This is a genomic window from Pseudomonas sp. IT-P258, from assembly GCF_949767825.1.
Taxonomy (GTDB): domain Bacteria; phylum Pseudomonadota; class Gammaproteobacteria; order Pseudomonadales; family Pseudomonadaceae; genus Aquipseudomonas; species Aquipseudomonas monachiensis.
Map to the genome: position 1 here is coordinate 56336 of NZ_CATKPU010000016.1, position 43388 is coordinate 99723.

At 59.8% G+C, this 43388-nt stretch carries 40 protein-coding genes (1 of these 40 cut by a window edge); 16 read left to right on the forward strand and 24 right to left on the reverse strand.

The window, feature by feature from the left end; genetic code table 11:
• Positions 1-1855: the 3' end of an ATP-dependent RNA helicase HrpA gene (gene hrpA / locus ACM6G4_RS05595; protein WP_414913228.1), read on the forward strand. 2057 nt of this gene lie to the left of the window's left edge; the window shows 1855 of its 3912 coding nt (coding positions 2058-3912); its start codon lies beyond the left edge, outside the window; it ends in the stop codon at positions 1853-1855.
• Positions 1856-2199: 344 nt separating this feature from the next.
• Complete coding sequence (locus ACM6G4_RS05600; protein WP_414913229.1) at positions 2200-3321, forward strand: beta-ketoacyl-ACP synthase III; 1122 nt, start codon at positions 2200-2202, stop codon at positions 3319-3321.
• Positions 3322-3551: 230 nt separating this feature from the next.
• Here the strand turns inward: ACM6G4_RS05600 and ACM6G4_RS05605 are convergent, their stop codons facing one another.
• Complete coding sequence (locus ACM6G4_RS05605) at positions 3552-4883, reverse strand: putative porin (protein WP_056721383.1); 1332 nt, start codon at positions 4881-4883, stop codon at positions 3552-3554.
• 280 nt (positions 4884-5163) lie between these two features.
• Between ACM6G4_RS05605 and ACM6G4_RS05610 the strand changes: the two genes are divergently transcribed.
• A complete protein-coding gene (locus tag ACM6G4_RS05610) occupies positions 5164-6288 on the forward strand; it encodes a GNAT family N-acetyltransferase (protein ID WP_056722284.1) in 1125 nt (374 codons plus the stop codon).
• 11 nt (positions 6289-6299) lie between these two features.
• Here ACM6G4_RS05610 and aqpZ read toward each other — a convergent pair whose 3' ends face one another.
• The 5 genes from aqpZ to ACM6G4_RS05635 form a co-directional block, all read right to left on the reverse strand.
• On the reverse strand, positions 6300-6998 hold the full coding sequence (aqpZ, locus tag ACM6G4_RS05615) for an aquaporin Z (RefSeq protein ID WP_056721385.1): 699 nt from the start codon (positions 6996-6998) through the stop codon (positions 6300-6302).
• Positions 6999-7299: 301 nt separating this feature from the next.
• Positions 7300-9132, reverse strand: a complete 1833-nt coding sequence (locus tag ACM6G4_RS05620) for an ABC transporter ATP-binding protein (RefSeq protein ID WP_409079343.1) — start codon at positions 9130-9132, stop codon at positions 7300-7302.
• A gap of 94 nt (positions 9133-9226) precedes the next feature.
• The gene (locus ACM6G4_RS05625) at positions 9227-9784 is read right to left on the reverse strand and encodes a peptidylprolyl isomerase (protein ID WP_056721389.1); all 558 of its coding nucleotides are present in this window, start codon (positions 9782-9784) and stop codon (positions 9227-9229) included.
• Positions 9785-9787: 3 nt separating this feature from the next.
• The gene (locus ACM6G4_RS05630) at positions 9788-10591 is read right to left on the reverse strand and encodes an alpha/beta fold hydrolase (protein WP_056721391.1); all 804 of its coding nucleotides are present in this window, start codon (positions 10589-10591) and stop codon (positions 9788-9790) included.
• A gap of 14 nt (positions 10592-10605) precedes the next feature.
• Positions 10606-11529 carry a LysR family transcriptional regulator gene (locus ACM6G4_RS05635; RefSeq protein WP_008018223.1) on the reverse strand — a complete coding sequence of 308 codons (924 nt, stop codon included), beginning with the start codon at positions 11527-11529 and terminating at the stop codon, positions 10606-10608.
• A 49-nt stretch (positions 11530-11578) separates the two neighbouring features.
• Between ACM6G4_RS05635 and ACM6G4_RS05640 the strand changes: the two genes are divergently transcribed.
• The 3 genes from ACM6G4_RS05640 (at position 11579) to ACM6G4_RS05650 (ending at position 13867) form a co-directional block, all read left to right on the forward strand.
• Positions 11579-11893: a hypothetical protein gene (locus tag ACM6G4_RS05640; protein ID WP_056721393.1), complete on the forward strand. Its 315-nt coding sequence runs from the start codon at positions 11579-11581 to the stop codon at positions 11891-11893.
• A 165-nt stretch (positions 11894-12058) separates the two neighbouring features.
• Entirely contained in the window at positions 12059-12658 is a 600-nt protein-coding gene (locus tag ACM6G4_RS05645; RefSeq protein ID WP_046043697.1) for an FMN-dependent NADH-azoreductase, read from the forward strand.
• 342 nt (positions 12659-13000) lie between these two features.
• The gene (locus ACM6G4_RS05650; protein ID WP_414913230.1) at positions 13001-13867 is read left to right on the forward strand and encodes a carboxylate/amino acid/amine transporter; all 867 of its coding nucleotides are present in this window, start codon (positions 13001-13003) and stop codon (positions 13865-13867) included.
• 135 nt (positions 13868-14002) lie between these two features.
• Here ACM6G4_RS05650 and ACM6G4_RS05655 read toward each other — a convergent pair whose 3' ends face one another.
• Positions 14003-14890 carry a LysR substrate-binding domain-containing protein gene (locus ACM6G4_RS05655; RefSeq protein ID WP_414913231.1) on the reverse strand — a complete coding sequence of 296 codons (888 nt, stop codon included), beginning with the start codon at positions 14888-14890 and terminating at the stop codon, positions 14003-14005.
• Between the two features lie 158 nt (positions 14891-15048).
• On the opposite strand from ACM6G4_RS05655, the gene ACM6G4_RS05660 reads away from it, so the two are divergent.
• The gene (locus ACM6G4_RS05660) at positions 15049-15693 is read left to right on the forward strand and encodes a hydrolase (protein WP_008018228.1); all 645 of its coding nucleotides are present in this window, start codon (positions 15049-15051) and stop codon (positions 15691-15693) included.
• 204 nt (positions 15694-15897) lie between these two features.
• On the opposite strand, the gene ACM6G4_RS05665 is transcribed toward ACM6G4_RS05660, so the two are convergent.
• A complete protein-coding gene (locus tag ACM6G4_RS05665) occupies positions 15898-17196 on the reverse strand; it encodes a mechanosensitive ion channel family protein (RefSeq protein ID WP_414913232.1) in 1299 nt (432 codons plus the stop codon).
• A 191-nt stretch (positions 17197-17387) separates the two neighbouring features.
• On the opposite strand from ACM6G4_RS05665, the gene ACM6G4_RS05670 reads away from it, so the two are divergent.
• Positions 17388-18728: a DEAD/DEAH box helicase gene (locus ACM6G4_RS05670; RefSeq protein ID WP_046043701.1), complete on the forward strand. Its 1341-nt coding sequence runs from the start codon at positions 17388-17390 to the stop codon at positions 18726-18728.
• 64 nt (positions 18729-18792) lie between these two features.
• Here the strand turns inward: ACM6G4_RS05670 and ACM6G4_RS05675 are convergent, their stop codons facing one another.
• From ACM6G4_RS05675 to ACM6G4_RS05685, 3 genes are all read right to left on the reverse strand, one after another.
• A complete protein-coding gene (locus ACM6G4_RS05675) occupies positions 18793-19068 on the reverse strand; it encodes a hypothetical protein (RefSeq protein WP_056721400.1) in 276 nt (91 codons plus the stop codon).
• Positions 19069-19246: 178 nt separating this feature from the next.
• Positions 19247-20029 carry a class I SAM-dependent methyltransferase gene (locus tag ACM6G4_RS05680; RefSeq protein WP_414913233.1) on the reverse strand — a complete coding sequence of 261 codons (783 nt, stop codon included), beginning with the start codon at positions 20027-20029 and terminating at the stop codon, positions 19247-19249.
• Positions 20030-20406: 377 nt separating this feature from the next.
• The gene (locus tag ACM6G4_RS05685) at positions 20407-21141 is read right to left on the reverse strand and encodes a DUF899 domain-containing protein (protein ID WP_414913234.1); all 735 of its coding nucleotides are present in this window, start codon (positions 21139-21141) and stop codon (positions 20407-20409) included.
• A gap of 194 nt (positions 21142-21335) precedes the next feature.
• Here ACM6G4_RS05685 and ACM6G4_RS05690 point away from each other — a divergent pair, with 194 nt between their 5' ends.
• Complete coding sequence (locus tag ACM6G4_RS05690; RefSeq protein ID WP_409079345.1) at positions 21336-21728, forward strand: transcriptional regulator; 393 nt, start codon at positions 21336-21338, stop codon at positions 21726-21728.
• A 70-nt stretch (positions 21729-21798) separates the two neighbouring features.
• Here ACM6G4_RS05690 and ACM6G4_RS05695 read toward each other — a convergent pair whose 3' ends face one another.
• The 3 genes from ACM6G4_RS05695 to ACM6G4_RS05705 form a co-directional block, all read right to left on the reverse strand.
• Complete coding sequence (locus tag ACM6G4_RS05695; protein WP_414913235.1) at positions 21799-22668, reverse strand: DUF6279 family lipoprotein; 870 nt, start codon at positions 22666-22668, stop codon at positions 21799-21801.
• A 77-nt stretch (positions 22669-22745) separates the two neighbouring features.
• Complete coding sequence (locus ACM6G4_RS05700; protein ID WP_414913236.1) at positions 22746-23468, reverse strand: TorF family putative porin; 723 nt, start codon at positions 23466-23468, stop codon at positions 22746-22748.
• 209 nt (positions 23469-23677) lie between these two features.
• Positions 23678-23866: a hypothetical protein gene (locus ACM6G4_RS05705; protein ID WP_015096330.1), complete on the reverse strand. Its 189-nt coding sequence runs from the start codon at positions 23864-23866 to the stop codon at positions 23678-23680.
• Between the two features lie 351 nt (positions 23867-24217).
• Between ACM6G4_RS05705 and ACM6G4_RS05710 the strand changes: the two genes are divergently transcribed.
• Positions 24218-25054: a S1 RNA-binding domain-containing protein gene (locus tag ACM6G4_RS05710; protein WP_056721413.1), complete on the forward strand. Its 837-nt coding sequence runs from the start codon at positions 24218-24220 to the stop codon at positions 25052-25054.
• Positions 25055-25275: 221 nt separating this feature from the next.
• On the forward strand, positions 25276-26208 hold the full coding sequence (locus tag ACM6G4_RS05715) for a DMT family transporter (RefSeq protein ID WP_056721415.1): 933 nt from the start codon (positions 25276-25278) through the stop codon (positions 26206-26208).
• Here the strand turns inward: ACM6G4_RS05715 and ACM6G4_RS05720 are convergent.
• The gene (locus ACM6G4_RS05720; RefSeq protein ID WP_414913237.1) at positions 26153-27334 is read right to left on the reverse strand and encodes an MFS transporter; all 1182 of its coding nucleotides are present in this window, start codon (positions 27332-27334) and stop codon (positions 26153-26155) included. The two genes, ACM6G4_RS05715 and ACM6G4_RS05720, sit on opposite strands and share 56 nt — an antisense overlap.
• 104 nt (positions 27335-27438) lie before the next feature.
• Here ACM6G4_RS05720 and ptrR point away from each other — a divergent pair, with 104 nt between their 5' ends.
• Together ptrR and ACM6G4_RS05730 are read left to right on the forward strand one after the other, a co-directional pair.
• On the forward strand, positions 27439-28332 hold the full coding sequence (gene ptrR, locus ACM6G4_RS05725) for a putrescine utilization regulator PtrR (RefSeq protein ID WP_056721418.1): 894 nt from the start codon (positions 27439-27441) through the stop codon (positions 28330-28332).
• 135 nt (positions 28333-28467) lie between these two features.
• A complete protein-coding gene (locus ACM6G4_RS05730) occupies positions 28468-28596 on the forward strand; it encodes a PA1414 family protein (RefSeq protein ID WP_007972508.1) in 129 nt (42 codons plus the stop codon).
• Positions 28597-28682: 86 nt separating this feature from the next.
• On the opposite strand, the gene ACM6G4_RS05735 is transcribed toward ACM6G4_RS05730, so the two are convergent.
• The 6 genes from ACM6G4_RS05735 to speB all read right to left on the reverse strand — a co-directional run bounded on the left by ACM6G4_RS05735 (position 28683) and on the right by speB (position 34307).
• On the reverse strand, positions 28683-28934 hold the full coding sequence (locus tag ACM6G4_RS05735; protein WP_056721421.1) for a phosphopantetheine-containing protein: 252 nt from the start codon (positions 28932-28934) through the stop codon (positions 28683-28685).
• Positions 28935-29004: 70 nt separating this feature from the next.
• The gene (locus ACM6G4_RS05740; RefSeq protein ID WP_414913238.1) at positions 29005-29730 is read right to left on the reverse strand and encodes an MBL fold metallo-hydrolase; all 726 of its coding nucleotides are present in this window, start codon (positions 29728-29730) and stop codon (positions 29005-29007) included.
• An 85-nt stretch (positions 29731-29815) separates the two neighbouring features.
• Positions 29816-31195, reverse strand: a complete 1380-nt coding sequence (locus ACM6G4_RS05745) for a sodium:solute symporter (RefSeq protein ID WP_414913239.1) — start codon at positions 31193-31195, stop codon at positions 29816-29818.
• A 162-nt stretch (positions 31196-31357) separates the two neighbouring features.
• Complete coding sequence (locus ACM6G4_RS05750; protein ID WP_056721427.1) at positions 31358-32869, reverse strand: purine-cytosine permease family protein; 1512 nt, start codon at positions 32867-32869, stop codon at positions 31358-31360.
• 55 nt (positions 32870-32924) lie between these two features.
• A complete protein-coding gene (locus tag ACM6G4_RS05755; protein WP_409079346.1) occupies positions 32925-33347 on the reverse strand; it encodes a YybH family protein in 423 nt (140 codons plus the stop codon).
• Between the two features lie 9 nt (positions 33348-33356).
• Positions 33357-34307, reverse strand: coding sequence for an agmatinase (gene speB / locus ACM6G4_RS05760; protein ID WP_056721431.1), 951 nt, complete (start codon positions 34305-34307; stop codon positions 33357-33359).
• A gap of 344 nt (positions 34308-34651) precedes the next feature.
• Between speB and ACM6G4_RS05765 the strand changes: the two genes are divergently transcribed.
• Positions 34652-35545, forward strand: a complete 894-nt coding sequence (locus ACM6G4_RS05765) for a LysR family transcriptional regulator (protein ID WP_007972518.1) — start codon at positions 34652-34654, stop codon at positions 35543-35545.
• A gap of 5 nt (positions 35546-35550) precedes the next feature.
• Entirely contained in the window at positions 35551-36147 is a 597-nt protein-coding gene (locus tag ACM6G4_RS05770) for a tRNA-uridine aminocarboxypropyltransferase (protein WP_414913240.1), read from the forward strand.
• A 76-nt stretch (positions 36148-36223) separates the two neighbouring features.
• Here ACM6G4_RS05770 and ACM6G4_RS05775 read toward each other — a convergent pair whose 3' ends face one another.
• The 3 genes from ACM6G4_RS05775 to ACM6G4_RS05785 all read right to left on the reverse strand — a co-directional run bounded on the left by ACM6G4_RS05775 (position 36224) and on the right by ACM6G4_RS05785 (position 41252).
• Positions 36224-37579: an HlyD family type I secretion periplasmic adaptor subunit gene (locus ACM6G4_RS05775; protein ID WP_056721436.1), complete on the reverse strand. Its 1356-nt coding sequence runs from the start codon at positions 37577-37579 to the stop codon at positions 36224-36226.
• Between the two features lie 9 nt (positions 37580-37588).
• On the reverse strand, positions 37589-39748 hold the full coding sequence (locus ACM6G4_RS05780) for a type I secretion system permease/ATPase (RefSeq protein ID WP_414913241.1): 2160 nt from the start codon (positions 39746-39748) through the stop codon (positions 37589-37591).
• A gap of 139 nt (positions 39749-39887) precedes the next feature.
• On the reverse strand, positions 39888-41252 hold the full coding sequence (locus ACM6G4_RS05785; protein ID WP_056722286.1) for a TolC family outer membrane protein: 1365 nt from the start codon (positions 41250-41252) through the stop codon (positions 39888-39890).
• A gap of 588 nt (positions 41253-41840) precedes the next feature.
• Between ACM6G4_RS05785 and ACM6G4_RS05790 the strand changes: the two genes are divergently transcribed.
• On the forward strand, positions 41841-43388 hold a 1548-nt coding region (locus ACM6G4_RS05790; RefSeq protein ID WP_414913242.1), incomplete at its 3' end, for a retention module-containing protein.

Here is a 43388-nt window from a genome sequence, read left to right on the forward strand (position 1 = left end):
CAAGATCGACGCCGACTGGATCGAGCCGCTGGCCGGTCACCTGATCAAGAAAAACCACTTCGAACCCCACTGGGAGAAGAAGCGCGGTCAGGTCGTAGCGTTCGAGCAGATCACCCTGTTCGGCTTGATCGTGGTCGGGCGCCGGCCGGTGCATTACGGCCCGGTCGACCCGGTGGTGTCCCGCGAGTTGTTCATCCGCGAAGCGCTGGTGCGCGGTGAAATCCAGTCCAGGGCCAAGTGCCTGACGGCCAACAAGCAATTGCTGGAACAGCTCGACGAACTGGAAGCCAAGGCCCGCCGTCGCGACATCCTCGCCGACGAAGAAACCCTGTACGCCTTCTACGACGCGCGGCTGCCGGCGGAGATCCACCAGACCGCGACCTTCGACAGCTGGTATCGGATCAACAGCCAGAAAGACCCGCAGCTGCTGATCATGCGTGAAGAAGACGTGCTGGCCCGTGAAGCCAGTGAAGTCACTGCCCAGCACTACCCGGATACGCTGCACATCGGCGATCTGGAATTGGCCCTCAGCTACCACTTCGAACCGAATCACCCGCGCGACGGCGTGACCCTGCGCGTGCCGGCACCGTTGTTGCCGATGCTGCCGCCGGAACGCCTGGAATGGCTGGTGCCGGGTGTCATCGAGGCCAAGTGCATTGCCCTGGTGCGCAACCTGCCGAAGGCACTGCGCAAGAATTTCGTGCCAGTGCCAGACTTCGTCAAGGCGGCCTTGCAGCGCATGACCTTTGCCGAGGGTTCTCTGCCCCAGGCCCTGGGTCGCGAACTGCTGCGCATGACCGGTGCCCGCGTCAGCGATGAAGCCTGGGCCGAGGCGACACAGCAGGTCGAAAGCCATCTGCGGATGAACCTGGAAATCGTCGATGCCCAGGGCAAGTTCCTCGGTGAAGGTCGCGATCTGGCTGAACTGACTGCGCGTTTCGCCGAGGCCAGTCAAGCCGCTTTGGCCGTGCCGCAAACCGCGAAGAGCCAGCAGCCGGTGGAGCCGAAAGTGTTCGCCGCCGTGGCCGAGAAAACCCAGCAGAAGATCGCCGGGCTGTCGATGACGGTCTACCCGGCGCTGGTGGAAGAGGGCGGGACGGTCAAGGAAGGGCGTTTCTCGACCCCGGCCGAGGCCGAGTTCCAGCATCGCCGTGCCTTGCAACGCTTGCTGATGCAGCAACTGGCCGAACCTGCCAGGTTCCTGCGTGGCAAGTTGCCTGGCCTGACCGAACTTGGCCTGCTGTACCGCGACATGGGCCGCGTCGATGCGCTGGTGGAAGACATTCTGCTGGCCAGTCTCGACAGCTGCATTCTTGAGGGCGAAGACCCGCTGCCCCGTGATGGCGCCGGTCTGGCGTCCCTGGCTGAGCGCAAGCGTGGCGTCTGGACCGAGCACGCCGAGCGTGTGGCGAAGCTGACCCTGGAAATCCTCAAGCTCTGGCATGGCCTGCAAAAACGCTTCAAGGGCAAGATCGACCTGGCGCAAGCCGTGGCCCTGAACGACATCAAGCAGCAACTTAGCCACCTGGTGTATCCGGGGTTTGTCCGGGAAACGCCGATGCAGTGGCTCAAGGAATTGCCGCGTTACCTCAAGGCGATCGAGCAGCGCTTTGAAAAAATCGCTGCCCAGGTGCAGCGCGATCGGGTGTGGAGCGGTGAGTTGAGCGGGCTGTGGACGCAATACCAGACCCGCGCCAACAAACACGCCCAGGAAGGCAAGCGCGACCCGCAGTTGGAGTTGTATCGCTGGTGGCTGGAGGAATATCGGGTTTCGTTGTTCGCCCAGCAATTGGGGACCAAGGTGCCGATCTCCGACAAGCGATTGAACAAGCAGTGGTCGCAAGTCGAACCCTGAACCCGACTACTTCGCGACTCCTATGATCCACTGTAGGAGCTGCCGAAGGCTGCGATCTTTTGATTTTTAAAACCTAGATCAACAGATCGCAGCCTTCGGCAGCTCCTACAGAGATTGTGTGGTATCGGCTTTGGTGCGTCATCCAGCAAAAAGGGGCCAAACCCCTAGGTTTATGGCAAACTTCGCGCCTATAAACGCCGGCCCCGCGGTTTTGAGCCTTCACGGTCTCGGGCAGGTCGGAATAAAGCGATGCCAGGTTTTCGTCCCACGGATGGGAATAGACCCTTTGTGTGTTGGTACGAAGGTACCAATGCTTTCTGCCTGAACAGATTAGAGACACGACCATGCATAACGTCGTCATCAGCGGCACCGGCCTGTACACCCCGGCCAACAGCATCTCCAACGAAGAGCTGGTGCAGTCTTTCAATACTTACGTCGCGCAATTCAACGCCGACAACGCCGACGCTATCGCGCGCGGCGAAGTGGAAGCATTGACCGAGTCCAGCGCCGCGTTCATCGAAAAAGCTTCCGGCATCAAGAGCCGCTTTGTCATGGACAAGAAAGGCATCCTCGACCCGCAACGCATGGCCCCGCGCCTGCCGGAGCGTTCCAACGACGAGTGGTCGGTGCTTTGCCAAATGGCTATCGGCGCTGCCGAACAAGCCTTGCAGCGTGCCGGCAAGACCGCCGCGGACATCGACGGCGTGATCGTCGCCTGTTCCAACCTGCAACGTGCCTACCCGGCCATTGCCATCGAAGTCCAGGAAGCGCTGGGCATCCAGGGTTTCGGTTTCGACATGAACGTGGCGTGCTCGTCCGCAACCTTCGGTATCCAGACTGCCGCCAACAGCGTTCAACTGGGCCAGGCCCGGGCAGTCCTGATGGTCAACCCGGAAGTCTGCACCGGCCACTTGAACTTCCGTGACCGCGACAGCCACTTCATCTTCGGTGACGCTGCCACTGCGGTGATCATCGAGCGTGCCGACCTGGCGACGTCCAGGTACCAGTTCGATATCGTCAGTACCAAGCTGCTGACCAAGTTCTCCAACAACATCCGCAACAACTTCGGCTTCCTCAACCGCGCGGCGGAAGAGGGCATCGGCGCCAAGGATAAGCTGTTCGTGCAGGAAGGCCGTAAGGTGTTCAAGGAAGTCTGCCCGCTGGTTGCCGAGCTGATCAGTGAGCATCTGCAAGAGAACCAGCTCAACGTCAGCGACGTGAAGCGTTTCTGGCTGCACCAGGCCAACCTCAGCATGAACCACCTGATCGTCAAGAAACTGCTGGGTCGCGACGCCACCGAACAGGAAGCGCCGGTGATTCTCGACACCTACGCCAACACCAGTTCCGCCGGTTCCGTGATTGCGTTCCACAAGAATCAGGACGATCTGGCCGCCGGTTCGCTGGCCGTGCTCAGTTCGTTCGGTGCCGGTTATTCGATTGGTAGCGTGTTGCTGCGCAAGCGCTGAGTCTGCGGCTTAAAAAGATCGCAGCCTGCGGCAGCTCCTACGGGACTGGATTTCAACGTGATATCGCGGTGAATCCGCTCTGTGTAGGAGCTGCCGAAGGCTGCGATTTTTTTGCGGGAGAGAAAACAGTCTCGCGTTGATGCATCGGAGGATGATGGGGACCGACACATCAACAGCCAGGCTGTAAAAGGGGCCCGGGCTTCCTTGCCCGAGTCGTGTAGCGGGGTGAATCAGAACTTGGCTTCGGCATCCAGTTGCAGGGTGTTGATGTCCGAATCCTTCTTGTTGATGTTGGCGTTGGTCTGGTCCGAGGTCGCCATGAAGTAGGTCGCGCCCAGGGCAAAGTTCTTGTCCAGGTCGTAGCTCACTTTCAGCTTGCTGCCGCGCGAACCGGTGTAGCCGTTGGCGAAGTCGGAGTCGGTGAAGGCACCCACCACAGCGTTACGCTGCACGTCGCGGTAGTTGTAGTCCACGTTGAAGCCGTAGAGCTTGGACTTCACGCCGGCCAGCCAGCCGGTGTCCTGGTCGTTGCTGGCATCGGTGTTGTTGACGTACTGACCGTAGATCGACAGCGGTACTGGCAGGTTGCTGAAGTCCAGCTGACCAAAGCCTTCGTACAGTTTGAACTGCTCGCCCGGGCTGTTGCCGTTGACGGCCAGTGCGCATGGCGCGGTGACGGTACCCGAGGTAGGGCAAGCGCTGCTGTCGTCGTTGTCATAGGCGTAGAGACTGCCGCCCAAGGTCATTTTCATGCTGTCGGTGATGGCGAAGCGCGCACCCAACTGGCCGGCGTACAGACGCAGGTCGTGCTTGAACTGCACGCCTTCGCCGTCGACGTTGTCCTTGAGGGTGTAGTGACCGGCGCTACCGAACAGCTCGGTGCTGCCGCTCAGTGGGTATTTGTAGGTGACGGCCAGACCTTCCGGGTTGATGTCGCTATCCCAGATGATGTCGCCCATGCTCACCCATTGTTGCGGCATCTTGCCGCCAACCAGGTGCAGGTTCTTGATCGCGTCCGGGTGGTAGTCGATGTAACCCTGGTCCAGCCAGATCTGCTTCTTGTCGAAGTAGTTGTTCAGGTCCTGGTTGGTCGAGCGAGCGTCGTCGTTGCTGCCGGTGGCGATACGGATACCGGTGTCGACCTGCGGGTTGATTTCGCTGTAGGCACCCAGGCGGGCACGAATGCGCTGACGGTCCTGGTCCTTGTTGTTTGGCACGCCATCGTTGTGCACGGTTTCTTGACGGAAGCGTACGTCACCCTTGAACTGGGTCTTTGCCGCCCATGCAAGCTTCTGGTCGAAAGCGCTCAGTGTGTCGGTTTTCTTCGCGGTGGCCGCGATTTGCTCGTTGGTCTCTTGCTGAGCCTGACGGGCGATCTGCTGGTCTTTCTGATCCCTGGCCAGCTCGGCTTGCAGTTCGCTGTACTGCGCGTTGGTGATCGAGCCGTTAGCCTTGAGCATGTCGAGCAGTTTGGCGTCGACTGCGGCACTGGCCGGAACACTCATGGCCAGCAACAGGCCACCGCACAAGGCCGCCGCAGTTTTCATGGAAGCAAGACGCATATCAATCTCCGAAGATGAGAGGGGATGACAGAGCCATCCGGGACACAACCGACCGTAAGGGGCGGAAAACAGTGGCCGGGTATAACCCGACGCTCTAAAAACAGGCGCCAGTATCGCGATGGTTTATTACAGACCGGTGGCAATGTGATGTCATGTCGGTGACGATACAAAGTCGCCGTGAACTATTGAGTTAGAACACTGCCGTCGTTTTGCCCGTGTGCATTGCAGAGCGATAGGCGATACTCGCGGGGCTTTCACGCCATGAAGAGTGAGGATGGTGATGCCGTTGCAACGCCTGCAAAAACTGTCAGAAATCGCCCCGCAGACGTGGGACGCACTGGTGCCCGAGACTCAGCCTTTTCTGCGTCACGCTTTTTTGAGTGCACTGGAAGACAGCGGCAGCGTCGGACCCCATACAGGCTGGCAGCCCGAGCATTTATTGCACGTCGAAGGAGATCGACTGATCGCCGCGCTGCCTGGTTACCGCAAGTGGCATTCCTACGGCGAGTACGTGTTCGATCACGCCTGGGCCGATGCCTGTGAACGTGCCGGCATCGACTACTATCCCAAACTGTTGAGCGCGGTGCCGTTCAGTCCCGTCACGGGACCACGGCTGTTGGCGGCCACGGTCGAAGACGGTTTCGAGTTGTTGAAAAGCCTGCCGGGCTACCTTGAGCTTGAAGGGCTCTCCAGCGCCCACATCAACTTCACCGATCTGTTCACCGACGCGGCACTGAGCGAGCAACCGGGCTGGCTGCAGCGCGTTGGCTGTCAATACCACTGGCAGAATCGCGGCTACCGGGATTTCCAGGACTTCCTCGATGTGCTCAGTTCACGCAAGCGTAAACAGATGCGCAAGGAGCGCGAACAGGTGGCGGGGCAGGGCTTCGATTTCGAATGGCTCGAAGGTCGGGAACTGAGCCAGGCGCAATGGGATTTCGTTTATGCCTGCTACGCCAATACTTACGCAGTGCGCCGGCAAGCGCCGTATCTGACCCGGGAGTTTTTCAGCCTGTTGGCCGAACGCATGCCGGAGTCGATTCGCGTTGTATTGGCCAGGCAAGGTTCACGGCCGGTGGCGATGGCGTTCAGTCTGGTGGGGGGCGACAGCTTTTATGGGCGTTACTGGGGATGCCTGGCGGAGTTCGATCGCCTGCATTTCGAGACCTGTTTCTACCAAGGCATGGACTATGCCATTGCCAACGGTTTCCAGCGTTTTGATGCCGGTGCCCAGGGCGAGCACAAGTTGATTCGCGGATTCGAGCCAGTCATTACCCATTCCTGGCACTACTTGCGACATCCGGGATTGAAAGCGGCGGTGAAAGACTTTCTGGAGCAGGAACGCCTGGGAGTGCTGGCTTATGCAGAGGATGCGAAGTCAGCCTTGCCTTATCGACAAGGCTGATCTTCAGCGTTTCAGCTTTCTTCCTTGCCCAGCCAGCGATACAGCACGCCGCCGGCCACTGCGCCGAGTAGCGGTGCGACCCAGAACATCCACAGTTGTTGAATCGCCCAGCCGCCGACGATCAATGCCGGGCCGGTGCTGCGCGCCGGGTTGACCGAGGTGTTGGTGACCGGGATCGAGATCAGGTGGATCAGCGTCAGCCCCAGGCCAATGGCAATCGGCGCCAGTCCTGCCGGTGCACGCTTGTCGGTGGCGCCGAGGATGATCAGGATGAACATCGCGGTCATCACCAGTTCACAGACAAACCCTGCCGCCATCGAGTAGCCGCCAGGGGAGTGTTCGCCGTAGCCGTTGGACGCCAGGCCTCCCGCCAGTTCGAAACCGGGTTTGCCGCTGGCAATGAAGTACAGCAGGGCGGCGGCAATCACGCCGCCGATGACCTGGGCAATGATGTAGGCCGGCAATTCCCTGGCCGGAAATCGCCCACCCACCACCAGGCCGAGAGATACCGCGGGATTGAGATGACAGCCGGAAATATGGCCGATGGCGAAAGCCATGGTCAGCACGGTCAGGCCAAACGCGAAGGACACCCCGAGCAGGCCGATCCCCACCTCCGGAAAAGCCGCGGCCAACACCGCGCTGCCGCAACCACCCAACACCAGCCAGAACGTACCTACCAACTCAGTCGCCGAACGTTTTAACAGAGACATAAGAGAGTGCCCTTTCGAGATTATGCTGCCTTGAGCATCCAGCCGATGGACTGCAGAACCATCTCCAGAACGTTGGAGTGAGTACAGCACGGTTTTTTCATAATTCCAGCAGGCATAAAAAACCGCCAGGCCCCGTTGTTGACGGGGCCTGGCGGATATCTGTGATCGATCTGCTTCACTGGGGGACCCTGTGGGAGCGAGCTTGCTCGCGATAGCGGTGGACCAGGCAACATTGCTGTCGACTGACACTCCGTCTTCGCGAGCAAGCCCGCTCCCACAGGTTTTGTGGCCGCCGCAATACTCAATCGATCCCGACAAAACCACCGGTCTGGTGTTGCCACAACCGCGCATACAACCCGCCATGGGCGAGCAGTTCGGCGTGGGTTCCGGTTTCGGCGATCTTGCCGTTTTCCAGCACCACCAGCCGGTCCATCCGGGCGATGGTCGAGAGCCGGTGAGCGATGGCTATCACGGTTTTGCCCTGCATCAGGGTTTCGAGGCTTTCCTGGATCGCTGCTTCGACTTCCGAGTCCAGTGCCGAGGTGGCCTCGTCCATGATCAGGATCGGCGCGTCCTTGAGCAGTACCCGGGCGATGGCGATGCGCTGGCGCTGGCCGCCGGAGAGTTTCACCCCGCGCTCACCGACGTGGGCATCGAAACCGGTGCGGCCTTCACCGTCCGACAGTGATGGAATGAAACCGTCGGCCCGGGCCTTGTGCACCGCTTCCCAGAGTTGCGCGTCAGTGGCGTCGGGTTTGCCGTACAGCAGGTTGTCGCGGATCGAGCGGTGCAGCAGCGAGGTGTCCTGGGTGATCATGCCGATGCGTTCGCGCAGGCTTTCCTGGCTGACGTCGGCGATGTTCTGGCCGTCGATCAGGATGCGTCCACCTTCAACGTCGTACAGGCGCAGCAGCAGGTTCACCAGGGTCGATTTGCCGGCGCCGGACGGGCCGATCAGGCCGATTTTCTCGCCAGCCTTGATGGTCAGGTTGAGGTCGCCGATGATCCCGCTCTGCTTGCCGTAGTGGAAATCCACCTGTTCGAAGCGCACTTCGCCACGGGCCACCGCCAGGGGTTTGGCCTGGTCGCGGTCAGTGATGCCGACCGGTTGCGAGATGGTCTGCAGACCGTCCTGCACCATGCCGATGTTTTCGAAGATGCCGGTCACCACCCACATGATCCAGCCGGACATGTTGACGATGCGGATCACCAGGCCGGTGGCCAGGGCAATCGCCCCGACGCTGATCAACGACTGTGTCCACAACCACAGGGCCAGGCCGGTGGTGCAGACGATCAGCAAGCCGTTCATGCTGGTGATGACCACGTCCATGCTGGTGACCACGCGGCCGGCCAGTTGCGCTTTTTCGGTCTGCTCCTTGATGGCTTCGCGGGCGTATTGCTGTTCGAAGTTGGTGTGGGCGAACAGTTTCAGGGTGGTGATGTTGGTGTAGCCGTCGACAATCCGCCCCATGAGTTTGGAGCGCGCATCGGACGCCACCACCGAGCGATCCTTGACCCGTGGCACGAAATAGCAAAGGGCGGCGATGAAGGCGAAGATCCATGTCAGCAGCGGGATCATCAGGCGCCAGTCGGCTTCGGCGAACAGCACCAGGGAACTGATGGCGTAGATCAGCACATGCCACAACGCATCCACCGCCTGCACGGCGGAATCGCGCAGTGAGTTGCCGGTTTGCATGATGCGTTGGGCGATGCGCCCGGCGAAGTCGTTCTGGAAGAAATTCAGGCTCTGCTTGAGCACGTAGCTGTGGTTTTGCCAGCGGATCATGCTGGTCATGCTGGGACTCAGGGTCTGGTGCACCAGCAGGTCATGCAGGCCGACAAATATGGGGCGCAGCACCAGCGCAACCACCACCATCCAGGTCAGTTCGAGGGCATGATCCTGGAACAGACTGACGTTTGGCGTGCCTTGGGCCAGGTCGATGATGCGGCTCAGGTAGCTGAACAGCGCCACCTCGATCAAAGCACCAATCAGGCCGACGATCAGCAGGGCGGCGAAGCTCGGCCAGACCTGCTTGAGGTAATAAGTGTAGAAAGGGAAAACCCGGTCCGGCGGAGACGCCGTCGGTGCTTCACGGAAAACATCGATCAGTTTTTCAAAGCGGCGATAAAGCATTGGTTGTTCACCCGCGAACGGGCTCTCCTTTTAACGTGTTGAGCGTTGCCGGCAGACACCGGCAACGGCTCGGACATCCTTGTCCAGCTTAGTCTCAGTCGATGCGCTTGGCCGACTTGATGAACACCGGGTCCGCCGGCACGTCTTTCATGCCGCCACGGGCGGTGGTTGGCGAGTTGACGATGATGTCCACTACGTCCATGCCTTTGACCACTTTGCCGAACACCGCGTAGCCGTCGCCCTGGTCAAGGAAGTCGTTGTCCTTGACGTTGATGAAGAACTGGCTGGTGGCCGAGTCAGGCACCGACGTACGGGCCATGGACAAGGTGCCGCGCACGTTATGCAGGCCGTTCTTCGATTCGTTCTTGATCGGTGCGTTGGTGTCTTTTTGCTGCATCTGTTGAGTGAATCCGCCGCCCTGGACCATGAAGCCCGGGATCACCCGGTGGAAAATCGTGTTGTTGTAGAAGCCTTTGTCGACGTACTCAAGAAAATTCTTGGTACTGATCGGGGCCTTGACCGCGTCCAGTTCGATTTCGATCTGGCCGTTGGTGGTGTCCAGCAGCACATGCGGTGCCTTTTCCGGCGTCGCGGCCATCAGGTTGGCGGCAAACAGGACGGAGCCTGCGGCGAGGGCGATTTTTTTCAGCATGGGTCAGTGATCCTGAGTGGTGGTATCGACTGCGGTCAGAAACTCCAGCAGTGTTTGGTTGAAGTGTTCCGGCTGGTCCAGCGGCGTGGCGTGGCGTGAATCGGCGATCACCACCAGCCGCGCGTCGGGCAGCAGTTTTACGTAGTTTTCCTTCAGCGCCACCGGCGTGTAGTCACGGTCGGCGCTGACGATGAGGGTTGGACAGGTGACCTTCGAAAGTCGTTCCTGAACCCCCCAGCCGACAATGGCGTTGAAGCTGGCGAGATAAGCATGTTTGTCGTTTTTTGCCCAGCGCTCGGCCATTTTTTGTCGCAAGTCGGCCTGCTCGGGTTTCGGGAACAGCTTGCCGCCCAGCGCCTTGCCGATGGTACCCAGGCTAAGGGCGCGCATCAGGCTCCAGCGCTTGAACCACTGCCAGTAATCGTCGCGGCTGCGCAGTTTGACCTCTGGCGCGCTGTTGACGATGCATAGGCTTTTGAGCAGTTGTGGCTGATCCACGCCCAGTTGGAAGCCGATCATGCCGCCCATGGACAGGCCGACATAATGTGCCGGACCGAGATTGAGGTGTTCGATCAATGCAATCAGGTCGGCGCTGAATCCGGCAATGCTGTAGCGCTCCCGGGGTTTGTCCGAACGGCCGTGACCGCGCACATCCGGGACGATCACCCGGTAGCGGGTGGCCAGTGTCGGGATCTGTTTTTCCCAGTCCAGGGTGCTGGAGCCCAGGCCATGGACCAGCAGCAGCGGCGTGCCGTGGCCATATTCCTCATAGTGCAGGTTGCAACCTTCGTGTTCGAAATAGGCCATGCATACACTCCGTGTCAGGCTTGTTCGGGGGCGGCGAACGGTGCGTCCAGTGGTGCGGTGTCAAAGGTACGCAGCAGTTCGATGAGAATCTGCGTGGCCGGCCCCAGCGGTTTGTCCTTGTTCGAATACAGGTAGAAGCTCGGGTTACGGCTGCCGCCCTGATCCAACGGTAGCAGCTTGAGCGTGCCTTCCTTGAGTTCCCGTTCGATCATGTGCCTGGGCAGCCAGGCAAAACCCAGGCCGCTGCTGACGAAGGTCGCGGCGGTGGCCAGGCTGCCGACGGTCCAGCGCTGTTCGGCGCCGAGCCAGCCGACGTCCCGCGGTTGCTGGCGGCCTGAGTCGCGGATCACCACCTGCATCTGGCTTTCCAGGTCCTGGAAGCTCAGTTCGCGGTTGAGGCGGTGCAAGGGATGCTCCGGGTGGGCGACTGCGACGAACTCGACGTCGCTCAATTCCGCGCCCAGGTAACCGGGAATACTGAAGCCCGTGATGGCCAGGTCGGCCACGCCTTCGAGCAAGACTTCCTCCACCCCCGACAGCACTTCCTCACGCAGGCGCACCCGGCAGCCACGGCTTTGCGGCATGAACGCGGTCAAGGCGCGGACGAGGCGGGCGCTTGGGTAGGCGGCATCGACCACCAGGCGCACTTCGGCTTCCCAACCCTGCTCCATGTGATGGGCCAGGTCTTCGAGCTGGCTGGCCTGTTTCACCAGTTGCCGGGAGCGGCGCAACAACACCCCGCCGGCTTCGGTCAGTACGGCTTTGCGTCCGTCGATGCGCAGCAACGGCACGCCAAGTTGATCCTGCATGCGGGCCACGGTGTAGCTGACTGACGATTGCGAGCGATGCAGCGCCTCGGCGGCCTGGGCGAAACCACCGTGATCGACCACGGCCTGCAGCGTTCGCCATTGATCAAGGGTCACGCGGGGCGCTTTCATGTTGAGCTCCTCTTGTCCTAAGCTGGCAGCCCTTACTGGAGGCTGCCGAATGAAAAAAATCTGTTGTGTGCTGCTGGCGCTGCTGCCGCTGACAGCGTTTGCTTATCCGATTGATGTGCAGAAGAACCTCAACGGAATGAAGATAGACTTTGAAACCTTCGACACCGACAGCGATATCGGCTCCATCCGGGTCGCCAACTACGGCGACGTCGATGCGAGCTGCAAGGCGGTTTTCAGCAATGGCCCGGAAGCCCCCCGCACTCGCAAGATCGATGTACCGGCCGGCAAACACAAAAACGCCACGGCCAAATTCAGCCGCAACATCATCAAATTGCGCATCGAGCTGACCTGCACCCCGAAATGACGCCTGGCTCTTCTGTGGGAGCGAGCCCGCTCTCACAGGGTATGCAGAGCTTATAAACGAATTTCTTGATGTGTTATAGCAGTTATTTGCGCTTTTTCATCGATATGACTCTGTTTAACCTTCACTCCATCGACCTACCGCATTCTCAGATGGAGGCTACATCCCATGTCCCGCGTTCTGATCATCGAAAGCAGTGCCCGTCAGCAAGACTCGGTTTCCCGCCAGTTGACCCAAACCTTCATCAGCCAGTGGAAAGCCGCTCACCCGAATGACCAGATCACCGTCCGGGACCTGGCCGTCAAGCCCGTGCCGCACCTGGACATCAACCTGCTGGGTGGCTGGATGAAGCCCGCCGAGCAGCGCAGCGACATCGAGCAGGCGTCCCTGGAGCGTTCCAACCAGTTGACCGATGAATTGCTCGCTGCCGACGTACTGGTCATGGCCGCGCCCATGTACAACTTTGCGATCCCCAGCACCCTGAAAGCCTGGCTCGACCATGTGCTGCGTGCCGGCGTGACCTTCAAGTACACCGAGACCGGTCCGCAAGGCCTGCTCAGCGGCAAGCGTGCCTATGTGTTGACGGCTCGCGGCGGCATCTATGCCGGCAGCACCGCCGATCACCAGGAACCGTACCTGCGCCAGGTCATGGGCTTCATCGGCATCCACGACGTGACGTTCATCCACGCCGAAGGCATGAACCTGGGCGGCGACTTCCAGGAGAAAGGCCTGAACCAGGCGAACGCCAAGCTTTCGCAAGTGGCCTGACGGTTAATCGCCAGATAATCGCTGGATGGTCTAGTGACCTGGCGCAACCCTTCAAGCCTGTACGCGCATCGAACCTCCCTTCGCACTGGTTGCTCCTGAGTGCCCTGGCCCGATTGAACGCTTTAGCGAGATCGGGCTTTTTTTTGCCTGCGATCTGACGAACACCTGCAAAACCCTGTGGGAGCGAGCTTGCTCGCGATTGCGGTGTGTCAGACAAGGTGTTGTCGACTGACACTCAGTCATCGCGAGCAAGCTCGCTCCCACAAGGAATTTGTATTATTTGGGTGTTCGCGATCAGCAGCAAAAACCGCTATCGTCGCCGCCATTCGAAATGAGGCGAGCATGGGCTATCTACTTTTTGTCACGCTGATCCAGGCGTTTTCCTTCAGTTTGATCGGCGAATACCTGGCCGGTCATGTCGACAGTTACTTCGCCGTGCTGGTACGCGTGTTGCTGGCGGGGCTGGTGTTCATCCCGCTGACCCGCTGGCGTTCGGTGGAGCCGGCATTCATGCGCGGCATGCTGTTGATCGGCGCGTTGCAGTTCGGCGTGACCTATGTCTGCCTGTACCTGAGCTTTCGCGTACTGACGGTGCCGGAAGTGTTGCTGTTCACCATCCTCACGCCGCTGCACGTGACCCTGATCGAGGATGCGCTCAATCGTCGTTTCAATCCATGGGCCCTGGTCGCGGCTCTGGTGGCGGTGGCGGGGGCGGCGGTGATTCGCTTTGACCGGATCAACCCGGACTTCTTCATGGGCTTCCTGTTGCTGCAACTGGCCAACTTCACCTTCGCTGCCGGGCAGGTGCTCTACAAACATCTGGTCGCGCGTCATCCGAGCGATCTGCCGCATTACCGTCGCTTCGGCTTCTTCTACCTCGGTGCTCTGGCGGTGGTGTTGCCGGCGTTTCTGTTGTTCGGCAAACAGGACTTCCTGCCTGAAGCACCGTTGCAATGGGGCGTGCTGCTGTTCCTCGGACTGGTCTCGACCGCTTTGGGTCTTTACTGGTGGAACAAGGGGGCGTGTCTGGTCAGCGGCGGGACCCTGGCGGTGATGAACAACCTGCATGTGCCAGTGGGGCTGCTGATCAATCTGCTCATCTGGAATCAGCACGAAGAACTGGGGCGGTTGTTGCTCGGCGGTTCGGTGATTTTGCTGGCGGTGTGGATCAGTCGGTTGGGCGTACGCCAGCCTGTGGCCATTCACTAAACCCTGGGTAACCCTATACCTCTGTGGGAGCGAGCTTGCTCGCGATAGCGGTGGATCAGGCAACATCTTCGTCGACTGACACTCCGCTTTCGCGAGCAAGCCCGCTCCCACAATAGATTGCGCGATCTTCGAAAATCACTTCGGCGCCAGTTGCCCCACCAGAAACTCGATAAACGCCCGGGTCTTCTGTGGCACCCGCCGCGCCGACGAATACACCGCATTGATGGTGATCGCCGGGGCCTGCCATTCACACAGCACTGGCACCACTCGCCCGGCCGCCAGCGCATCCTCGACGATGAAGTCGGGCAGCAGGGCGATGCCCATGCCGGCTTCGGCGGCCTGGGCGAGCAGGTCGCCGTTGTTGGCGTGGAGTGGGCCGGTGACGTTCACCCGTTGGGTTTCCTTGCCATTGCACAGTTGCAGGCTGACACCGCTCTGCAGATACCCGTAGTTCAGGCATTGATGGGCGCGCAGATCCTGCGGAGTCTGCGGAACGCCCGCGCGCTCGAGATAAGCCGGGGATGCCACCATGATGCGTGGTGCGGGTGCCAGTTGCCGGGCGATCATCGTCGAGTCGGGCATGCTGGCGATACGGATGGTCACGTCAAACCCGCCCCGCACCGGGTCGACCTGCTGGTCGCTGAGCACCAGTTGCAACTCGATGTTCGGGTGCTGTTCGTGAAACAGCGGAATCAATGGCCCCAGCCGCCGAAGACCGAACGACATCGGCGCATTGACCCGCAACACACCGCGTAACTCACCGATGCCGTCACGGGCGCGTTGCTCGGCCTCGTCCAATGCCGCCAACACCTCCCGTGCAGCATCGAAATACTCGGCCCCGGCTTCGGTCAGGTGCAGGCTGCGGGTGGTGCGTTGCAGCAATTGCACACCGATGGCTTCTTCCAGCGCCTGAATCTGTTTGCTGACTTTCGAGCGCGGCACATCCATGGCCCGGGCGGCTGCGGCGAAGCCGTTCTCGCCGACCGTGACGACGAAGGCGCGCATGCATTCGATGCGATCCATATTGTCCCTTTTTTAGAATCAATGTTTCTCGATTTTAGGTAATTGTCCCTTTTATCGCCAGCCCCTAAAGTGACATCCAAGCCGACAACAACGCCGCAGAAGGCACGGTCGACTACCCCCTCACCCATTCGAAGTATCGACATCAAAAGGAACGCGCCATGTCTATTCGTGAACTGCTCAACCCAACCAACTCCGCCCTGATCCTGATCGACCACCAGCCGCAAATGGCTTTCGGCGTGCAGTCCATCGACCGTCAGACCCTGAAGAACAACACCGTGGGCCTGGCCAAGGCGGCGAAGATCTTCAACGTGCCGACCATCTACACCTCGGTCGAAACCGAAAGCTTCAGCGGTTACATCTGGCCCGAATTGCTGGCTGTGCACCCGGATCAAAAGCCGATCGAACGCACTTCGATGAACTCCTGGGAAGACAAGGCACTGGTAGACGCGGTGAAAGCCACCGGTCGCAAGAAGCTGATCATTGCCGCGCTGTGGACCGAGGTGTGCCTGACTTTTCCGGCATTGGAAGCCCTGGCTGAAGGCTATGAGGTGTACATCGTCACCGACGCCTCCGGCGGCACCAGCAAGGAAGCCCATGACATGTCGGTGCAACGGATGATTCAGGCCGGCGCGGTGCCGGTGACCTGGCAACAAGTGTTGCTCGAGTACCAGCGTGACTGGGCGCACAAGGATACTTACGAGGCGGTGATGGAACTGGTGCTGGAACACAGCGGCGCGTACGGCATGGGCGTGGATTACGCCTACACCATGGTGCACAAGGCACCGCAGCGGCAGGTGAAGTAACCCGCAAATTCTGAAAACGATGTAACCCTTGTGGGAGCGGGCTCTTGTGGCGAGGGAGCTTGCTCCCGCTCGGCTGCGCAGCAGTCGTAGTACCAGCCGACCGTGGTTGTCTGAAGGAACCGGACTGCAGTCATTGGGACAGCTTCGCTGTCCAGCGGGAGCAAGCTCCCTCGCCACACAAACCCCACATTTGTTTTTGTGGTGTTACACCCTGCGTTTTTCGGCTTCGGGAAGATGGCTCGCGCCCAGTACCGCCGGCAATATCCCCGCACGCAAATCCGATCCGCTCGGCTGCTGATACAGGTTCAACCCGAACTCCGGCAGCACCGCCAGCAGGTAGTCGAAAATATCCCCCTGGATCCGCTCGTAGTCGGCCCACGCCGTGGTGCCGGTGAAACAGTAGATTTCCAGCGGAATACCCTGGGCCGTGGTCTGCATCTGACGCACCATGCAGGTCATGTTCGGCTGGATCCCCGAATGACTCTTCAGGTAGGCCAGCGCATAGGCGCGGAAAGTGCCGATGTTGGTCATCCGCCGACGGTTGGCCGACATGGCCGCGACGTTGCCCTGGGCTTCGTTCCAGGCCTTGAGTTCGGCCTGTTTGCGGGTCATGTAGTCGGTGAGCAAGTGCACCTGGGACAGCTTCTGTTCTTCGTCGTCACGCAGAAAGCGTACGCCGCTGGCGTCGATGAACAGGCTGCGTTTGATTCGGCGGCCACCGGAAGCCTGCATGCCGCGCCAGTTCTTGAACGACTCCGACATCAGGCGCCAGGTCGGGATCGAGACAATGGTCTTGTCGAAGTTCTGCACCTTGACCGTGTGCAGCGTGATGTCTACCACATCGCCGTCGGCGCCCACCTGGGGCATCTCGATCCAGTCGCCGACCCGCAGCATGTCATTGCTGGTCAGTTGCACGCTGGCGACGAACGACAGCAGCGTGTCCTTGTAGACCAACAGGATCACCGCCGACATGGCGCCCAGGCCTGACAGTAGCAACAGCGGCGAGCGATCGATCAGTGTGGCGACGATGATGATCGCGCCAAACACGTACAGCACCATTTTCGCCAATTGCACATAGCCTTTGATCGAGCGGGTGCGGGCGTGCTCGGTGCGGGCGTAGATGTCCAGCAGGGCGTTGAGCAGGGCGCTGACCGCCAGCAGCAGAAACAGGAAGGTGAAGGACAGTGCGACGTTGCCGAGGAAATTCAGGCTGGTTTTGCTCAGGTCCGGCACCAGATTGAGGCCGAACTGGATCACCAGTGAAGGGGTGATCTGCGCCAGGCGATGGAACACCTTGTTCTGTAGGAAATCATTGACCCAGTGCAGGGCCGGCTGGCGGCTGAGCATTTTTGCCGCGTGCAGAATGAGGTAACGCGCCACCCGTCCGAGGAACAGCGCAATCGCCAATAGCAGCAACAGCGACAGGCTGGAGTGCACGAGCGGGTGCTGGTCGAGGGCACCCCAAAGGTCCAGGACGTTGGTCCAGAGCTGTTTGATATCCATGGTTGAAACGATTCTTCTATAAGGCGCGAGAGGGGATTAGAGCATTTAAGACGCTTTGTATTACGTTTCGGGAAAAATCAGGCAACAAAAAACCAACTGTTTACCGCCATTTGTATAAAGAAACTCGGCCTGAGCGCTCGAAACCGTTACCCTATGCAGCTGTTTTTTTGCATTTCTTCGAGGTAGCACCCGTGTTTTCCCAATTCGCCCTGCACGAACGCCTGCTCAAAGCCGTGGCCGAGCTGAAATTTGTCGAGCCAACGCCTGTGCAAGCCGCGGCCATCCCGCTGGCGCTCCAGGGGCGTGACCTGCGGGTGACGGCGCAAACCGGTAGCGGTAAAACCGCTGCATTCGTTTTGCCGATTCTCAACCGTCTGATCGGCCCGGCGAAAATCCGCGTCAGCATCAAGACCCTGATCCTGCTGCCGACCCGCGAACTGGCCCAGCAGACCTTGAAGGAAGTTGAACGCTTCTCGCAGTTCACCTTCATCAAGTCCGGCCTGATCACCGGCGGTGAAGACTTCAAGGTCCAGGCCGCCATGCTGCGCAAGGTACCCGACATTCTGATCGGTACCCCGGGCCGGATGATCGAGCAATTGAACGCCGGCAACCTCGACTTGAAAGAAGTTGAAGTGCTGGTGCTCGACGAAGCCGACCGTATGCTCGACATGGGCTTCGCCGACGACGTTCAGCGTCTGGTGGACGAGTGCACCAACCGTCAGCAGACCATGCTGTTCTCCGCCACCACCGGTGGTTCGGGCTTGCGCGAGATGATCGCCAAGGTCCTGAACAACCCTGAGCACTTGCAGCTCAACGCGGTCAGCCAGCTGAACGAAACCACTCGCCAGCAAATCATCACCGCTGACCACAACCAGCACAAAGAACAGATCGTCAACTGGTTGCTGGCCAACGAGACCTACCAGAAAGCCATCGTGTTCACCAACACCCGGGCCATGGCCGACCGCATCTACGGCCGCCTGGTGGCGCAGGAATACAAGGCGTTCGTGCTGCACGGCGAGAAAGACCAGAAGGATCGCAAGCTGGCGATCGACCGCCTGAAGCAGGGTGGCGTGAAAATCCTCGTGGCCACCGACGTCGCAGCCCGTGGTCTGGACGTGGACGGCCTGGACCTGGTGATCAACTTCGACATGCCGCGCAGCGGTGATGAGTACGTGCACCGTATCGGTCGTACCGGTCGCGCCGGCAACGATGGCTTGGCCATCTCGCTGATCTGCCACGGCGACTGGAACCTGATGTCGAGCATCGAGCGCTACCTCAAGCAGAGCTTCGAGCGCCGCACCATCAAGGAAGTCAAAGGCACCTACGGCGGACCGAAAAAGGTCAAGGCCTCGGGCAAGGCTGTTGGCGTGAAGAAGAAAAAGACCGACGCCAAGGGCGACAAGAAAAAAACTGCCGCCAAGACCCCGACCAAGCGCAAGAGCGCCAACCGGCCCAAGAGCGATTCCCTGGTCAGCAAGGACGGCATGGCCCCACTCAAGCGCCGCAAGCCGGAAGCACCGGCGGCTGAGTAAGTCGTTGTAGACGATCAGTGAAAAACCCGGACGGTGTCCGGGTTTTTTTATCCCTGGTGTTTTATCAGCCTTCGGCTTTCTTCTCGGCAGACTCCAGTTCCTTCAAGCGCTGGTCGATCAACTGGCACTTGTCCGGCAGGTCCTTGGCGGCAGTGCCCAGATCCATCTTCTGCAACTCATCATTGATCTCCTTGGCCTTGGTCGGATTTTGCTCGGTGAGCCTTGCCACTTCCCGGGCCAGTTGCTCGCGCTTGGCAGTGGCTTCGTCGGGGGTGCAGGCCCAGGCGGGCAGGGCGCAGGCGAGGGTGATAGCGAGGGTCAGCTTGCTCAGGGTTTTCATAAGCGTCCTCTGTTCCGGCAACGGCAGATATCCGGTTGAGGGGACAACGGCAAGAAAAGTTCAGCCGAGGTGGCGGATAAGTCTGGTATAGCGTGGCCAACAAAAAACCGGACAATGTCCGGTTTTTCTACACTCGGCAAAGTGATGAAAGAGTCGATCCCGTTTACTCAAGTCTCGATCACTTGACCGCAATGAATCCTCTTTCCATCGAGATATGCTTGTTTCCATATTTATGAAAAATCGGTACTACCCGTGCCGAGGCACTGCAGACTTTCTGTAACAGGTCGATGGGACGCTGGCCCATGGCAGCAATCTCCCACTCAGCGCCTTTCAAGAACGGCACGCCATAATGGAAGCTTCCAACTGTTGAGAAGCCGATCTCATGTAACGTTTTTTCGATGAGTTCCCTGGAGTGAAATACGTGTTTCGACCAGTTTTCAGGGCACCAGTTTTTCCACAGTTGCGCGCCAACAGCTTCCATGTTCGGCATCGAAAAAAGCAGCCTGCCGTTACTTTTCAAGGCGGAAAATGATTTCTCAAGCATAGGCCTTGGATCAATGAAATGTTCCAGGACACCCCAGTGAACGACGGTGTCGTATTGCTGATCGGGTGTCCAGTTGCATATGTCGGCGTTGAGGAAGTGGCCTGAGCATTGATTGATATCAAACAGCTCCTTGACTACTTTCAGGCCCTCATCTGAGAAATCGAGTGCCGTGACGTCTGCGCCCATCCATTTGTTCATGGCCAGGAGGCGTTTGTTTTCACCTCCACCGCCCAACTCCAGAACGCGAGTTCCCTCGATCGATCCAAGTCTGCCATGAATCAGTTTGGTGAAAAGGCCATTTTTGCCGTAATAAAAGTCTGAATGACTCAGGAGCGAAAGCGAGGATTGCGCAGGTGACCACACACCATCCCAATAGCTTTCATCCGTTACACTATTGTTTCTCTGTTGTTGCGACACATATTCACCAAGTGGGTAGTTAAAATCTGATGATTGGATTTTTTACTGGTGCGAAAAGTATCACTATATTTCTTTAATTTGTTATATCTGTAACATGCGGGTATATAAATATAAAGCAATGTTTTCTGTGTTTTTTTCGGATTAATCCTACATCTAATACTGTCAAACTAAGGTGTTCGTCGTATTCCAGACCGCAGCAACAGATGTATACATATGTAGCAGCAGTCGGCTGGAATTACCTTGGCTGGTCCTGTGAATTTGATGACTTGGCGACTTCCGGGCAGATTGAGCGTCTTCGCGAGCAGGCTGGATTTTGAACTGCACAAATCAATTTTGTGAGCAAACTTGCCCGCGAAGTCAGCGACTCGGTTTCAAGGCTAACCCCCATGGCAGCAACCAGGGTTAGCCTGTTCTTCGTACCGGTCGTGATGCCGCACCCACTCCATGATCTCGTCCTCGTTGCGGCCCTTGGGCGTCAGGTCGAGGTAGTTGTAGGCGCCGACCAGCATGTCCAGGCCCCGGGCATAGGTAGAGTAGGTATGGAAAATTTCTCCGGCGTCATTGCGATAAAACACGCTGAGACCGGGGAGTTCTTCTTCGGCGCCGTCGGTTTTTTCGTAGTTGTATGTAGCCTTCCCGGCGGCGACGTCTTCAGCTCGGGCGGTGACGCCAAAGTCGTAGTTGAAATCGCAGCCTTCGGACGACACCCAGTCGAACTTCCAGCCCATGCGCCGTTTGAAAGCCTGGAATTCGGCGAACGGTGCGTGGGAAACCACTACCACGGCCACGTCATGGTGGGCCAGGTGCTGGTTGGCGCCGTCGATGTGATCGCTCAGGTACGAGCAACCTGGGCAGCCTTCATCCCAGCCCTCGGCGAACATGAAGTGGTAGATCACCAACTGGCTGCGCCCCCCGAACAGGTCAGCCAGTTTCAGTTCGCCGTCGGGCCCCTGGAAATGGTAGTCCTTGTCGATTTTCACCCAGGGCAGGGCGCGGCGTTCGGCGCTGAGTCTGTCCCTTTCCTTGGTGAAGGCTTTTTCGTGGGCCAGGTGCTGTTTGCGGGCGGCGAGCCATTCTTCCCGCGATACGACGGGATGGTTCTGAATGTTCATGTTGTTTTCTCCTGCATGGGGCGGGGAGGTGACTTACACAGACTAGTCGTTTGGCTTGCGTGAATTTCGACATGCCGCCGGTCGGTCGTCTGCAAACGCCCGGCTGAACGGCGGGCGGGCGTACCGGTCACAACCTGTAAGGTCCGTGCAATTGCACGGGCATCAATCGAACGGGCACCGGAGGTTGAATCAGGATGACGACTTACAATTGGGACTTGATTGAGCGCTTGCTGCATGAAGTGCAAAACAGTGCGGGCCACAGTTTTACGCCGCGGCCTTACGCCGAACAGCATGCCGCGCAGAAGGCTGCGGAAGGTGAGCCGATTGAAAATCTTGATCACTTGAAAACGGTGGCTGGAGAATACGAAAAGTTACTGCTGGCGCGTGGCTATATCGAACCGCGACCGGAGGACGAAGGTGGTACGGGCACCAATTACATTCTGACGGCGCGGGGTTCGCGTTTGTTGAGCCTGATCGACAGCAGCATCCCTGGCAATGATCACCCGCGGCAGGTGCTGGACGAACAGGAGGATGCGCTGGATGAGGTGACGTTCGATGAGGTGGCGTCGAAGGCGCAGATTGCCTGATTGTTCTCATGCAATCCTGTGGAATCACCCTGTGGGAGCAGCTCGCTCCCACATTGGTCTTGTGTTGTCCTCAGCCTTGTTTCCCGGCTTTCAGGCACTTCAAGTCGCTGAAGTCTTTCCTCACACCCTCGATTTTTTTCAGCAACCGTGCGCGTTGGCTCGGCGTGCTTTCAGCCATCAGATCCACGAACAGTGAACGCGCCTGGGCTTCGGTGTTGGCAAAGGCCTGCCGATAGGCGGGTGTCCACAAGCTCTCACGATTGACCAGAAGTGTCTCGATGCGTTGTGGGAATTCGGGGCTCTGGCGTTGGGCAACAGCTGCACTGAACTGTTTCTGCCAATGGACGCGGTTGGCAAGCCACTGGGTGTTCTGCTCGCCCAGGGCCCTGGACCATGTGGCTACCCGTTGTTGCTGGGTAGTGTTCAGAGGCCCGAGCCAGTCGTTCAGGCGCTTCTCCATGCGCGCGCCGCGTTCCTTGATCTGCTGGTCGAGGGAAGGTTTGAGGTATTCCTGCTGGCGTTTGCGCTGGTCCTTGGCAAAGGCGTCGTTCATTTCGGCGACTTGCTTGTCATCCAGCCCTTTCAGCAACTCGATGGCCGACGGGGTGATTTCCCGCGCGGTCTCGGCGATCGCCTGTTCGGCTTCGTGGGCGCGGGCTTGCAAGGCTGCATCGGTGACCTGGTTGGTGGTGATCATGGTTTGCAGACGGTCCAGCCAGTCGAGGTAGCCGGGCAGTTGGGTGGTGCAGTGCCAGCTCAGGTGTTCCTTCAAGCGTTCGTCCAGCCAGCTTTTTTGCTCGCCGTTCATGTCCAGGTAGTCACTGAGCGTCCACGGGATGATCACATCGAGATTGCGGTAGGCCAGGCCCACGCGGCTGCACGCGCCGAGGGCAAGGGCAACTATCAGCATAAAGGCGATATGTTTGAACCAGCGGGACATGGGCGAGTCCTTGCGAAAGCCAGTCTTCGGTGTCTGATTCTCATGTGAACCCAAGAGGAGCCCGGCAGTTCAGCCGATCAATAGAACGCGTGTTCGGCCTTGAGCGTCACCAGCCCGTCGCACTGGTTGTTGTGCCCGGCATAGGCCGAGCAACCGCTGCCGCTCAGGTTGGAGTCACTGTAGATCAGGTTGAGGTCGATGCCCATGAACGGGCGGGACAATTTCAGCGACCAATCGGTAAAACTGCCTACATACCCGCCATCCACCGCCACTGGCGTATTGAATTGGTGGGTGGTGTATTTCAGGCTGATGCCTACACCGAAAGGTTGATTGCCGCTCAAGTCAGCGAACAGAGTGTTGTTCTGTTTGTCCGGGTCATTGCTGAAGGCGATACCGAATCGGCTGCCGAGCAAGGTCAGGCCACCGAACAGTTCCTGGCTGTCAGGGGTCGTGACTTCGGGGTAACTGTAGCGGATCAGGCCCACTTCGTAGCCGAGGGTTTGGTCGAAGGGTTGTTTAAAACCCATGTAGGAATCGATCTCGAGGTCTTTCCCCGGGCTGATCCCCACGCTGGGCGACCATTGGCCCACGTAGAAACCGCTGTCGTGGCTCAGGTCCAGGCCGCCGTGGAACGAACCGACGGCCGAGGGTTTGACCAGGCCCTGGGCCATGCTGCGGGTGGGGGTGGTGCCGAGCTTGAGGTCGAAGCCCCCCAGCTCACGCTGAAAGATTTGTGCGTGTGCCACGGAGCAGGCCAGCAGGCTGGCGAGCAATGCCGATAGATAGAAAGGTTTGAACATGCGTCACTCCATGAACAGCGAGGACAGGCTGGCGGGCCCGCTGAAACGCTTGATCCAGACGTGTGCAAGAATACCGGCGAATGATCGGCAATGAAGGCCGTTCGTCGATTTCCGAACGATTTGAAGGAGTGGCGGGGGGAATAACGAGGGTTCCAGTCCAAGCGCTTCGAAGCTCAAAGCGCTTTGGGACCAGGTGACGCGGGGGGGGATTACTTTTTGCCCAGGGTGATCTGCTTGGACGGGCCGAACGTCTGGCCGCTGACGCCTTTGGCAATTTGCTGGATTTCACCGCCGGACTTGAGGAACGCAGCGATCTGGCTGTTGATCGATTCGCTGGTTTCGACGGCTGGAGCTGGCTTTGCTTTGCTGGTGGATGCTTTTACGCGCATGGCGGCCATTAACCTGTAGAAAATTAACTTGGCCAGGCATCGTACAGGAATTACCTGATAATTGCTTGGCAAATATCCCCTCGGCATATTCTTGAGGGTGGGGTAATCAGTCACCGGACAATATCCGAAATATGCACCTAAGCCGCTGTTTTAACTAAAAACATTGCCCGAAAAAATATCGTGTTGCGCTTGCCTGGGCATGGCGTAAATGCCCGGAACGGCCTGACGAGCGGCCAGACGCGGGATGAAACCCCGGGAAAATTGAGGGTTTCAGAGGATTTTCTCGCGCCACCGGGCCGGCTGCCGAACGCAGCGCTTAAAACCGGGTAGAATGCCGCCCACGCAATGAGGGTATTGGACATGGCTTTAGTCGGGCGTTACAACAGTTTGCAAGTGGTTAAACACACTAACTTCGGTTTATATCTGGACGGTGGCGCGGATGGCGAAATCCTTCTGCCTAATCGTTATATTCCAAAAGATATTCCTACCGAAGATGAAGACTGGCTCAACGTTTTTATTTATCTGGACAGCGATGACAAACTCATCGCAACTACTGAAAAACCGAAAGTTCAAGTCGGTGAATTCGCCAGTTTGAAAGTTGTTGAAGTCAACAGCATCGGCGTATTCCTGGACTGGGGCTTGCCGAAAGACCTGTTGCTGCCGTTCTCCGAAGAGAAGCGCCAGATGACGGCGGGTGAGTATGTGGTAGTGCACGTCTATCTCGACAAGCACACCCGTCGCATCACCGCGACCGCGCGCCTGGACCGCTACCTGGACAAGACCCCGGCCAACTACACCGCGGGCCAGGAAGTGGATCTGCTGGTGGCCGAAGCCACGGACATGGGTTTCAAGGCCATCATCAACAACAAGCATTGGGGCCTGATCCACAAGAACGAAATCTTCAAGTTCATGCGCGCCGGTAAAGAAGAAAAGGGCTTCATCAAGGAAGTTCGCGCCGACGGCAAGATCAGCCTGAGCCTGCAACCGGTCGGCCAGGAAGCGGCCACCAGCCTGAACTCGAAGATCCTCGCCAAGTTGCGCGAAAACAACGGCAGCCTGGCGGTGAGCGACAAGAGCGATCCGGCATTGATCAGCAGTCTGTTCGGTGTCAGCAAGGGCAACTTCAAGAAGGCCATCGGTGCGTTGTACAAGAACGGCCAGATTGTCATTCATGCCGATCGTATCGAGCTCAGTTGACCCCACTCTGACGTGTAGGAGCTACCGAAGGCTGCGATCTTGATTTTTAGAGATCAAAAGATCGCAGCCTTCGGCAGCTCCTACAGGGGCATTTTCTGGCCTTCTGGTTAATAATCGACAACATGATTCATCGCCCCGGTGATTTCTTTTCAACGAGAAGGCCGGGGTTTTGCTTTTTTCTGCCGAGTCTTTGCCATGGATTGTGTCTTCGAGGTGTTCCGGTGAGCGCCACCCGGCGCAGCACCGACGGGTTTGCCCTGCAAGTGATGGTCGGGTTGTGCCTGGTCTGGGGCGTGCAGCAGGTGATGATCAAGTGGGCGGCGGCCGATATCGCGCCGGTGATGCAGGCGGCCGGACGTTCCGGCATGTCGGCGTTGCTGGTCGGGCTGCTGATCTGCTGGAAGGGTGGCTGGAACCAGGTGGGGGCGACCTGGCGCGGCGGTCTGTTGGCCGGTGCCTTGTTCGGCCTGGAGTTCTTCTTCATTTCCGAGGGCCTGCAACTGACCACGGCGGCGCACATGTCGGTGTTCCTCTACACGGCGCCGATCTTCACCGCCTTGGGAGTGCACTGGTTGCTGCCCAGTGAGCGATTGCGACCGCTGCAATGGCTGGGGATTGTCCTGGCCTTTATCGGGATTGCCATTGCGTTTGCCGGCGGGGTGTCCTGGGACAACCTTGATTACCGCATGTTGATGGGCGATGCCCTGGGCGTGCTGGCGGGTGCCGCCTGGGGCGCGACCACGGTGGTGGTGCGCGCCTCGCGCCTGTCGGAAGCGCCGGTGACCCTGACGCTGTTCTATCAGTTGATTGTCGGCTTCTTCGGCTTGTTGTTGATTGCGTTGCTCAGCGGCCAGATCACCCATGTCAGCCTGACTCATGTGGCGGTGGCCAGTGTGCTGTTTCAGGGCGTGGTCGTGTCGTTCTTCAGTTACCTGATCTGGTTCTGGCTGCTGCGCCGTTACCTGGCGGCCAACCTCGCGGTGTTTTCGTTCATGACGCCATTGTTCGGCGTCACCTTCGGCGTGGTGCTGCTCGGCGAGGAACTGAGCCTGAACTTCGTCATCGGTGCCGTACTGGTATTGGCGGGCATCACTTTTGTCAGCGCCGAGCAGTGGTTGCGCCGTCGTTTGCGCAAAGCTCTTGGGCAGCACTGACCGGCGCGAGCAACAGACCGCCGGCGATCAACAAGCCGCAGCCAGCGACTACCAGTGCCGGCTGCAAACCGCCACTGAAATGACTGCTCAGCGCCGCCAGCAATGGCCCGCTGAGCTGGCCCACGGCAAAGCAGGCTGTCAGCAGGCCGGCATTGCGCTGGATGGCATGGGGCGCCAGTTCCCGGGAGCGTTGCATCACCAGTTGCATGCAGGCCAGGAACGGCGTGCCGCACAGGATCACACCCAACGCCAGGCCTGGCCCGTTACCCAGCAGGCAAGCGAACACGCCAGCGGCTTGCAGCCATAACGTCGCCATCAACCAGTGACCGGTGGCGCGAGGTTTTTGCCGCCGCAGACACACCAGCACCACACCGGTTGCCGCCGCCAAACCAAAGCATGGCCAGAACAGGTCGGCCTGCCATTGGCCATGGAATTGCGCATTGGCCATTTGCGACAAAAAAGTCGCCGGAATGATGTAGCCCAATCCGTACAAGGCATAGATCCAGCCCAGGCGAGCGATACCTTGATTACCCGAGGCGCTGGCGCTGGGCGCAGCAGTCGCGGTGGCACCCGGTTGTGGCAGGAACGGCAGGATCCCCAGCAGCATCGCCAGCCCTGCGGTGGCGTACACCAGCCACAAGGTGGCGGAAGTCTGGCCCAGCAGATTAGAGCCCAGGGCCAACAGACCTGTCAGGAAAATCCCCAAACCCGGCCCGGCGAAGACCAGGGCGCCGAGCCGAGGTCGACCGGCCTCTGCTGCGAGTGGCTGGCTCAGGGCGGTAATCATCACCAGCACCCAGGCGCTGGCCACGCCGGTGCCAAAACGCAGCAGCAGGTGCGACCAGAAACCATTGGCCCAGAACGACGCCAGGGTCAACAGCACGCAGAGCCACAATCCGCCGAGCAAGCGCCGGTGCACTTGCGCCGGACGCCGGGAAAACATGGCGTCCACCGCACCAATGAAATAACCGAGGTAGTTGGCGGCGGCAATCAGTCCGGCGGCGGTCAGGTCGATCTGGCCTTCGCTGAGCAGGTGCGGCAGTTGCGGTGTCAGGGCAAAACGGCCGATGCCCATGGCCATCATCAGGGCAACGAAACTGGCGGATAAGCGGATCAGGGGAGACATGGTCTGGATTCCGTCTGGAGGATCAATGACCGTCAGGCTAGGACTGATTGACTTTCTTTAGAAATGAATAATAGTGAGTAACTTGTTCTTTTTTGGAGAATGTCGTGGAGTTCAGCCAATTGCGCATCTTCCAGGCAGTGGCGGAAGAAGGGTCCATCACCCGGGCCGCAGAACGGTTGCATCGAGTGCCGTCGAACCTGTCGACCCGGCTCAAACAGCTGGAAGAGCAACTGGGCGTCGAACTGTTCCTGCGCGAACGTCAGCGCTTGCAGTTGTCGCCTGCGGGAAAAGTCCTGCTGGATTACACCGCCAGGCTGTTTGCCTTGCACGATGAGGCCAGCGCGGCAGTGCAGGGCGGTCAACCGGCGGGCGACTTCGTGCTCGGCACCATGTACAGCACGGCAGCGATTCACCTTCCGGGGCTATTGGCGCACTACCACCGCTTGTATCCGGCAGTGAACCTGCAAGTACAGTCCGGGCCCAGCGGTGAACTGCTCGAAGGCCTGCTCACCGGCCGGCTCGATGCGGCGCTGGTGGATGGCCCCCTGGAGCTGGCCGGTCTCGACGGGGTGCCCTTGTGCGACGAGCGCCTGGTCCTGATCAGCGAGGCCGACCATCCGCCCGTGCGCAGCGCGCTGGATGTGCAAGGTCGTTCGGTGTTCACCTTTCGCCAGGGCTGCTCCTACCGCATGCGCCTGGAGGCCTGGTTCGCCCATGACCACGCGGCCATGGGCCGGGCGATGGAGATCGAGTCCTATCCGGGGATGCTGGCATGTGTGATTGCCGGTTCCGGTGTGGCGCTGATGTCGGAGTCGATGCTCGCCAGTCTGCCGGGCCGCGAGAGTGTGGCCGTGCATCCGTTGGCCGAGCCGTTCGCCAGTGCGACCACCTGGCTGATGTGGCGCAAGGGCATGGTCGGGGCCAACCTGAATGCCTGGATCGAGCAGCAACAGGTGGTTTTTCCGCCGACACGGGTGCGGGCACAGGACATTGCCTGAACACAGGCTGATTGTGATGGATTCAGTAACAGATCATTGTGACTTTGCGCGAGCATTGCGTAGGACTTCGGACTATTATCTGTACGAAGGGGCTACAGAACTTTGGCCGCTCGGCACTACCCTGAAGGGGGCACCATGAAAGAGAAAATCCAAAACTGGCTGCATGACCTGGGCGTCGCTCTCGGCTTGATCGAGCCGCCTCTGCAACCCGTGCCTGTTCGTACTGATGACGAACAACGTCGGCGCCAGCAGCGACGCCGGTAATGACAGATATCATCTGACAGGTGAAAGGTTTCCCGTGGCGAGGGAGCAAGCTCCCTTGCCGCTTCGTGTACGTTTGATCACCAGCCTTAGTACCGCCCGATCTCCAGCAAAAACCGGCTCAAATCATTCGCCGTCCTGGCGGTCTTGAGCATCCGGTCTTCCTCCACGGTAAACGCCGTGACACCCAGTTCATCTTCCAGATGGAAGATCAGCTCTTCGATATCATTTTTATCCAATCCCAACTGCGCCAGGCTGGCGTTGTCGTCGAAGTCGTCCCGACCTTCCAGCAGGCGGCTGATGTAGCGATGTACGACAGCACGAAGGGCGGCTTCTTTCATGATCGTTCTTCGAGGAGGCGGGTGTCGTTCTTCCTGCCGGTGCAGTTCCTGTCGTTGAGTACAGCAGGCTTTAGCCGTGTGAGCGCTGCCATTGGTCAATCATGTTGCGTAAGTGCTCCCCGGAAAAACTCCCGAAATGCCCGCCATGCACCGTGCGGATTGACAGCCCGCGCAAGCGTTGCAGGCTGCGGGCGTAGTCATCGAGGTTGGAGTGGTAGGCGTCTTCAATCAGCGGGCCGTCGTAGATGATGTCGCCACTGAACAATGTTTCGGTGGCGGCTTCGTACAGGCAGATGCCGCCCGGCGAGTGTCCCGGTGTGTGCACGACCTGCAATACCCGGTTGCCCAGGTCCAGCACATCCCCATCTTCGACAAACCCTGTGGCCGGTGCGGCCTTGACCCGGTATTCGGCGTAGCACAGCGGGCAATCGGGGTGCGCCTCGAACATGTCGTCGCCGACGAAGGCTTTACTCAGGTCGTTGTCGCCATCGGGCGCCGCGAGAATGTCCGCCTCGGCCGGATGCACCAGGCGTTCAGCGAACTCGTGATGACCGGCGATGTGATCGAAATGGCAGTGGCTGGCCACGGCCACCAGTGGCCGTTCGGTGATCCACGGCAGTTGCTCGCGCAGGCTGACCAGGCCCGAGCCGCTGTCGAGCAGCAGGTCTTTGTCGCGGCCCTGGATGTGCCAGAGGTTGCAGCGGTAGAAAGGCCGGATGTAGGGCTCGTGAATCAGGCGGATGCCGTCGCTGAGATGTTTGACTTCGAACCACTGGTCACGGCTGACGATCTTCATGAGCAGTTTTCTCCAGACGAAAAAAAACGAGTGTGGCAACCGACGCCACACCCGTCGAAGAAAGCATCAAGTCGTTATGTTCAGCTTAGGCCGCGCTGGCCACAGTCAACGGGCGACGGGACAGCAGGCTGACAGCAACAAAGCTCACCAGGCCTACACCGAGGCTGTAGTAGATCGGGGTATTGGCGTCCAGCCCGTCCTTGAACATGAACAACAGCGCGGTGGCGAAGCCCATGCCCATGCTGGCGATAGCGCCGGCGGTGGTGGCGCGCTTCCAGAAAATCGCACCCATCAGCGGGATCAGCATGCCGCCTACCAACAGGTTGTAGGCCAGGGTCAGTGCGCTGATCACGTCGTTCACGATCAGGGCGATGCCCAATACCACGATGCCGGTCAACAGGGTGAACAGGCGGTTGATCGCCAGGCTCGACTGTTTACCGCCACGCAGTTTCGGCAGCAGGTCTTCGGTCAGGGTGGTTGCAGCGGCCAGCAGGCCGGCGCTGGCGGTGGACATCATGGCGGCCAGTGCGGCAGCGATCACCAGGCCACGGATACCGTCCGGCAGGGACAGTTTCACAATCGCGGCGAAGGCGTTGTTGACGTTGTCCAGGTCCGGGATCAGAACGTGGGCAGCCATGCCGATCAGGGCGCAGGCCAGGCCGTAGAGGATGCAGTAGATACCGGCAGCGGTACCGGCAACCTGAGCCACTTTGGCGGTCTTGACGGTAAACACCCGTTGCCAGATGTCCTGACCGATCAGGATGCCGAAGAAGTAGATCATGAAGTAGGTGATGATGGTGTCCCAACCGATGGTGGTGAAGCTGAAGCTCGCCGCCGGCAGTTTCAGCACCAACTCATCCCAGCCGCCGACGCGGTACAGGCAGATCGGCAACAGGATGAACATCAGGCCGACAGTCTTGATCACGAACTGGACGATGTCGGTCAGGGTCAGGGACCACATGCCGCCGATCGCCGAGTAGACCACCACCACGCCGCCGCCGAGCAGTACCGAGATCCAGAACGGCAGGCCGAACAGCACTTGCAGCACGGTGCCGATTGCCAGGATCGAGGTCACGCCGATCATCAGCGCGTAGGCCAGCATGATTACCGCGCTCGCGGAGCGGGCCATCGGGTTGTAGCGTTTTTCCAGGACCTGGGTAACGGTGTAGATCTTCAGCTTCAGCAGCGGTTTGGCGAGGAACAGGTTCAGCGCCACGATCCCGCAACCCAGGGCCGCACACAGCCAGAAACCGGAGATGCCATGCACATAGCCCAGACGCACGGTGCCCACGGTGGACGCACCGCCCAGGACGGTGGCAGCCATGGTGCCCATGTACAGGCTTGGGCCGAGGTTACGACCGGCGACCAAAAAGTCTTCGTTGGTCTTGGCCTTGCGCATGCCGTAGTAGCCGAGTATCAGCATCGCGGCGGCGTAGATGAGTACGACGAATAAATCCAAAGCCATTATGGCGTGTCTCCGATTGTCTTTTTTATGTGAGGCTGAAAATCAATCCCTGTGGGAGCGGGCTTGCTCGCGAAAGCGGTCTGTCAGTCACATCAATGTTGGATGTGCTGCCGTCTTCGCGGGCAAGCCCGCTCCCACAGGTAGTGCGTTTAGTTCATTGAATCAGGCGGCTTGACGCATCGCCGGTTTAGCGAGCGAATCCGTGCTCTTGCTGCGAGGGTCGTTCGGACCGAACACTGCGCTCGATTCCGGGAACAGGCTCAGCAGCGCCAGGTACACCAGCGAGGCCAGGCCCAGGGTCACCGGCAGGCTGATGTCGATACCACCGGCCATTTCGCCCAGCGGCCCGACAAACTGGCCCGGCAGGTTCACGAAGCACAGGCCGACGGCCGCGCTTGGGATCCAGGCACCGAGGCCACGCCAGTTCCAGCCGTGGGTGAACCAGTAGCGGCCACCTTTCTCGCCGCGGGTGAACACTTGCAGGTCATCCGGGCAGTAGAAGCCGCGACGCACCAGCAGGCCGATGATCATGATCACCATCCACGGGGTGGTGCAGGTGATGATCAGCACGGCGAAGGTCGACACGCTCTGCACCAGGTTGGCCGCGAAGCGCCCGATGAAGATGAACGCAATCGACATCACACCGATCAGCAGCGTGGCCTTGACCCGCGACAGCACCCGGGGAAACACGCTGGACATGTCCAGGCCGGTGCCGTAGAGCGAAGTGGTGCCGGTGGACATGCCGCCGATGACCGCGATCAGGCACACCGGCAGGAAGAACCAGCTCGGCGATACCGCCAGCAGGCCGCCGACATAGTTGTTGGCCGCAATGTAGTCCGGCGCCTTGACCGCTACGATGGTGGCGGTGACGAGGCCGAACAGGAACGGAATCAGCGTGGCGAGTTGCGCGGCAATCACCGATACCATGATCCGGCCTTTGGGCGTATCGCGCGGGATATAGCGCGACCAGTCACCGAGGAACGCACCGAAGGAGATCGGGTTGCTCATGGCGACCAGTGCTGCCCCGATGAACGCAGCCCAGAAACCGGCCTGGCCCATGGCGACGGTGCCGGCGTACTGGCTGTCGAATGCAGGGGCGAACGCGAAAACCCCCAGCAGGAACAGCAGGCTGGCCGCCCACACCGCAATGCGGTTGACCCACAGCATGAAGCGGAAGCCATAGATGCACACGGTCAATACCAGCAGCGCGAACAGACCGTAGGCCAGGCCCAGGGTCAGATCGGTTTCCGGCAGATCGATCAGGCGCTTGGCACCGCCCACCAGCGCATCGCCCGAACTCCAGACGGAGAGCGAGAAGAACGCGATTGCGGTCAGCAACGACAGGAAGGAGCCGACGATTCGCCCGTGCACGCCGAAGTGTGCGCCGGAAGAGACGGCGTTGTTGGTGCCGTTGATGGGGCCGAACAGGCCCATTGGCGCCAGGATCAGCGAACCGAGTACCACGCCCAGCACAATCGCCCAGACGCCCGCCTGAAAGGACAGGCCGAACAGTACCGGGAAACTGCCGAGCACGGCGGTGGCAAAGGTGTTGGCTCCGCCGAAGATCAGGCGAAACAGATCGCTGGGCTTGGCGTCACGCTCATTGTCCGGGATCTGTTCGACCCCGTTTGTTTCAATGCTGCTAAGGCTTTTTTCGTTGTTTTTGTTATTCATGATCAGCTCCGATCATAAAGGCGCGCTCATCGTGCGTGAGCATCACCTGTGTTGGCTAAGGGGGTGGCAGCCCTTCCGGCATCGCGGACAAATGTTCGTGGCAGGCCAGCCATAGGCCTTGTTGTTCTTGGCCAGACGCTTGTTTCTTGAAAACAATCGTCTCGCGCTCCTGGCTGAAGTGTTGCTCCCCTTGCATGCGCAACTCGGTGGCCACGTCATGGATGAAAATCGCCACGTCACCCTGCAGGCTGACGAAAGCGTTGCTTGAGGTGCACGAGAGCACCTCGAAGCCATCCTCGGAGCGCCAGCCGTCCCACATCGCCTGATAGGCGTCGCGCGACAGCAGGGGCTGTTCGAGGGTGTAGAAGACGAAGCTGGCTTCAAAGCTGAACGCGCCGAAGTAGGCTTCGCGATCGTTACGGGCAAAAGCGGACACCAGATCGGCGGCGGCTTTGAGCACCTGATCACGTTCGTTCATGACTGATCCTCAGCGGTGGACTACGCCAGGCAGTACGCAGAGCATTTCGTACAGCAGGTTGGCGGCCAGCAGCGAGGTGTTGCCGGTGGTGTCGTAAGCGGGCGAGACTTCTACCAGATCGCAACCGACCAGGTCGAGGCCTTGGCAGCCACGAACGATCTCGATCGCCTGAATGGTCGTCAGACCGCCGATTTCCGGGGTACCGGTACCCGGTGCCCAGGCCGGGTCGATGCCGTCGATGTCGAAGCTCAGGTACACCGGGCCGCCGCCGACTTTCTCGCGGACTTCAGCCATCAAGGGCTCCAGCGATTTGTGCCAGCACTCTTCAGCCTGAACCACACGGAAGCCCTGGTTGCGGCTCCAGTTGAAGTCGTCAGCGGTGTAGCCCTGGGCGCGCAGGCCGATCTGCACGACGCGGTCCGGATCCAGCAGGCCTTCTTCGACAGCGCGACGGAAGGTGGTGCCGTGGGCGATCTTCTCGCCGAACATGTGGTCGTTCACATCGGCGTGGGCGTCGATGTGCACCAGGCCGACCTTGCCGTGCTTTTTATGAATGGCACGCAGGATCGGCAGGGTGATGGTGTGGTCGCCGCCCAGGGTCAGCGGGATCACGTCGTGTTCGAGGATGTTGTTGTAGGATTCTTCGATGATCCGTACGGCATCCAGCAGGTTGAACGTGTTGATTGCGATATCGCCGATGTCGGCAACCGACAGCGAGTCGAACGGGGCAGCGCCGGTGGCCATGTTGTACGGGCGGATCATCACCGACTCGGCGCGGATTTCGCGAGGTCCGAAACGGGTGCCGGGGCGCAGGGAGGTACCGATGTCCAGGGGCACGCCTACAAAGGCAGCGTCCAGGCCGGCAGCGGTATTCAAATGGGGGAGTCGCATCATGGTGGCGATGCCGCCGAAGCGCGGCATTTCGTTGCCGCCCAGTGGTTGGTGAAGAATCTTGTCCACGGGTAGGGCCTCATCGTCGTTGTTTTATTTATGTCGGTTGCCGTTAACGGGAGTACGGGCGAACCTTGTGGCGCCGATTCTGCGAAATGTAGTGACCGGGAAGAATCGCTACGGGCAAATACTTAGTTCAGATTTTTCTAAACTAATGTGCGAGAGATCGATAGACTTCACCGCAACACGAAAGCTGCAGATAAACCTGTAGGAGCTGCCGCAGGCTGCGATCTTTTGATTTCCAGCGGTCTCAGATCGCACAGAGTCAAGATCAAAAGATCGCAGCCTGCGGCAGCTCCTACTGGGCTGTAGCCAGAGCCAGCTGAAATTCGAGCGGTGTTTGGAGAGTCCCAATGGCCAACGCTTTACCCGACCTGAAACTATTGCGCATCTTCGTCAGCGTGGTGCGCCATCAGGGGTTCGCCAACGCCCAGCAGGAACTCAATCTCTCGACGTCGGCCATCAGCACCTACATGAGCCAGCTCGAAGCCGCCCTCGGCCTGGTGCTGTGCCATCGCGGCCGTGGCGGTTTCAGCCTGACCAGCAAGGGCGAGCTGTTCCATCAGGAAACCCTGCGCCTGTTGGGCGAGCTCGAAGGCTTCGAGCAGTACGCCGCCGCCCTCAAGGGTGAGTTGCGCGGTACCTTGAACCTCGGGGTGATCGACTCCACCGTCAGTGACAAGGCCCTGCCGTTCGCCGAAGCCATCGGCGCCTACAGCCAGGAGCACCCGGCCGTGCACTTGCACCTGTCGGTGATGAGCCCTTATGAATTGCAACTCGGGGTGCAGGACAACCGTCTCGACCTGGCCATCGGCGCGTTTTCCACGCGCATGAGCGGCCTGGTGTACATGCCGCTGTACCGTGAACAACACTGGTTGTATTGCAGCACGCGGCATCCTCTGTTCAACGAACGGCGCATCCCCGAGCAAGTCATCACTCAACAGCGCATGGTCGGTCGTGGCTACTGGAGCCAGGCCGAACTGGCGCGCCACGGTTTCAAGCACAGCGCCGCGACGGTAGAAAGTATGGAGGCCCAGTTGATCCTGGTGCTGTCCGGCGCCTACATCGGCTACCTGCCGGAGCACTACGCCCAGGCCTGGGCCGACAAGGGTGATTTGCGGGTGTTGCTGCCGGCGACCTTCGGTTATCAGGCGCCGTTCTCGATGATCGTGCGTCGGGGGCGCAGCCGCGAGCCGCTGATCCAGACATTCCGTGATTTGCTTAAAGCCCAACTGAATCAGGCATAAAGACGATGTCCAGAATTCAATGTCCGCGCTGCCTGCGCCCGCAAAGCCACTGCCTGTGCCCGTTGATCCCAAGCCTCGACAGCCGCACCCGGGTACTGTTGTTGCAGCATCCGAGCGAAGTGAATCATGCGTTGAACACCGCGCGTCTGGCGGCGCTTGGGTTGAAGAATGCCGAGTTGATCGTCGGCGAGGTGTTCGAGGATTTGCCGACGCTGTTGAATCAGCCGGGGTATCGGGCGCGGTTACTGTTTCCCGGCGAAGATGCCCAACCGATGCAGGCGTGTGCCGCGACGGACGAACCCTTGTTGCTGGTGGTTCCCGACGGCACCTGGCGCAAGGCGCGCAAGATGTTGCACCTCAATCCGCTGCTGGCGGCGTTGCCGAGGGTGACGCTGGCCGAGGGCGGCGTGTCCCGCTATCGCCTGCGCAAGGCGCCGGGACCGGGGGCGTTGTCGACGGTGGAGGCGATTGTGCAGGCGCTGGAAACCCTGGAAGCGCCGGCGACGTTTGCGCCGTTGTTGAAGCCGTTCGAGGCGTTGATCGAGGGGCAGATTGCGGCGATGGGGGAGGAGGTTTACCAGCGTAACCATGGACCGAAATAGTCGGTGCCTGTCATGGCCCCATCGCGAGCTTGCTCGCGATGGCGGCAGATCAGTCACCGCAGATTCTGGATACTGCCTACCGCTCCCGCATCGCCTCGGTCCGCGCTTTCAACACCGGTTTAAGCAAGTAATCCAGCACCGTTTTCTCCCCGGTAATAATGTCCACCGTCGCCACCATCCCCGGAATGATCAGTAGCGGTTTCACATCCCCGCCCAAATGGTTTTTGTCAGTACGCACCTGAATCAGATAGAAACTGTTGCCCTTGTCGTCGGTGATGGTGTCGGCGCCGATCAGTTCCAGCTTGGCGCTCAGGCCGCCATAAATGGTGTAGTCGTAGGCACTGAACTTGACCATGGCTTTCTGGCCCGGATGCAGGAATGCAACGTCCTGCGGGCGGACCTTGGCTTCGATCAGCAGGTTGTCTTCCAGCGGCACGATTTCCACCATGTCACTGCCGGGCTGGACCACGCCGCCGATGGTGTTGACCTTCAACACCTTGATGATGCCGTGCACCGGCGAGACCACGGTGGTGCGGGTCACGCGGTCGTCGATGGCGATGCTTGATGCCGTTATTTTCGACAGGTCGGTGCGTTTCTCATTCAGCTCTTTGGCGGCTTCCGAGCGGAAGGTTTGCTCCGACTCGTCGATCTTGCTTTTGATCTCGTTGATCGCCGATTCCGCCCGGGGAATCGCCAGGGTGGTGGCGTTCAGCGAGCCGCGAATCTCCACGGCGCTGCGTTTGAGCCGGAGGATTTCCACCGGTGACACCGCGCCGGTGCCCACCAGCGGTGTGGACATGTTCATCTCTTGTTGCAGCAGCGCCAGGCTCGAACTGAATTGGCCCTGTTTCGAGCGAAACTCGGCCAATTCCTGAGTTTTTTGCCGAAGTTGTTCGCTGAGAGTACGCTGCTCGCTGGCCAGTCGCCGTTGCCGTTGCTCGTAAAGTGAGCGCTCGTCTTCGGCCACTTGCGGGGCCTTGGCGATCACTTCTTCTGACAGCTTGAACGGCCGGCCTTCGGCTTCGGCCGAAAGCCGTTCGACCTGCGCGGTCAAGGCGTAGCGATCGGCTTCGCTTTCACCCTTGTTCGACAGGTAGCGGGTGTCATCCAGACGCAGCAATGTATCGCCCTTGTTCACCATTTGCCCTTCGCGGACGAAAATTTCAGTGACGATGCCGCCCTCCAGGTTCTGGATCACCTGGACCTTGCTCGACGGAATCGCCTTGCCTTCGCCCATGGTCACTTCCTGCAACACGGCGAATTTGGCCCAGACCAGCGCGCTGACCAGCAGCGCGGCGGCCAGCCACACAGTGATTCGCGACCAGCGCGGTGAGTCCTGCAATGAGGCGCCGGCGGTTTCCGGCATGAACTCGGTCTCGGCACTTTTGTTGAAACTGTCGAAGTAGCCACGGGATCCTTGATCGGCAGACATGGGCTACTCCTAGACGGCCGCAGAGCCGACACGGCCCTTGCGCAGTGCATCGATGACAGCTTCCTTCGGACCGTCGGCGACGATCCGTCCGCTGTCCAGTACCACCAGCCGGTCCACCAGGCTCAGCATCGAGGTTCGGTGGGTCACCAGCAGGATGGTTTTGCCCTGGACCCAGCCGTGAAGTTTTTGCCGCAGGACGTCTTCGCTGCTGTTGTCCATGGCGCTGGTGGGTTCGTCGAGCAGCATGATGGGCGGGTCGAGCAACATCGCCCGGGCCATCAATACGGCCTGACGCTGGCCGCCGGACAACAGTTGCCCGCGTTCGCCCACGGGCCGGTCGAAGCCTTGCGGGTGTTGCCGGGCCAGCTCGGTAACGCCGGTCATTTCCGCCACTTCGAGCATGCGTGAGTCGCTGATATAGCGCGCGCCGAGGGTCAGGTTATCGCGCAGGCTGCCGGCCAGAAGCGGCAGGTCGTGGGCGACGTAACCGATTTGATGGCGCAGGTCGGCGACGTCCAGTTGCCGCAGGTCCAGGCCATCGAGCAGCAGTTGGCCTTCATCCGGTTCGTAGAAGCCCATCACCAGGCGCGCCAGGGTGCTTTTGCCTGAGCCGCTGCGACCGATGATGCCGACGCGCTCGCCGGGTTTCACACTGAAGCTGACATTGGCCAGGGCGGGAGTACTCTGGCCGTTATAGTGGAAGGTCACGCCGACAACATCCAGCGCGCCTTGCAGTTGGGTGCGCTCCAGCGGCCGTTGTCTGGCATCGCGCTCCTGGGGCAGGCCCATCAGCGCATCGGTGCTTTTCATGGTCAGTTGCGCTTGTTGGTAGCGGGTGATCAGGCCGGCGATCTGCCCCAGTGGCGCCAGTACCCGACTGCCGAGCATGTAGCTGGCCACCAGGGCACCGACGCTCAGGTTGCCGGCGATGATGCTGTAGACCCCGGCGACGATGGTGGCCATGCCGGACAGTTGCTGGATGAACAGCGTGCCGTTGGTGGCCAGGGCCGAGAGGTTGCGTGCGTGGCTGTCGAGACGGGTGAGGGCGCCGTGGGTGCTTTCCCATTTGTGCTGGCGTTCGCTTTCGGCGCTGCAGGCCTTGAGGGTTTCCAGGCCACTGAGGGTTTCGATCAACAGTGCCTGGCGTTCGGCGCCCAGGCTGAGGCTTTTCTGCACGGTATCGCGCAGGCGCACCTGGATCACCATGGCGAAGATGATGGTGAGGGGGAACGCCAGTATCGGGATCACCACCAGCCAGCCACCGAGCAGGCCGATCACCAGCAGCATCAGCAGGCAGAAGGGCAGGTCGATCAGGCTGGTGAGGGTCACGGCGGTGAGAAATTCCCGCAGGCCCTGGAAGTCATGAATGCTTTGGGCGAAGCCACCGATGGTCGCCGGCCTTGCCTTCATCGCCATGCCGGTGATGCGCTCGAACAGGGTGGCCGACAGGATCACATCGGTTTTCTTGCCGGCGGTATCCAGCAAGTGCGCACGCACGACCCGCAGCACCAGTTCGAAAGCGGTGCCGATCAGCAAGCCGATCGCCAGCACCCACAAGGTCGAAGTGGCCTGGTTCGGCACCACGCGATCGTAGGTTTGCATCACGAACAGCGGCACCATCAGGCCCAGCAGGTTGATCAGGAAACTCGCCAGGATTGCATCGCTGTACAGCCATTTCGACAGCTTCAGCGTATCGCGAAACCAGGCCTGCACCCGAGGCACCAGTGGCGAGCGCAAGTCTTCGAGTTCGTGGCGTGGCCGGGCAAACAACGCCTGGCCACTGTAGTGTTCGGCCAGCTCCTCGGGGCTGAGCCATTGTTCGCCGCCGTCGGCTTCGCTGGGCAGGATCAGCACCTTGCCGTCCTCGCCATAACGGCGCAGCACGGCCGTGCGGCCGTTGTTGAGCAACAGCAGCACGGGCAGGTTGAGTGGGGAGATGTCCTTGAGGTCGCGGCGCAGCAAGCGCGCCTGCAAACCGGCCCGGGCCGCTGCACGGGGCAGCAGGTCCAGGCTCAGGCGTTGGTGTGCCATGGGCAGCCCGGCACTGAGGCTGGCGCGACTGACCGTCGCGCCGTGGAGTTTGCAGAGGATCAACAGACCGTCCAGAAGCGGGTCATCGAAGCTCAGGCGCGGATCGACACCAGTATTGCCGGGTTCCATGCTGGTCACATTGATTGCTCCCGTTGCTCTGCGGCAATCGACAGATATCTGCATATCTCACTGTAGGAGCTGCCGCAGGCTGCGATCTTTTGATCTTGATTGCTCAAAAGCAAAGTCAAAAGATCGCAGCCTGCGGCAGCTCCTACGGCTATTTCATTTCAGGCAGACGAGCTTCGTTTTTCACTTCGGTCTGGGCGATCGCGTCGGCGGGTAGTACGACCCGTTGCTTGCTCAGCAACTGGCCCATGTTCGCCAGGACACGGTACATAGAGAACTCTTCGGTATAGCGCACTTCGGTGTAGCGACGGTTGGCGTTGTAGAGCTCGTTTTCACTGTCGAGCAGGTCCAGCAGGGTCCGTTGGCCGAGGCCGAACTGATCCTGGTAGGCGATGCGTACACGCTTGCTGGTGTCGGCGTACTCACGGGCGGTCGGGGTTTGTTTCTTGGCATTGACCATGGCGTTCCAGGCCAGGTGAATGTTCTCGTTGAGCTGGCGCAAGGCATTGTTACGGATGTCCATGGCCTGGTTGATCTTGTGCGAGTCGGAGGCCAGGCGCGCCTTGTCGCTGCCTCCACGGAACAGGTTGTAGTTCATCACCACGCCGACCCGCCATTCGTTGTCGTGACCTTCGTCACCCTGCACGTTGTTGTTCGCGCCCACTGCCGCCTCGGCGTCCAAGCGCGGGTAGAACGGTGACTTGGCGACTTCGTACTGGCTTTCGGCCGATTGCACGTCGGCCTGGGCGGATTTCAGGTAAGGGTTGTTTTCCACCATGCTCTGCTGGGCTTCGGGCAGGGTGGGGGGGACTTCGCCGCGAATCGACGGCGGGGTTTCGAGCTCATCGGGCATGCGCCCCACAACGGCATAGAAGTTCGACTCGGCGTCGGCCAGATCGACTTCGGCGGTGTCGAGGTTGTTTTCCGCCAGTGCCCGGCGAGCGCTGGACTGGTCGGCATCGGCGTTGCTGCCCACGCCGCGCTGGGTGCGCAGGCCGATCTGGTCGTTGACCCGCAAGTGCGCTTGCAGGTTGTTCTTGGCCAGTGTCACCAGTTCGCGGCGCTTGAGGACTTCCAGGTAAACCTCGGTGGTGCGCAGGGCCAGATCCTGAGCCGTACCCTGAGCGTAATAGGCTCGCGAGTTGACCACGCCTTTGGTGCGCTGGACTTCATTTGAAGTGTTGAACCCGTCGAAGAGCATTTGCCGCAGGCGTAATTCCGATTGGGTGTAGTTCAAGGTTTCTGTGTTGTGTCCGCCGGGAGTTAGCGCCCGGGTATTGGTGTTATCGCTGTACCCGCGCCCATAAGCGGCGTTCAGATCAACCGATGGATAAAAGCCCCCTTTGGCGACCTTTACGTCCTCATCCGCCGACAGTCGGCTGTCTACCCGGGATGCCAGTTCCGGGTGGGTCGCAATGGTGCTCTGGATCGCTTCGGTCAGCGTCATGGCCTGAGCCTGGGACGAGCAGGCCATGGCCAAAAGAACCGCGCTGCAGAGGGGGGTTAATAGGCGCATGTACATCTCCCTGATTCCTGATGGTGCTTATCTGTCGCCAATTATTTGACGACATTTATAGGTAAAGTTGTTTCACATCTTTAACAAAAGAGCTAAGAACATTCTGGAGCGTAGCTAAGAAATTTTTTTCATAACGCTTATGCCAAAAAAAACTTATGCGCTCTGCGAAATCCAGCACATTGTTCAACTCGAAAGCCCTTGTTTTACGAGCTCTCTGGCGCTTATCGAGGGTTTGAGGAAAGTTCCAATCCACTTATCGACAAAGAGCGGAGAAGTGCTGGAGGGGAGGGATGCGAGCGATCTGGTGGTGACGGTTTTTTGTCACTTGAGTGATTCAAGATCGTTACGCATCGCTCACAGGCAAGGTTGTTGCGCACAGGGATCCGATGCCATTGATTGCAGAGGGGTTTTCCTGAAATCGTAAACAGCGCCGTGAGCGACTGGCTGGGCGAGATCGGTGCCGGGGCCACGGCTTACTCAAGTAATCCGGCACCCGGTGCACGATCCGCCAGACAACCCGCTCGAGCCATGAGCACGTTCTTCGCACAATCAAGGTGCCGACAGCGGTTGGCAGCGGAGGAAGTGCACATGGCAACGCTCATCGGAATCGTCAGTAAGGTCATCGGTCAGGTGTTCGCGGTTGCGAGCGACGGCACCCGGCGTGCTTTGGTCGAGGGGGACCGGCTGTTCGCTGGCGACCAACTGACCACTGGCGCTGAAGGCGCGGTGGCGGTGCATCTGCAAAATGGCCAGGAACTGACCCTCGGGCGCGACAGCAGCATGCAGATGACACCGCAGTTGCTCGCCAATCAGATTCCCCATGTGGACTCACCTGAAGCCCTGACGCCGAGCGAAGCGCAACTGACCGATGTCGAACAGCTGCAAAAAGCCATCGCGGCGGGCGACGACCCGACCCAAACCGCCGAAGCCACCGCTGCCGGGCCCGCCACGACTACCGGTGTACCGGGTGGCATCCCGGGCAGTGGCCATAGTTTCGTCATGCTCGAGGAAGTGGGTGGGCGAGTTGATCCGGTCATCGGCTTCCCCACTGCCGGGTTCAATGGCATTCCCGAACTTCCCGAAGAACGCCTGAACGCTAATCCGGACAATGCTGTAGCGGAGCAAGCCCCTGTTGTGCCGCCGGTGGTTGCGCAGGTGCCGAACAATCCGGTCACTTTCGAAGACCTGTCGGAACAGAACGGCGAGCGGACTGTCAACGAGGCCAACCTGGCCGATGGTTCGGCGAGGAACGAAGGCTTACTGACGCGAAGCGGCACCTTCACCATCAATGCGCCAGACGGGCTGAGCAGCCTCAGCATCGGCGCGATCAACTTGATCAGCGGCGGCGTTGCGGCAGGTTTCCCGCAGTCGCTAACCTCCCCGTTGGGCGGCACGCTGACCGTCACCGGTTTCGACCCGGCCACGGGCGTGGTCAGTTACAGCTACACCCTCAACCGTGCCGAATCCCACGCGAGCGGCGAGGGTGCCAATAGTCTTGTCGAACACGTCACCGTGGTGGCCAGCGACAGCAATGGCGACAGCACTACCGGTACAGTGACAATCAACATCATCGACGACGTGCCGCAAGCAGTCGATGACAACAATGGCACCGCCTCGGAAACCCTGCTGACCCTCAACGGCAACGTGCTGGGCAACGACGTGCAAGGCGCCGACCGCGTGACGGTTGGGGAGAATAGCGGCCCCATCACCCCCGGCACCTTCACCGGCACCTACGGCACCCTGGTGCTGAATGCCAATGGCACTTACACCTACACGCTGAACACCAGCGATGCCGATTTCAAGGCGTTGCACGGCGGTGGCGACGGCACCGAAACCTTCACCTATACGCTGACCGACGCCGACGGCGACAGCAGCACTGCCAACCTGGTGCTGCAGATCCATAACAACGATGACCCGATCACGATTGGCGGTTTGAATGCCGGGGGCGGCGAGTTGACCGTCTTCGAGAAAAATCTCAGCGACGGCAGCAACCCGGATACACCAGCCCTGACCCAGAACGGCACCTTCACCGTCACGGCCCTCGACGGCGTGACGACCCTGACCGTGGGCGGCATCGCCGTGGTCACCGCTGGCGTGGCCGCCGGCTTCCCGCAATCGATCACTACGCCGCTGGGC

Bases quoted from the DNA above. Each gene is read 5' to 3' on its own strand.
- ACM6G4_RS05635 (WP_008018223.1), bottom strand. From the start codon at position 11,529: ATGAAAGCGCCCCGCGTGACCCTTGATCAATGGCGAACGCTGCAGGCC.
- ACM6G4_RS05785 (WP_056722286.1), bottom strand. From the start codon at position 41,252: ATGCGCCTATTAACCCCCCTCTGCAGCGCGGTTCTTTTGGCCATGGCC.
- ACM6G4_RS05620 (WP_409079343.1), bottom strand. From the start codon at position 9,132: ATGCTTTATCGCCGCTTTGAAAAACTGATCGATGTTTTCCGTGAAGCA.
- ACM6G4_RS05700 (WP_414913236.1), bottom strand. From the start codon at position 23,468: ATGTTCAAACCTTTCTATCTATCGGCATTGCTCGCCAGCCTGCTGGCC.
- ACM6G4_RS05745 (WP_414913239.1), bottom strand. From the start codon at position 31,195: ATGGCTTTGGATTTATTCGTCGTACTCATCTACGCCGCCGCGATGCTG.
- ACM6G4_RS05770 (WP_414913240.1), top strand. From the start codon at position 35,551: ATGTCCAGAATTCAATGTCCGCGCTGCCTGCGCCCGCAAAGCCACTGC.
- ACM6G4_RS05685 (WP_414913234.1), bottom strand. From the start codon at position 21,141: ATGAACATTCAGAACCATCCCGTCGTATCGCGGGAAGAATGGCTCGCC.
- ACM6G4_RS05630 (WP_056721391.1), bottom strand. From the start codon at position 10,591: ATGGCCTATTTCGAACACGAAGGTTGCAACCTGCACTATGAGGAATAT.
- ACM6G4_RS05755 (WP_409079346.1), bottom strand. From the start codon at position 33,347: ATGAACGAACGTGATCAGGTGCTCAAAGCCGCCGCCGATCTGGTGTCC.
- ACM6G4_RS05650 (WP_414913230.1), top strand. From the start codon at position 13,001: ATGGGCTATCTACTTTTTGTCACGCTGATCCAGGCGTTTTCCTTCAGT.
- ACM6G4_RS05675 (WP_056721400.1), bottom strand. From the start codon at position 19,068: ATGAAAACCCTGAGCAAGCTGACCCTCGCTATCACCCTCGCCTGCGCC.
- ACM6G4_RS05710 (WP_056721413.1), top strand. From the start codon at position 24,218: ATGGCTTTAGTCGGGCGTTACAACAGTTTGCAAGTGGTTAAACACACT.
- ACM6G4_RS05735 (WP_056721421.1), bottom strand. From the start codon at position 28,934: ATGAAAGAAGCCGCCCTTCGTGCTGTCGTACATCGCTACATCAGCCGC.
- ACM6G4_RS05740 (WP_414913238.1), bottom strand. From the start codon at position 29,730: ATGAAGATCGTCAGCCGTGACCAGTGGTTCGAAGTCAAACATCTCAGC.
- ACM6G4_RS05600 (WP_414913229.1), top strand. From the start codon at position 2,200: ATGCATAACGTCGTCATCAGCGGCACCGGCCTGTACACCCCGGCCAAC.
- ACM6G4_RS05705 (WP_015096330.1), bottom strand. From the start codon at position 23,866: ATGGCCGCCATGCGCGTAAAAGCATCCACCAGCAAAGCAAAGCCAGCT.
- ACM6G4_RS05610 (WP_056722284.1), top strand. From the start codon at position 5,164: ATGCCGTTGCAACGCCTGCAAAAACTGTCAGAAATCGCCCCGCAGACG.
- ACM6G4_RS05655 (WP_414913231.1), bottom strand. From the start codon at position 14,890: ATGGATCGCATCGAATGCATGCGCGCCTTCGTCGTCACGGTCGGCGAG.
- ACM6G4_RS05765 (WP_007972518.1), top strand. From the start codon at position 34,652: ATGGCCAACGCTTTACCCGACCTGAAACTATTGCGCATCTTCGTCAGC.
- ACM6G4_RS05690 (WP_409079345.1), top strand. From the start codon at position 21,336: ATGACGACTTACAATTGGGACTTGATTGAGCGCTTGCTGCATGAAGTG.
- ACM6G4_RS05695 (WP_414913235.1), bottom strand. From the start codon at position 22,668: ATGTCCCGCTGGTTCAAACATATCGCCTTTATGCTGATAGTTGCCCTT.
- ACM6G4_RS05645 (WP_046043697.1), top strand. From the start codon at position 12,059: ATGTCCCGCGTTCTGATCATCGAAAGCAGTGCCCGTCAGCAAGACTCG.
- ACM6G4_RS05605 (WP_056721383.1), bottom strand. From the start codon at position 4,883: ATGCGTCTTGCTTCCATGAAAACTGCGGCGGCCTTGTGCGGTGGCCTG.
- ACM6G4_RS05775 (WP_056721436.1), bottom strand. From the start codon at position 37,579: ATGTCTGCCGATCAAGGATCCCGTGGCTACTTCGACAGTTTCAACAAA.
- ACM6G4_RS05660 (WP_008018228.1), top strand. From the start codon at position 15,049: ATGTCTATTCGTGAACTGCTCAACCCAACCAACTCCGCCCTGATCCTG.
- ACM6G4_RS05625 (WP_056721389.1), bottom strand. From the start codon at position 9,784: ATGCTGAAAAAAATCGCCCTCGCCGCAGGCTCCGTCCTGTTTGCCGCC.
- ACM6G4_RS05720 (WP_414913237.1), bottom strand. From the start codon at position 27,334: ATGTCTCCCCTGATCCGCTTATCCGCCAGTTTCGTTGCCCTGATGATG.
- aqpZ (WP_056721385.1), bottom strand. From the start codon at position 6,998: ATGTCTCTGTTAAAACGTTCGGCGACTGAGTTGGTAGGTACGTTCTGG.
- ACM6G4_RS05665 (WP_414913232.1), bottom strand. From the start codon at position 17,196: ATGGATATCAAACAGCTCTGGACCAACGTCCTGGACCTTTGGGGTGCC.
- ACM6G4_RS05750 (WP_056721427.1), bottom strand. From the start codon at position 32,869: ATGAATAACAAAAACAACGAAAAAAGCCTTAGCAGCATTGAAACAAAC.
- ACM6G4_RS05640 (WP_056721393.1), top strand. From the start codon at position 11,579: ATGAAAAAAATCTGTTGTGTGCTGCTGGCGCTGCTGCCGCTGACAGCG.
- ACM6G4_RS05730 (WP_007972508.1), top strand. From the start codon at position 28,468: ATGAAAGAGAAAATCCAAAACTGGCTGCATGACCTGGGCGTCGCTCTC.